Annotated in this window: 35 protein-coding genes and 1 riboswitch; of the genes, 15 read left to right on the top strand and 20 right to left on the bottom strand. The window is 69.8% G+C overall.

Annotated elements, in window-relative coordinates; genetic code table 11:
* A partial coding sequence (locus VME70_12080) for an ATP-binding cassette domain-containing protein (GenBank protein ID HTW20935.1) occupies positions 1–464 on the bottom strand: 464 nt, incomplete at its 3' end.
* A 142-nt stretch (positions 465–606) separates the two neighbouring features.
* Here VME70_12080 and VME70_12075 point away from each other — a divergent pair.
* The gene (locus VME70_12075; protein ID HTW20934.1) at positions 607–2,484 is read left to right on the top strand and encodes an acyl-CoA dehydrogenase family protein; all 1,878 of its coding nucleotides are present in this window, start codon (positions 607–609) and stop codon (positions 2,482–2,484) included.
* Here VME70_12075 and VME70_12070 read toward each other — a convergent pair.
* Complete coding sequence (locus VME70_12070; protein HTW20933.1) at positions 2,469–3,371, bottom strand: GNAT family N-acetyltransferase; 903 nt, start codon at positions 3,369–3,371, stop codon at positions 2,469–2,471. The genes VME70_12075 and VME70_12070 overlap by 16 nt on opposite strands.
* 61 nt (positions 3,372–3,432) lie before the next feature.
* Here VME70_12070 and VME70_12065 point away from each other — a divergent pair, with 61 nt between their 5' ends.
* Positions 3,433–3,963, top strand: a complete 531-nt coding sequence (locus VME70_12065) for a bacterial proteasome activator family protein (protein ID HTW20932.1) — start codon at positions 3,433–3,435, stop codon at positions 3,961–3,963.
* Positions 3,964–4,246: 283 nt separating this feature from the next.
* Complete coding sequence (locus tag VME70_12060) at positions 4,247–8,041, top strand: IPT/TIG domain-containing protein (protein ID HTW20931.1); 3,795 nt, start codon at positions 4,247–4,249, stop codon at positions 8,039–8,041.
* 68 nt (positions 8,042–8,109) lie between these two features.
* Here the strand turns inward: VME70_12060 and VME70_12055 are convergent, their stop codons facing one another.
* The 4 genes from VME70_12055 to VME70_12040 are packed head-to-tail and all read right to left on the bottom strand — an operon-like array spanning position 8,110 to position 11,643.
* A complete protein-coding gene (locus VME70_12055) occupies positions 8,110–8,904 on the bottom strand; it encodes an HAD family hydrolase (protein ID HTW20930.1) in 795 nt (264 codons plus the stop codon).
* Positions 8,901–10,163 carry a serine--tRNA ligase gene (gene serS, locus VME70_12050; protein HTW20929.1) on the bottom strand — a complete coding sequence of 421 codons (1,263 nt, stop codon included), beginning with the start codon at positions 10,161–10,163 and terminating at the stop codon, positions 8,901–8,903. The genes VME70_12055 and serS overlap by 4 nt, the downstream gene beginning before the upstream one ends.
* A gap of 44 nt (positions 10,164–10,207) precedes the next feature.
* Positions 10,208–11,137: a prephenate dehydratase gene (pheA, locus tag VME70_12045; GenBank protein HTW20928.1), complete on the bottom strand. Its 930-nt coding sequence runs from the start codon at positions 11,135–11,137 to the stop codon at positions 10,208–10,210.
* 5 nt (positions 11,138–11,142) lie between these two features.
* Positions 11,143–11,643 carry a DUF4446 family protein gene (locus VME70_12040; protein ID HTW20927.1) on the bottom strand — a complete coding sequence of 167 codons (501 nt, stop codon included), beginning with the start codon at positions 11,641–11,643 and terminating at the stop codon, positions 11,143–11,145.
* A gap of 96 nt (positions 11,644–11,739) precedes the next feature.
* Between VME70_12040 and larB the strand changes: the two genes are divergently transcribed.
* Genes larB through VME70_12025 form a run of 3 tightly spaced genes read left to right on the top strand, consistent with a single transcriptional unit; the run spans position 11,740 to position 14,329 of the window.
* Positions 11,740–12,516 (top strand): nickel pincer cofactor biosynthesis protein LarB, encoded by a 777-nt coding sequence (gene larB / locus VME70_12035; GenBank protein HTW20926.1) that lies wholly within the window; start codon positions 11,740–11,742, stop codon positions 12,514–12,516.
* On the top strand, positions 12,509–13,708 hold the full coding sequence (larC, locus tag VME70_12030) for a nickel pincer cofactor biosynthesis protein LarC (protein ID HTW20925.1): 1,200 nt from the start codon (positions 12,509–12,511) through the stop codon (positions 13,706–13,708). The genes larB and larC overlap by 8 nt, the downstream gene beginning before the upstream one ends.
* Before the next feature lie 15 nt (positions 13,709–13,723).
* Entirely contained in the window at positions 13,724–14,329 is a 606-nt protein-coding gene (locus VME70_12025; protein HTW20924.1) for a TMEM165/GDT1 family protein, read from the top strand.
* 89 nt (positions 14,330–14,418) lie between these two features.
* Here VME70_12025 and VME70_12020 read toward each other — a convergent pair whose 3' ends face one another.
* Positions 14,419–14,913: a PAS domain-containing protein gene (locus tag VME70_12020; GenBank protein HTW20923.1), complete on the bottom strand. Its 495-nt coding sequence runs from the start codon at positions 14,911–14,913 to the stop codon at positions 14,419–14,421.
* A 146-nt stretch (positions 14,914–15,059) separates the two neighbouring features.
* Positions 15,060–15,959, bottom strand: a complete 900-nt coding sequence (locus VME70_12015; GenBank protein HTW20922.1) for an SDR family NAD(P)-dependent oxidoreductase — start codon at positions 15,957–15,959, stop codon at positions 15,060–15,062.
* Positions 15,960–16,036: 77 nt separating this feature from the next.
* Here VME70_12015 and VME70_12010 point away from each other — a divergent pair, with 77 nt between their 5' ends.
* Entirely contained in the window at positions 16,037–17,251 is a 1,215-nt protein-coding gene (locus VME70_12010; protein HTW20921.1) for an arginine deiminase, read from the top strand.
* A 32-nt stretch (positions 17,252–17,283) separates the two neighbouring features.
* On the opposite strand, the gene VME70_12005 is transcribed toward VME70_12010, so the two are convergent.
* Complete coding sequence (locus tag VME70_12005) at positions 17,284–18,132, bottom strand: glycerophosphodiester phosphodiesterase family protein (protein HTW20920.1); 849 nt, start codon at positions 18,130–18,132, stop codon at positions 17,284–17,286.
* A 105-nt stretch (positions 18,133–18,237) separates the two neighbouring features.
* Here VME70_12005 and VME70_12000 point away from each other — a divergent pair, with 105 nt between their 5' ends.
* From VME70_12000 to VME70_11985, 4 genes are read left to right on the top strand one after another with little or no spacing between them, the layout of a single operon-like run.
* Positions 18,238–18,819: a hypothetical protein gene (locus VME70_12000; protein ID HTW20919.1), complete on the top strand. Its 582-nt coding sequence runs from the start codon at positions 18,238–18,240 to the stop codon at positions 18,817–18,819.
* 1 nt (position 18,820) lies between these two features.
* On the top strand, positions 18,821–20,815 hold the full coding sequence (locus VME70_11995; GenBank protein HTW20918.1) for an ABC transporter permease: 1,995 nt from the start codon (positions 18,821–18,823) through the stop codon (positions 20,813–20,815).
* Positions 20,812–21,609, top strand: coding sequence for an ABC transporter ATP-binding protein (locus tag VME70_11990; protein ID HTW20917.1), 798 nt, complete (start codon positions 20,812–20,814; stop codon positions 21,607–21,609). Before VME70_11995 ends, VME70_11990 begins: the two co-directional genes overlap by 4 nt.
* Complete coding sequence (locus tag VME70_11985; GenBank protein ID HTW20916.1) at positions 21,609–22,289, top strand: ABC transporter ATP-binding protein; 681 nt, start codon at positions 21,609–21,611, stop codon at positions 22,287–22,289. The genes VME70_11990 and VME70_11985 overlap by 1 nt, the downstream gene beginning before the upstream one ends.
* Here VME70_11985 and VME70_11980 read toward each other — a convergent pair whose 3' ends face one another.
* The 5 genes from VME70_11980 to VME70_11960 all read right to left on the bottom strand — a co-directional run bounded on the left by VME70_11980 (position 22,290) and on the right by VME70_11960 (position 27,797).
* The gene (locus VME70_11980) at positions 22,290–23,672 is read right to left on the bottom strand and encodes an ABC transporter substrate-binding protein (protein ID HTW20915.1); all 1,383 of its coding nucleotides are present in this window, start codon (positions 23,670–23,672) and stop codon (positions 22,290–22,292) included.
* Positions 23,672–24,133: a hypothetical protein gene (locus tag VME70_11975; protein ID HTW20914.1), complete on the bottom strand. Its 462-nt coding sequence runs from the start codon at positions 24,131–24,133 to the stop codon at positions 23,672–23,674. Before VME70_11975 ends, VME70_11980 begins: the two co-directional genes overlap by 1 nt.
* Entirely contained in the window at positions 24,130–25,500 is a 1,371-nt protein-coding gene (locus VME70_11970; GenBank protein HTW20913.1) for a cytosine permease, read from the bottom strand. The genes VME70_11975 and VME70_11970 overlap by 4 nt, the downstream gene beginning before the upstream one ends.
* Positions 25,491–25,601, bottom strand: a riboswitch (TPP riboswitch). (Overlaps the previous gene by 10 nt.)
* Before the next feature lie 20 nt (positions 25,602–25,621).
* Complete coding sequence (locus VME70_11965; protein ID HTW20912.1) at positions 25,622–26,482, bottom strand: DNA-formamidopyrimidine glycosylase family protein; 861 nt, start codon at positions 26,480–26,482, stop codon at positions 25,622–25,624.
* A gap of 55 nt (positions 26,483–26,537) precedes the next feature.
* Positions 26,538–27,797, bottom strand: a complete 1,260-nt coding sequence (locus VME70_11960; protein ID HTW20911.1) for an MFS transporter — start codon at positions 27,795–27,797, stop codon at positions 26,538–26,540.
* Between the two features lie 66 nt (positions 27,798–27,863).
* On the opposite strand from VME70_11960, the gene VME70_11955 reads away from it, so the two are divergent.
* Positions 27,864–28,844 carry a DUF5937 family protein gene (locus VME70_11955; protein ID HTW20910.1) on the top strand — a complete coding sequence of 327 codons (981 nt, stop codon included), beginning with the start codon at positions 27,864–27,866 and terminating at the stop codon, positions 28,842–28,844.
* A 123-nt stretch (positions 28,845–28,967) separates the two neighbouring features.
* Positions 28,968–31,949 carry a S8 family serine peptidase gene (locus tag VME70_11950; protein HTW20909.1) on the top strand — a complete coding sequence of 994 codons (2,982 nt, stop codon included), beginning with the start codon at positions 28,968–28,970 and terminating at the stop codon, positions 31,947–31,949.
* A gap of 158 nt (positions 31,950–32,107) precedes the next feature.
* Here VME70_11950 and VME70_11945 read toward each other — a convergent pair whose 3' ends face one another.
* Positions 32,108–32,965, bottom strand: coding sequence for a hypothetical protein (locus VME70_11945; protein ID HTW20908.1), 858 nt, complete (start codon positions 32,963–32,965; stop codon positions 32,108–32,110).
* Positions 32,962–33,465 carry a SigE family RNA polymerase sigma factor gene (locus VME70_11940; protein HTW20907.1) on the bottom strand — a complete coding sequence of 168 codons (504 nt, stop codon included), beginning with the start codon at positions 33,463–33,465 and terminating at the stop codon, positions 32,962–32,964. Before VME70_11940 ends, VME70_11945 begins: the two co-directional genes overlap by 4 nt.
* Before the next feature lie 127 nt (positions 33,466–33,592).
* On the opposite strand from VME70_11940, the gene VME70_11935 reads away from it, so the two are divergent.
* The gene (locus tag VME70_11935; protein HTW20906.1) at positions 33,593–36,739 is read left to right on the top strand and encodes a BTAD domain-containing putative transcriptional regulator; all 3,147 of its coding nucleotides are present in this window, start codon (positions 33,593–33,595) and stop codon (positions 36,737–36,739) included.
* Here VME70_11935 and VME70_11930 read toward each other — a convergent pair.
* From VME70_11930 to VME70_11920, 3 genes are read right to left on the bottom strand one after another with little or no spacing between them, the layout of a single operon-like run.
* Complete coding sequence (locus tag VME70_11930; protein ID HTW20905.1) at positions 36,736–37,530, bottom strand: methyltransferase domain-containing protein; 795 nt, start codon at positions 37,528–37,530, stop codon at positions 36,736–36,738. The genes VME70_11935 and VME70_11930 overlap by 4 nt on opposite strands.
* Entirely contained in the window at positions 37,527–38,534 is a 1,008-nt protein-coding gene (locus tag VME70_11925) for a hypothetical protein (GenBank protein ID HTW20904.1), read from the bottom strand. The genes VME70_11930 and VME70_11925 overlap by 4 nt, the downstream gene beginning before the upstream one ends.
* Positions 38,521–38,910, bottom strand: coding sequence for a hypothetical protein (locus VME70_11920; protein ID HTW20903.1), 390 nt, complete (start codon positions 38,908–38,910; stop codon positions 38,521–38,523). Before VME70_11920 ends, VME70_11925 begins: the two co-directional genes overlap by 14 nt.
* Before the next feature lie 238 nt (positions 38,911–39,148).
* On the opposite strand from VME70_11920, the gene VME70_11915 reads away from it, so the two are divergent.
* Positions 39,149–41,701: an Ig-like domain-containing protein gene (locus VME70_11915; protein ID HTW20902.1), complete on the top strand. Its 2,553-nt coding sequence runs from the start codon at positions 39,149–39,151 to the stop codon at positions 41,699–41,701.
* 130 nt (positions 41,702–41,831) lie between these two features.
* Here the strand turns inward: VME70_11915 and VME70_11910 are convergent.
* Positions 41,832–41,949, bottom strand: a 118-nt coding sequence (locus tag VME70_11910; GenBank protein ID HTW20901.1) for an integrase core domain-containing protein, incomplete at its 5' end; no start/stop codon positions are given.

Here is a 41,949-nt window from a genome sequence, read left to right as displayed (position 1 = left end):
GAGGGTCGGCCGACGAGCGACGCCGCCAGGTCGAGCCGGCGTCGCATGCCACCCGAGTAGGTCTTCGCCGTACGGTCGGCGGCCGCACCCAGGTCGAACCACTCGAGCAGCTCAGCCGCCCGCCGCTGTGCGTCGCGAGTCGTGAGGTCGAGCAGCTGCCCGATGAGCACGAGGTTCTGCCGGCCGGTGAGGTCCTCGTCGACCGAGGCGTACTGGCCGGTCAGCCCGATCTGCTGGCGGACCCGGTGCGCATCGCGCGCCACGTCGAGCCCGGCCACCTGGGCAAAGCCGGCATCGGCTCGCAGCAAGGTGGCCAGGATGCGCACCGCGGTGGTCTTCCCGGCGCCGTTCGGGCCGAGCACGCCGAGCACGGTGCCCTCCCGGGCGAGCAGGTCCACGCCGTCGAGGGCGAGCGTGTCGCCGAAGCGCTTGACCAGTCCGTGAGCCTCAATCGCGTATGTCATGGGGATAGCGTCGGTGCGGGTCCTGGCACGGCACGCACACGCCGCTGGCAGCGGCTGTCAGCGGCGTATCAGGGCTCCCACCAGCGGGTTTGCCGGATACCTACCCACGGGTAACAATCCAGCATCGAGCCGAGGAGTCCCCGTGAGCCAGGTCAGCGAGAAACAAGCCCGCCAGGTTGCCGAAGCAGCGCGAGAGACCGAGTGGAAGCTCCCGAGCTTCGGCAAGGAGCTGTTCCTCGGCAACTTCCGGCTCGATCTGATCCACCCGCAACCGGCCCAGAGCCCCGAGATGATCGAGCGTGGTGAGGCATTCCTCGCCGAGCTGCGGGCGTTCCTCGAGAACAAGGTCGACCCGTTCGCGATCGAGCGGGACGCCAAGATCCCGGACGACGTGGTCGAGGGCTTGAAGGAGCTCGGCGCCCTCGGGATGAAGATCCCGACCCAGTACGGCGGGCTCGGGCTCAGCCAGGTCTACTACAACAAGGCGCTCGCGCTGGCCGGCGTCTGGCACAGCGCAATCTCGACAATGCTCTCGGCGCACCAGTCGATCGGGCTTCCGCAGCCGCTCATGCTGTTCGGCTCCGACGAGCAGAAGTCGGAGTGGCTTCCGAAGCTCGCCCGGACCCACATCAGCGCCTTTCTGCTGACCGAGCCGGACGTCGGCTCCGACCCGGCGCGGCTGTCCGTCACCGCGACACCCAGCGAGGACGGCTCGTCGTACACGATCAGCGGCACCAAGCTCTGGGCGACGAACGGCGCGTTCGCGGATGTCGTCGTCGTGATGGCGATGGTGCCGAAGAGCGAGGGCCACCGCGGCGGCATCACGGCGTTCATCGTCCCGTGCGACGCCCCGGGCGTCACCGTCACGCACCGCAACGCATTCATGGGGTTACGCGGGATCGAGAACTCGGTGACCGTCTTCGATGGCGTCACGATTCCCGCTTCGAACGTGATCGGCGGCGAAGGCATCGGGTTGAAGATCGCGCTGACCACCCTCAACACCGGCCGGCTGTCGCTCCCGGCGATCTGCGCGAGCGTGAGCAAGTACTGCCTGAAGATCGTTCGCGAGTGGGGGACGCAGCGGATCCAATGGGGAGTGCCGGTCGGGAAGCACGATGCAGTCGCCCAGAAGATCGCCGAGATCGCCGGCACGGCGTTCGGGATCGAGGCCATGCTCGATGTTTCGAGCCGGCTCGCCGACGAGCACCGCAACGACATTCGCATCGAGGCCGCTCTCGCCAAGCTCTACGGGTCCGAGATGGCCTGGCTGGCGGTCGACCAGATGATGCAGGTGCGCGGCGGGCGCGGCTACGAGTCCGCCGAGTCGCTGCGCGCCCGTGGCGAGAAGCCGGTGCCGGCCGAGCAGCTGCTCCGCGACATGCGCATCAACCGGATCTTCGAGGGCTCGACCGAGATCATGCATCTGCTGATCGCGCGCGAGGCGGTGGACCAGCACCTGCAGATCGCCGGCGACATCATCGAGCCGGACGTGCCGCTCGGCGACAAGGCCCGGACCGCTGCGAAGGCCGGCAGCTTCTACGGCCGTTGGCTGCCGAAGCTCGCGGCCGGCAAGGGGACCAACCCGACGTCGTACGCCGAGTTCGGCGAGCTCGCCGAGCACCTGCGCTTCGCCGAGCGCAACTGCCGCAAGCTGGCCCGCTCGACGTTCTACGGGATGAGCCGCTGGCAGGGCGGCCTGGAGAAGAAGCAAGCGTTCCTCGGCCGGATCGTCGACATCGGCGCCGAGCTCTACGCGATCGCGAGCGCATGCGTCTATGCCGACACGCTCGGTCGCGAGGACAGCGAGCACCGGGCGGAGTACGCCGAGCTCGCCGACCTGTTCTGCAACCAGGCGCGGCGACGGGTCGACCGGCTCCTGCACGACCTCTGGTTCAACAACGACGCGGACAACTACCGCGCAGCGACCAAGGTGCTTGACGGGCGCTACACGATGTTCGAGCGCAGCATCATCGACCCGGCCGGCGAGGGCCCGATGATGCCGGGTCAAGCCAGCTCGTAACGCAGCCCTTCGTACTTGACCTCCATGCCGACCGACTCATAGAGCCGGACCGCATTGGTCAGGCTGCTCGCATCGACGCCGAGCGCGACCTTGCGGTAGCCACGCCGATAGAACTCGGCAAAAGCGTTGAGCAGCAACAACTTTCCGAGCCCGCGACCGCGGTAGTCGCGCAGCGTCCCGAGCACGTCGATGTAGCCGGCCTCCGGCATCTCCGCCGCATAGAGGCCAGCGACGCGTGCGCCGTCGACGGTCGCGAACCACCACAACGAGAGGTCAGGGCAGACCCCGTTCACCGTGTGCGCGAGCCACCGTTCGTACGGCTCGCGGATCGGGTCGAAGTGGTCGAGAAAGGCGAGGTCGGTGATCTCCCACATGTCGTGCAGGTCCTCGTCGCTGCGGCGTACCGGCTCCAACCGAACACCAGCCGGCAGGTCGGGGATGACCGGTGGTTCGTCAAACGTGGCCACCATGCGGTAGAAGCGCCGGATGACCGTGGCGCCGGCGCGCTCGTAGATCTGCCGCTTGACGGCGTTCTTGGAGTTCGCGAACAGGTTGATCGGCAGATCCCGCCCAAGGTCCTTCGTGGTCGCCCTGACCCAGTCGAACAATGCCGCCATCACGGTCTCGTCGGTGCCGGGTCGAACGATGATGTCCCCGAACAGGCTCGGGTGACCCGGGAAGCGTTCCACCCATGAGTAGCCGAGCAGCTCCCCGTCGGGGCTCTCGACGACCGCCGCCACGAGCTGGTCGTTTGCCAGGTCGGTCCGCACTTCGTCGATCGTGGTGTTGGGCTCGCCGACCTCGGCCAGGTCGGAAAGGAGGACCAAGTCCAGAATCGTCTCCGCGTCCTCGGCGGTGACCGAGCGCAGGCGTCCGGCGGCATCCATGAGCCAAGACTGACCTACCCCGGAGGTGTGGCGCCAACCGATTCTCGGGGACGATAGAGAGATGACTGCACCGACCGACCGCCCCCAGCCGCCGTTCCGCGTCGTCACCGTCGGGCCGGACGGCGCTCCGGTCGAGGACCCCGACTCGCCGGACGGCCCGCAGCCCGAAGCGGACGGTGAAGCCGTCAGCGAGATGGTCGAGCAGCCGGCCAAGGTCATGCGGATCGGCTCGATGATCAAGCAGTTGCTCGAGGAGGTTCGCGCCGCGCCGCTCGACGACGCGAGCCGGCTGCGGTTGAAGGAGATCCACGAGAGCTCGATCAAGGAGCTGTCCAGCGGGCTGGCGCCCGAGCTGCGCGAGGAGCTCGAACGGCTGTCGCTGCCGTTCACGGCGGACGACATCCCATCCGACGCCGAGCTGCGGATCGCCCAGGCACAGCTGGTCGGCTGGCTCGAGGGGCTTTTCCACGGGATCCAGGCGACGCTGTTCGCCCAGCAGATGGCAGCACGCGCGCAGCTGGAGGAGATGCGCCATCGCGCGCTCCCGCCCGGGCAGAGCCAAGGCCAGCAACAGCAAGGCCTCTACCTGTAGGACAGCGCACGTACCTGTAGGACAGCGCACGCCGACCAAAAAGATCTTTGACCGGAATCCCGTGAACTGAGGGTCTATCGTCCCGTTCGGGTCGGTCCGGGCAGCCGCGTTTCGGAACGGGCCCGGAAACGGGGATTCCATGCGCGCACGCCCGAACCTTCGTGGTTCCTCCTGGTTGGTCACCGGTGCGGCGTCGGCGGTCGTGTTGATGAGCCTGGCGGGCTCGCCCGCCGCTGCGCTCACGCATCGACCCGCTGCGTCGGCTCAGGGCGCACGTGCAGCGATGACGGGCCTGGCGCGGGTCAGCGCGGCTCCCCGGGTGCCGTCGACCGCGACCCGGCTGGGTCGGGTTGCGCCGTCGGTAGCGGTCAGCGGTGACGTGGCCCTCAAGCCTCGCGACCCGGCCGCGTTGACCGCCGCCGCGACGGCTGTGTCGACGCCGTCCTCGCCGGCGTACCGCCATTACTTACCGGCGGGGAAGTTCCGTTCGACCTACGGCCCGACCGCGACCTCGATCGCCGAGGTCGAGGCGGCCCTGCGGGCGGCGCATCTGCGGATCGGCTCGGTCTCGGGCAACGGCATGCTCATCTCCTTCAGCGGCACGGCTGCGCAAGCCGAGGCCGCCTTCCACGGCAGCCTCGCGACGTTCCGGCTCAGCAGCGGGCGGGTCGGCATGCAGATGACCTCCGCGCCGAAGCTGCCGGCAACCATCGCGTCCCAGGTGGCCGGTGTGATCGGGCTGAGCACCCTGGCGCGGCCGGTCAGCAGCATCGAGCACTGGACGAAGCAAGGTGCCGGCCATGAGATCCCGCTGGATCGCCACCCGTTGCTGACCCACGCCCCCGGAGCTCCGGATCCCTGCGCAGCGGCGGTCGAGAATGCGAACGAAGAGAACGGGCTGACCTACGACCACCTCGCCCACGCCTACGGGCTCGACGGCCTGTTCAATGCAGGCGACCTCGGCGCCGGACAACACATTGCGGTGTACGAGCTCTACCCGTACTCCGCCTCCGACGTGTCGACCTTCGACACCTGTTACTTCGGCACCGCCGGCGCGGTGGCGATGGTCGGCCGGCTGAACTCGATCCTCGTCGACGGAGGCGCAGGGACGGGTGTGGGCGCAGGCTCCGACGAGGCAGATCTCGACGTCGAGGACGTCTCCGCCTTCGCACCCGATGCGGACATAGACGTCTACACCGGGCCGCCGACGAACACCGGCTACCTCGACACCTACAACCAGATCGTCACCCAGGACACCGACCAGTTCGTCACTTCCAGCTACGGCAGCGAGTGGTGCGAGCAGCAGACCCTCGCCTACGAACCCGGACTGGTCGACACCGAGAACCAGATCTTCGAAGAGGCGGCCCTCCAGGGCCAGACGGTGCTCAACGCGGCCGGTGACAGCGGGTCGGACGAGTGCGCCCCCAACGGCAGCCCTCTCCCGGAGTCGCCGTACGTGTCGGCCGGGGACCCGTCGAGCCAGCCGTTCGTGACCTCGGTCGGCGGCACCGCAGTCATCGACGACTCGAACCGCCCCACCGAGCAGGTATGGAACGACGGCAACTACGGCGGCTCCGGCGGTGGCGGCACGTCGGCCCTGTGGAGCGCGCCGAGCTGGCAGCAGTCAGCGATCGCGAGCATCGACCCGTCGGTGTTCGCCGCTGCCTACGGCTCCGGCGCAAGCTTCGGTAGCGGTGAAGACCAACCGTGCCCGCAGGCCACATCAACGGATGACACCGTCTGCCGCACCGTTCCGGACGTCACCGCGGAGGCCGACGAATACACCGGCGCTCCGGGCATATACGACCACGAGTTCGGTGGCTGGGTCGACTTCGGCGGGACGTCGTCGTCCACCCCGTTGTGGGCGGCCATGCTCGCCGACGTCCAGGCCTCGGCGGGGTGCCAGTCCTCCGGACCGCTCGGGTTCATCAGCCCGAAGCTCTACGCCATCGGCGCGAACGCCAGCGAGGCGGCCGCGTCGTTCAACGACGTGACGACGGGCAACAACGACGACTACGCGATCAGCGGCGGCCAGTTCTTCCCGGCGACGACCGGATACGACCTCGCTTCCGGTCTCGGCTCACCGCGCCTCACTGCGCGGAGCGGCAAACCCGCACTCGCCGCTTACCTGTGTGCGATGGGACCGAGCACCGCGCCCGCGATCAGCGGCCTGAGCCCCACGGTCGAGCCGCTCGATCCGAGCGGGACGCTCACGATCAGCGGGACGAACTTCACCGGCGCCACCGCGGTCTCGATCGGCGGCTACCAGGTCCCGACCGCAGACTTCACGGTCGCGAGCGACAGCGAGATCGACGTCACCCCGCCGCCACCGGCCTCGAGCCTGACCGGCGGCGACCCCGGCGAGACCGGCGCTGGTCCGGCGATCGTCAGCGTCACCGGACCCGGCGGGACGTCGGCGATGGCCGGCTCGGCGAGCCGGCTCGAGTACGTCGACACCTCTGCATCCAGCTCGGTGCCGAGCGTCGGCTTCATCTCTGGCGACATCGGTGCTCAAGCCGGCGGAAACACGGTGACGGTCTACGGCTCGGGCTTCGAGCGGAGCGGCACGAGCGACGTGGAGGCGGTCACGGTCGGTGGCCTGCCTGCGAGCTCCTACACCGTGCTGTCCGCGGACAAGATGACCGTGACGATTCCGGCGTACCAGAGCGGCAGGACCAGCTGCGCGGGCATCGACCTTCATCCCGACACCGAGCTGTGCCAGACCCAGCTCGTCGTCACCGGGTCGGCCGGTTCGAGCTCGACGACTCCCATCGTGCCGCTCTACGAAGGCTCGACCGACGGCAGTACGCCGTGTACGGGTTGCGCGTCGTTGCCGGCTCGAACCGAGTACGACTACACCCCGGCGCCGACTGTGACGTCCCTGTCGACGACCTACTTGAGCGAGCTCGGGTTCAACGTCGTGTCGATCTATGGGCAGGGCTTTGCCTATCCGGGGTACGACTGGACGCTGATCGGGTCGCCAACCAGCGCCGCCTCGCAGAACTACTTCGCGCTGTCGGTGACTCCGAACGAGATCGACCTGCTCCCCAACGGGACGAACAACTTCAGCGTGAACAGCCTGCACAAGTCGTTGCGAGTCGTGACCGCAGCCGGCACGTCCGCGCCGACACCCGTGATCTACGCAGGGATCCCGAAGGTCACCTCGGTGAGCCCGGCCGCCGGTCCGGCCGGCGGCGGGACCACCATCACGGTGACCGGCGAGGGCCTGGATGCGGTCGCGCCGAGCGCCGGCGGCTATCTCGAGTACGTGGACGACAACATCGGCCTGCCCCGCGACCAGCTCTCCGGAATCACGGTCGCGAGCAGCACCTCGCTCACGGCGACCACCCCACAAGTGCTCGCGGGCACGGACGAGGTGACCGCGTGCACCGTTTCCGGGTGTTCGTTCCTGAGGGGTAACCCCGACAGCCCGGCGGCGAAGAGCACGAGCTTCGTCTTCTATCTGCCGGGAAACCCGGTGGTGACGGCGGTCGTGCCGCACCACGGGCCGGCTTCTGGCGCGAACCTCGTCGAGATCAGGGGTCACAACCTGAGCAACCCGGTCTCGGTGATGTTCGGCAAGCGCGCGGCGGTCGTCGCCGACGATGAGTTCGGTCCGTCGGCGTCGGCGAACTCGATCGAGGTGCAACCACCACCCGGCACACCCAAGAAGGTCGTCAATGTCGTTGTGACGACAGCAGAAAGCGAGTACGCCCCCGGCGGCGCACCGAGCGCGATCACGGCGACGACGACGTACCGGTACGTCGTCAGCCCGCCGTCGGCACCGCAGAGCATGAAGACGAAGGAGCGGACCGACTCACTCGTGGTGTCGTGGGTGCGCCCGCTGGTCAACGGCGGTGCGCCGATCACCGGCTACCGGATCATCATCAGGCCGCTGAACCTGTTCTCGCGCAAGCAACCCAAACCGGTCAAGTTCCGGGTGGGCCCACACGTCCGCTCGGACGTGATCCACCTGCATCCGGAGGTGTACATCGCGGAGGTGAAGGCGCTGAACAAGCACGGCGCCGGACCGGCCGCGTTCGTGCTGTACCCGAAGCGGCTCAATGAGGAGCTCTAACCGGGCCCTCCGTGATGTGTGTCAGGCCGGCGTGCTGAAGCGCGCTGCGCGCTGACGCCGACGCGCACTCACGGGAACAACCGCTCGAGGACGGCTGCCACGCCGTCGTCGTCGTTGCTCGACGTGACCTGGTCCGCAACGGCGAGGACCTCCGGGTGCGCGTTCGCCACCGCGACACCGTGCCCTGCCCAGCGCAGCATCTCCACGTCGTTCGGCATGTCGCCGAACGCGATCACGTCGTGCGGCCCCAGTCCGCGCTCGCGCACGAGCGCCTCAAGCGTGCTGGCCTTCGTGACACCGAGCGCGCTGATCTCCAACAATCCGTCGATCGAGGAGTGCGTGAAGGTGGCGATCGAGCCGTCGAGACCACTCCGCGCGATGGCCAGCAACTCGTCCGAGGTCAGGTCCTCGCGCCGGCCGAGCAGCTTCGAGACCGGCTGGTCGAGCAGCTCCTCGACCGGGCCGATCCGCGCTCCGGGCTTCGGCGTCCAGCGCGGCCGGTAGCCCGGCTCGTGGGCGAACCCGCCGTCCACCAGCTCGAGGCCGAACTCGATACCGGGTACGGCGACCCGCAGGTCCGCGGCCAGCTGCCGGACGACCTCCGGCGACAACGGGCGGGACCGGATCACCTCTTCGGTGGCAAGGTCGAAGACTTGCGCACCGTTCGCACAGATCGCCAACCCGCGATGTCCGGCCGCCTCCGCGAGGTCAGGAAGCCACCGCGGGGGGCGGCCGGTCGCGATGACCACCAAGGCTCCTGCGGCACTCGCTCGGCCAAGCGCAGCGCGGGTCCGATCCGAGATGGTGCCGTCACGGTGCACGAGCGTTCCGTCGAGATCGGTCACGACGACCGAAGGCGTCATACCGGCTCGAAGATCTCGCGACCGCCGAGGTAGGGCCGGAGCGCCAGGGGTACGCGCACGGAACCGTCTGCTTGCTGGTGTACCTCGAGCAGGCAGGCGATGGTGCGGGCGATCGCGCACAACGTGCCGTTGAGGGTGGCCACCGGCGTCGGACCGTCCTCGTCGCGGTAACGAATCGCCAGCCGGCGGGCCTGGAAGGTCGTGCAGTTCGAGGTCGACGTCAGCTCGCGGTACCGACTCTGCGACGGGAACCACGCCTCGCAGTCGAACTTGCGCGCCGCGCTTGCACCGAGATCGGCGGTCGCGATGTCGACGACGCGGAACGGCAGTTCCAGTTTGGCGAGGAACTCCTTCTCCCAGGCCAGCAACCGAAGGTGCTCGTCGCGCGCGTCTTCGGGCCGGACGAAGGAGAACATCTCCACCTTGTCGAACCAGTGCACCCGGATGATGCCCTTGGTGTCCTGGCCGTAGGAGCCCGCCTCGCGACGGAAGCACGAGGAGAACCCGGCGTACCGGCGGGGAAGCACTGCCGGGTCGAGCACCTCGTCGGAGTGCATTCCGGCGAGTGCGACCTCACTGGTCCCCACCAGGTAGAGGTCGTCGTCGCGCAGCCGGTAGACCTCCGGCTCATGCGCGCCGAGATAACCGGTGCCCTCCATCGCCTCCGGCCGCACCAGCGCGGGAGCGATCACGGGAATGAAACCCGTGGCAGTCGCCTGCTCCATCGCGAGGTTGACCAGGGCCAGCTCGAGCAACGCGCCGACGCCGGTCAGGAAGTAGAAGCGCGCGCCGCTTACCTTCGCGCCGCGTTCGAGGTCGATCGCGCCGAGGATCGCGCCGAGCTCGACGTGGTCGCGGACCTCGAAGTCATAGTCCGGCACCGCACCGACGGTCTCGATGACCACGGAGTCGTCCTCGCCGCCGACCGGTGCGTCGTCCTCCACGAGGTTCGAGACCAGGTACGCCGCCGCGCGTAGCGTCTCGTCGGCTGCGCTCTGTTCGGCCTCCGCGGTCTTGACCTCGTCCTTCAGCTGCTTGGCACGCTCGATCATCGCCGGCCGGTCCTCGGCGCTCGCCGACTGGATGGCCTTGCTCGCCTGGTTCGCGTCGGCGCGGAGGGCGTCGGCGCGGGTCACCGCGGCGCGACGCTGCTCGTCCGCCTCGAGCAGGCGATCGACAACGGCCGGCTGCTCGCCCCGCGACTGCTGGCTCCTGCGGTAGCGGTCCGGCGCCTCGCGCAGCTCCCGCAGATCGATCACGCAGAGCAGGTTAGTCGGCCGAGCAGATCCGCGGGACGGCCGGATCAGGGACCCTGACGAAGTTCGGCCACCCACGCGGCGGCCTCGGCAAAGTCGGTGTCGGCGGTGCCGCGGCGCTCGGTCGGGCGGTTGCCATCCGCGCTCGGGTACGAGCCCAGGAACCGGACGTCCGCGCACAACCGGCGAAGCGCGGCCAGCGCTTCGGCGACCCGCGCCTGGCTGACGTGTCCCTCGGCATCCATCGAGAAGCAGTAGCGGCCCAGCCCGACCCCGGTTGGCCGCGACTCGATCCGGGTGAGGTTGACCCCGCGCACCGCGAGTTCGGTGAGCACCTCGAGCAGCGCGCCCGGATGGTCGTCTGCGATGAAGGCGACCAGGCTGGTCCGATCCGCTCCGGTCGGGTCCGGTAGCCGGCCCGGCGCCTCGACGAGGACGAACCTGGTCACTGCGCCTGGCGTGTCCGCGATGTCGTCGGCAACGATCTCGAGGCCGTAGTGCGCGGCCGCGATCGGTGCAGCGACGGCCGCATCGGCTTCGCCGGCCGCCACCGCTCGCGCGCCGTCCGCAGTGCTCGACGCGGCGATGAACCGGGCGGCCGGCAGCTCGCGGCGCAGCCATCCACGAACCTGTGCCTCCGCGTGCGGGATCGTCGTCACGGTCGTGATGTCGGTCACCCGTGTGCCGGGTCGAACCATCAACGCGAACGAAACGGTGAGCTGGACCTCACGGACGATCCGCAGCGGCGCGCCGGAGGCGAGCTCATCGAGGGTCTCGGCGACCGAGCCCTCGACCGAGTTCTCCAACGGAACCAGCGCGCCGACTACCTCTTTACGGCGGACCGCATCCAGCGCATCGGCCACCGAGACGCACGCAACCGGCTCGACGTCGGTGGCATCAGGCAACGAACGTAGTGCGGCTTCCGAGAAGGTGCCTTCCGGCCCGAGATAGGCATAGCGCGCCCCCCGCGTACCCATGAGGGTCAGGCCCTGACCTTGCGGCCGAGCGCGAGCGCGATCGCCTGAGTTTCCTCGGGCGAGAGCGTCTGGTCACTCTGGCCTTCCTTCACACCTTTCGCATAGGCACGGGCCTCGGTGCGCCCGTTGATCGAGGTGATCACCAGACCGTCCCCGGAGTCATCGAGCAGCGCCGCAGTGAACGACATCCGGCCACCCATGTCGCCGAAGGCGTCGTAACGCACGACCGCAACGTGGCGAAGCGCGTCCGCAAGCTGGCTGCGCGCGACATCGAGATCGCTCTTGGCTCGGGCCAGCTCGAGTCGCAGCGCGTGGGTCTCTGCAGCGCCGCGATTGACCGCGTCGAGAACGCCTTCGGGTCCTTCCGGGCCATTGAGCACGTCCAGCGAGCGGCGCAGCCGCCTGACCCGCAGGTTCGCCACGAAACCGGTGATCAAGCCGACGATCGCGACCCCTGATGCTCCTAGCGTGATCTCGTCGAGCAGCGGGCGATGCAGGGGCAGCACAGCAGCGAAGCCTAATGCCTGACCCTGTGCGGCCGATCTGAGTCCGCGGTGAGGCCAGGCCACCGACCCGGCTCCGATCCGATTAGGGTCGCTCTGGTGGACGCCGAGGAGGTGCGGCGGCTGCTCGAGGACGTGGCAGCCGGTACGACGACGGTCGCCGACGCGTCCCGCGCACTGACCGCGGCACCGCTGTCGGGCTTCACCGATCTCGGGTTCGCCAAGCTCGACCACCACCGAGGGCTGCGGACCGGCGACCCCGAGGTGATCTACGCCGCCGGCAAGACCGACGATCAGGTCATCGCCCTGCTGGCCGCGCTGGCTGCCGCCCCGGGCGAGCGCCCGGCGCTCGCCACCCGGCTCACCACGAGCATGCTCAGCCGGGCTCGCGAGGCTTTTCCCGACGCCACGGTCGATCCGGATGCTGGCTGCGTGCTGGTCGGTGCACCACCGGAGCCTCGCGGCGACGTCGTCGTGGTCTCCGCCGGGACGAGCGACGAGCCGGTCGCGGCAGAAGCAGGCTTTGTCGCCCGCGCGTTCGGGGCGGGTGTCCGGCGGGTCTGCGACGTGGGAGTCGCCGGCCTGCATCGGCTGCTCGCGGAGCGCGAGACGCTGGCCGGCGCGGACTGCCTCGTCGTCGTGGCAGGAATGGAGGGCGCACTGCCGAGCGTGGTCGGCGGCCTGGTCGGCACCCCGCTGGTCGCGGTGCCCACCAGCGTGGGGTACGGCGCGTCGTTCGGCGGGCTCGCCGCACTGCTCGCGATGCTCAACTCCTGCGCTCCGGGGGTCACGGTGGTGAACATCGACAACGGCTTCGGCGCAGGCGTCTTCGCCGCCCGGGTCGCCAGGCGGGCGGCGGCGAGCACCGATGGGTGAACCGATACCCCGCGTCGGGTGGTTGGACTGCGCGAGCGGCATCAGCGGCGACATGCTGCTCGGCGCGCTGTACGAGCTCGGGGCCCTGGAGCGGCTCGCGCCATTGGTCGAGTCGCTCACCGACATCGGCGTGCAGTTCACCCCATCCGCCACGACTCGTCACGGGATCGCCGCCACCGCGATTGCCGTGACCGCCGCCGCAGAGCAGCCCGTTCGTGGCCTGGACGACGTCCTCGCGATCGCCGGCCGCGCGGCGATGCCGGCGCCGGCTCGTGAGCGCGCAATCGCCGTCTTCCGACGGCTGGCCGCGGCCGAAGGTGCGGTCCACGGCATCGACCCCGGATCGGTGCACTTCCACGAGGTCGGCGCGGTCGACTCCGTCGTCGATGTGCTCGCCGGTTGCCTCGGCCTGCATGCGCTCGGGCTCGACGCCATCGTCAGCAGTCCCGTAGCGCTCGGTGGAGGCACCGTGCAGACCGAACACGGGACGTTGCCGGTGCCGGTGCCGGCCGTCCTCGCGTTGCTCGAAGGCAGCGGCATTGCGTCGTACGGCGGGCCGGTCGCTGCCGAGCTCGCAACGCCGACGGGGGTCGCGATGCTCACCGAGTGGGCCACGGCGCACGGTCCGATGCCGCTCATGTCCGTCGAGGGAATCGGCACCGGCGCAGGCGGCCGCGATCTGCCCGACCGCGCGAACGTGCTGCGGTTCGTTGTCGGCACCGCAGCATCGAGTGCTGATCCGGATCGGACCGGCTGGCGGGTGGTCGAGGCCAACGTCGACGACCTCGACCCGCGGGTCTGGCCGTTGGTGCTCGAGCACCTGCTAGCTGCGGGCGCCGCCGATGCCTGGCTCACTCCCATCCTCATGAAGAAGGGCCGGCCCGCCCACACCGTCAGCGCGCTGGTGGCCACGGAGACCGAAGCCGCCATCGGTGCCGTGCTGCTGCGCGAGACCTCGACGATCGGCCTCCGTTCCTCGCCCGTGGACAAACGCGCGCTCGAGCGCACCTGGATCACGGTCGACGTCGGCGGCCGGCCGGTGAGGGTCAAGCTCGCCCACGACGGCGGGCGCCGCGTCAACCTCTCGCCGGAGTTCGACGACGTGACTGCTGCCGCCACGGCGCTGCAGCGCCCGGCCAAGGATGTCCTCGCCGAGGCGGCCGCGCTTGCCCGGCAGTCGCTCGACGGCTGACCGATGAGCTGACCGATGAGCCTTGCCGTTGTCGCGACGGTCTTCGTGCTGATCGTGCCCGCTGAGCTCCCCGACAAGACCTTCATCGCCTCGCTGGTGCTGGCCACCCGGTTTCGCGGGGGTCAGGTGCTGATCGGCGCGGCGCTCGGCTTCGGCGTACAAGCCGCCATCGCGGTCGGTGCCGGCAGTGTGGTCTCGCTGCTGCCACGAACTCCGGTGCTCGCCGTCAGCGCCGCGATCTTCGCACTCGGCGCGGTCCTGATGGTGCGCGAGAACAAGGATCCGCGCGAGGAGCAGCACGAGGTCGAGGAGGAGATCGCCGAGCTCCCGCCCGAACCCAGCGCGCGGCGGGTGATCGCGACCAGCTTCCTGGTGCTGTTCCTCGCCGAGTGGGGCGACCTCACCCAACTGCTGACCGCATCGTTGAGCGCGAAGTACCACCAGCCGGCATCGGTCTTCGTCGGCGCTTTCGCCGGGCTGGTGCTCGTCGCCGCCGTTGCGGTGACCGGCGGCAAGGCACTGCTGCGGATGATCCCGCTGGTGTGGGTACGCCGACTCGCAGCGGCCGCATTCGCGGCCGTGGCCGTCTTCACCGCGCTCGAGGCCGCCGGCATCGGCTGACCTCGGCGCCGCCTTACTGCCCGACCAGCTCCGTGATCTTGACGATCACGAAAGAAGGGGCGGGGTAGTTAGGTACGGCGGCGAGGGTGTCAGCGGGCGGAGATGCGCGCCAGGAACGTGATCGAGCCGAGGACCGCGCCGGCGGCGTCGTGGATCGATGCGCTCGACGTATCGAGGGTGACCACCATGCCGTCTTGGTGACGAACTCGCACCAGGCTGCGAGCCAGACCAGGGGCGCTCAGCACGATCAGCGGCGTGATCCGCGCGGCGTACTCGGGATGGGTGCTTCCGGTGTCGAGGTCGACCAGGTTGACGATGTCGAGGATGCTCCGGCCGATTACCGTCTCGTCACCGCAGCCGAGCAGCTCGACACCGGCGACCGAGATGCTGATGACGGAACCATCGGCGTCGAGGACGAAGCACGGGTCATGTGCGGCCGCCACCGCGGCGCTCCAACGGCTCAGCGAGGTCGGCCCGCCGGCCGGTTCGCGAGCGTTGCCCGCCTCTCCGACGTCCGGAACCCGAAGCACGGCGGACGGCTCAGTGGCCGGCTCCGGCTCCAGTTTCTCCAGACGCAGGATCAAGCTCGGCAATGCGATGGTCCCCCGCTCATGAGCGACGAGGTGGCTCCCCCGACGACTGACTGGGCGATCAGCCGGTAAATCAAGTATGGCCGGATTCGGGTGTTGCGGTTACGCCGCTTGGTGCAACTTGCGGTAGCGCGAAAGGCTTAACTTCCGCGATTGGTCATCGAATATCTCAGTTTTGCCATCATGTTTTCGGCGGATGGTGTAATACCGGACTCGTCGAACAGCGCCTGTGCCGCGTCGACGAACTGGTTGGGATCCCAACGCTTCCCGCCGTTGGTGATCACGGCGACCGACGTGTAGGGCCGGTAGATCTCGACCGAGTCTCCTTGTACGCCGAACACCTTGCCGGAAATGTGTGCGGCCTCGGCGCTGCACAAAAAGGCGACGAAAGGCGCGACGTTGTCGGGGTGCCAGAAATCGAACTCGGTCGCTTCCCGGGCGATCTCGCCATAGGCCCCCTCGGTCATGCGCGTGCGGGCTGCCGGCGCGATCGCGTTGCAGGTCACGTCGTACCGCTTCATCTCCTGGGCAACGATCGTTGAGAACGCGGCGATGCCGGACTTGGCGGCCCCGTAGTTGGCCTGACCGAAGTTGCCGAGCAGACCCGAGGTCGATGCGGTGCACACGATGTGACCGGGCCGACCGGCCGCCTTCCAGTAGTCACAGGCCGCATGAGTCGGGGCGTAGTGGCCGCGAAGGTGCACCTTGATGACCGCATCCCACTCGTCGGGCGTCATCTTGACCAGCGTGCGATCGCGCAGGATTCCGGCGTTGTTGACCAACGCATCGAGATGCCCGAACTCGTCGATGGCCTGCTGCACGACGGAGTTCGCGACCTCGACGTCGCTGCAGTCGCCGATCGCGGCGACCGCGTTCCCACCCGCGGACCGGATCTCCTCAACGACCTCGTTGGCCGCAGCGTCGTCGACTTCACCGACGACCACCGCGGCGCCCTGGCGAGCCAGCTCGATCGCCTCGCCACGGCCGATGCCACGCCCGGCACCGGTCACGATCGCCACCTTGTCCTGCATCAACGTCATGGGCAGACATTCAACCGGATGACACCAATCCGCCTTCGCGCGCACCAAGACAGGCGGGCTCGTCCTAGGCTTCCGGCGTGGCAGCGGCGTCCGACCAGCCCCGGCTCTCGGGTGCGAACAGCGAGGTCGGCCGGCTACGGACGGTCATGCTGCACCGTCCCGGCCCGGAGCTCGCCCGCCTCACGCCGCGCAACTCGGCGGACCTGCTCTTCGACGGCATCCCCTGGGTGGGTCGGGCCCAGCAGGAGCATGACGAGTTCGCCGAGGCCCTGCGCCGGCACGGCGTCGAAGTTCTCATCCTGCGTGACCTGCTCTGCGAGTCGCTGACGGTCGACGCCGCGCGCGACTCCGTCATCGCGCAGACGCTCTCGGACCGGCGGCTCGGCACCGAGCTACGCGGCCAGCTCGCGGCGCGGCTGGCCGGGCTCTCCCCGGCCGAGCTGACCGACCTGCTGATCGCCGGGATCACGAAGGACGAGCTGCACGCCGACAGCGGGGTCGTGAGCCGGCTGATGGAGCCGAACGACTTCGTCCTGCCGCCGCTGCCCAACCTGCTGTTCACCCGCGACTCTTCCGTGTGGCTCGGCGACGAGGTTGCCGTCACCAGCCCGAGCATGTCGGCGCGCCGGCGCGAGACCTGGCTCACTGACGCGATCTACCGCCACCATCCTCGGTTCGCCGGAACGCCACTGCTCTACCACCATCACGACGAGTGGCTCGAGGGCGGTGACGTCCTGCTGCTCGCGCCCGGCGTGCTCGCGATCGGAGTCGGCCAGCGCACGCGGGCCGCCGGCGCCGAGACCCTCGCGCACCGGGCCTTCGACCGCGGGCTGGCCCACACCGTGCTCGTCGTACCGATCGCGCAGGAACGCGCGACCATGCACCTCGACACCGTCGTGACGATGGTCGACGTGGACGCGGTCGTGATGTACCCGGCCGTCGCCGACACGCTGACCGCCCTGGTCATCACGAAGCGCGACGCCGAGCCGCCGAGGGTCAGCGAGCCGCGGCCGTTCCTCGATGCCGCGGCAGCCGCGATGGGCATCGATGTACTGCGGGTGATCGACACCGGGCTCGACCCCGTCACCGCGGAACGCGAGCAGTGGGACGACGGCAACAACACGCTGGCGATCGGTCCGCGGCTGGCGGTTGCCTACGAACGCAACGTGGAGACCAACGCCCGCCTCGAGGCAGCCGGCATCGAGGTGGTCCCGATCAGGGGCAGCGAGCTCGGCAGTGGCCGCGGCGGCCCGCGGTGCATGTCGTGCCCGATTCGCCGGGACCCGCTCTAGCCGCCTGCCCTGACTGCTCGCGAAGGGCCGGATCAGGTGGCCGCGAGCGGAAGCGCGGGGCCGTCGTGGTGTGCAAGGTGGTCGAGCACCGCCGCCGGCTCGTTCGTGATCAGTACGTCGACGCCGAGCGCGACCATCGCGTCGACATCATCAAGGCGGTCGACGGTCCACACGTGCACCTCGTGACCGCGAGCGTGCGCCCGCTCGACGTACGCCGGGTGGGCCTTGAGTGCCTCGACCGAGGGCCCGGCGATCGTCGCGCTCGGGCTGATGCCGCCGTCCCGCAGCCGCAACGGCACGCGCTTCATCAGGTGCACGGTCGCCAGATCCGGCGCGAGCGCCCTGACCCGGCGCAGGCCGGTCGGCGCGAAGCTCATGACCTGGACCGTGTCCTTGCCATTGCCGGCGGCATCCGCGAGGCCGAATCGCCGAAGCATCCCGACCAGCGTCTCCTCGACCAGACCGGCGTAGCGAGTGGGATGTTTCGTCTCGATCGCGAGCCGCACCGGCCGTTCGGATGCGGTCACGACTTCGAGCAGTCGCTCGAGGGTGAGGACGCCGGTGCGATCGAGGTCCGGCGCCTCCCAGCTCGCGGTCAGCAACGGGTCGGGCTCCTCGATGCCCGGATCGCGTCGCCAGGACCCGAAATCCAGCTCGCTGAGATCCGCGAGCTCGAGCGTCGAGACGACCCCGCGCCCACTCGACGTGCGGTCGACCCGCCGGTCGTGGACGCACACCAGCACACCGTCGCGGGTCAGGCGGACATCGCACTCCACCCCGTCCGCACCGTCGTCGAGCGCACGACGATAAGCCGCAAGGGTGTGTTCGGCCTCGATTGCCGAGGCGCCGCGGTGAGCGATCACGTCGGGACGGATGCGCACCCGCTCACTGTGACACGCGGACGGCACCATAGCCCGGCCGGTAGGTGAACCTAGAGTGAAGGTGTCGTCGCATGCGGCACGAGTGCGCCGACGGGGAAGGGCGACATGACGACCCGCGACGAAAGGTTGGCGCCGGCCGACCGCCGTATGTTCTGGCGGTGGGTCGGGGACGGTGTTCGCCCGTACCTCGGCTGGGCACTGGTCGTCCTCGGCGCGGTCGCGCTGTTCCTCGGCTGGTACGGCGTCTCCGGGCAGGCCCTCACGGCGAAGCAGCTTCCGTACCTGGTGTCGGGTGGATTGTCCGGGATCGCACTGGTCCTGATCGGTGCCGTTCTGCTCGCGACCGACAACCTTCGCCGCAACCTGGGTCGGCTCGACGGTGTCGAGCGAAAGGTCGACGACCTCTACGCACTGCTCGTCGCCGAACCCGTCGATGACGCCGGCGCCGGCCTTCCACCCGAGACGGCACAAACCGATCCGACGCCCTCGACCTCGACCTCGACCTCGGCGCAGGTGCCGTCCGCCGGCACGGTGGTAGCGGTCCCGGGCGGTACGACGTACCACCGGCCGAACTGCGAGCTGGTCGAAGGCAAGCCCGATGCCGCGCCGGTCGACGGATCCGGGATCACGGCGCGCTCGCTGCACGCCTGCCCCGTCTGCGAACCAGGTCAGCCTACGAGCGGCTGACGTGCTCGCCCTCAACTACGCCTTCGCGGGGCTCGCGCTCGGAGCGGTCGCTGCCCTGTCAGGGGTCGGCCTGATCATCACCTACCGGGCCACCGGCGTCTTCAACATCGCGCAGGGTGCGATCGCGATGATGGCGGCGTACGTCTTCCTCGCGGCCGTCCAGGACTGGCACTGGCCCAAGGCGGTTGCGGCGGTCGTCGTCCTGCTCGGTTTCGCACCGGCGTTCGGAGTGCTCGTCCAGCGCCTGGTGTTCCGGCCGCTGCAACGCCGCGATGCCTCGGCCGCCGAGTCGCTGGTCGCGACGATCGGTCTCACCGCGCTGCTGATCGGCATCGCCTACGAGATCTGGGGGCTTCAGGCGCAGTCGCCACCGAGCCTGCTCCCGCAGGGCGTGTGGCAGGTGGGGTCACTGACGATCCACATGGACGCGACCGGCGATCTCGCGATCGTCATCGTCGGCACCGTGCTGCTCGGTGTGATCACCCGACGAACCGCGCTGGGCACCTCGATCCGCGCCGTCGTCGACCGACGCGATCTCGCCCAGCTCTCCGGCATCGACGCCGACCGGGTCGCGGCGATCGGCTGGGCAACGGGCGTGATGATCGCGGCACTCACCGGGATCCTCATCGCCCCGGAGATCCAGTTCACCCCGTTCGAGCTCACGCTCGTCGTCCTCGAGACCTTCGCGGTGCCGGTCATCGCCGGCCTGACCAACGTGCCGGTCGCGATCATCGCCGGCCTCGCACTCGGAATCGGCTCGAGCGAGATGTCGCTGTGGTCACCCGCCGGCGCCGCCCTCAGCATCTGGGACGCCTTGCAGGCCAACCTACCGGTGGTCGCGCTGCTGGCCGCGCTGCTCGCGCGCAACCGATTCGCCGGTATTCGGGCGGACAGCGGTGACAGCTCCGATGCCGGTACGACGACGTCGCTCGCACGCCGCAGGTCAACCGAGTTCGGGGTTCGCTGGCGGGTCGGCATCTACACCGCGGCGACCCTCGCGCTGGTCAGCCCGCTCCTGTTCAGCGACACGAACCTCCGCCAGGCGCAACAAGTGCCCGCGCTCGCCGTCATCTTCGTGTCCATCGTCGCGGTCACGGGCTACAGCGGCCAGATCTCGCTCGGTCAAGCGGGGTACGCCGGACTCGGCGCGTTGCTGTTCGGCCGGTTCAGCACCGGCGCCCCCGAGCTGGTTGCGTTGCTCGGTGCGGCGATCGCGGCCGGCCTCGTCGGGTTCCTGACCGGGTATCCGGCGATTCGCCGCCGCGGGCTGTTCCTCGCACTGACCACGTTCGCGGTCGGCGCGTTCGTGAGCCGTTTCGTGTTCCAGCAGCCGTATTTCACCAACGGACTCCAGGTGTTGCGGCCGTCCGTGCTCGGGCTGTCGCTGTCCGGGGACCGCGCGTTCTACTGCTTCGAGCTGGTCGTGCTCGGCCTGGTCTTCCTGATCATGACCAACCTGCGCTCGGGCATGATCGGGCGCTCGCTGGTCGCGATGCGTGACAGCGAGACGGGTGCCGGTTCGGTCGGCGTCGATGTGCGCACGCTCAAGGTGTTCATCTTCACGGTCTCCGCGGCCATCGCCGGCATCGGCGGTGCGTTGTTGGCGCAGCAGGGTGGCGCGTTCTCCGCGGACTCCTTCGACCCGCTCGCCTCGAGCATCCCGTGGTTCGCCGTCGTGGTCGTGTTCGGCGCGGACAGCGCCGCCGGTGCCGTGCTCGGCGCCGCCCTCGTCGTACTCGTGAACTCGCTGACCGCCAACCCGGACGCCTACCAGATCGTGATCGGCGTCTTCGCCACCTTCATCGGGCTGCTGCCCGGCGGCGTCTCGGACGCGGCTCGACGGCTCGTGGACTGGCTGGCCCACCCGGCGGCGCTGGTCCGCCGTTACGAGGCGGTGCACCCGACCACGCCTTCCCGACACACCCTGACCGCACGCGGCGAGCAGGCCCGGGCCACCATCCAGGCACGGCGCGGCGTGAAGGCGACCGCGCGATGAGCGCAACCAACGGCCACCTCGAGGGTGTCGGGCTGGTCAAACGGTTCGGCGGACTCACCGCGCTGGACGGCGTCTCGGTAGAGACCCGGTCGGGCACGATCACCGCGCTGATCGGGCCGAACGGCGCGGGCAAGACGACGTTGTTCCAGTGCCTCACCGGTGTCGAGCGCCCCGACGAGGGACGAGTGCGGCTCGACGGTCGGGACATCACGACGCGCAGCCCGGACGCACGTGCCCGGCTGGGCATCAGCCGAACCTTCCAGCGGCTTGCGGTCTTCGGCACCATGAGCGTCGAGGACAACCTGCTGGTCGGCGCCGAACACCGAACCAACGCGGGCGTCGTGCGCCGCGTCGGTGGGCTGCTGGCCGGACTGATCGGGATCACCGTCGGCGACCAGGCCGCGCACCGTCGCCGCGTCGACGGTGTCATCGACATCCTCGGGTTGGACGCGGTACGCCGGGCACCCGCCGCAACCTTGTCGACCGGCACCCTGCGGCTGGTCGAGCTCGGCCGGGCGTTGTGCCATGACCCGGAGGTGCTGCTGCTCGACGAGCCGGCGACCGGACTCGACACCGCGGAGATCGACAACTTCCAGCGAGTGCTTCGTGACGTGGCTTCCCGCGACGTGGCGGTGTTGCTGGTCGAGCACGACGTCGACCTCGTCTTCGGCATCGCTGACCGCATCTACGCGATGGCCGCCGGCCAGCTGATCGCCGAAGGCACTCCGGAGGAGATCCGGGCCTCATCCGCCGTACGCGAGGCATATCTCGACATCGAGCCTGCGGCCGGCTGATGGCGGTCGAGCTCTCGCTTCGCGGCCTGCGTGCCGGCTACGGGCCGGTCGAGGTCCTGCACGGTGTCTCCCTCGATGTCCCCGCCGGAGTGCTGACCGCGCTGCTCGGCCCGAACGGCGCCGGCAAGACCACGCTGCTCTCGGTCGTCGCGGGCCTGCTTCGCGCGCGCTCCGGCGACATCATCTGGGCGGGGCGGTCGATCCGCACGCTCCCACCGCACGAACGAGCCGCCGCCGGCCTGCTCTTGATCCCCGAACGCCGCGGGGTGTTCCCCGATCTCACCGTGCGCGACAACCTCGAGGTGTTCGCCGGATCCCGGCAGGGATGGGACCCGGCTCTGGATCAGTTCCCGATCCTGCGCGAGCGGCTGGATCAGCCCGCCGGCTCGATGTCCGGCGGCGAGCAGCAGATGCTGGCGATGAGCCGGGCGCTGCTGCACAAGCCGCGCTTGCTGCTGCTCGACGAGATCTCCCAAGGGCTCGCGCCTCGAGTGACCAGGCAGCTGCTGGACGTCGTCGCCGCGCTCGCCAAGACAGGGACGACCGTCGTCCTGGTCGAGCAACACCTCTCCGACGCGCTGCGCATGGCCGATGTGGTCTACGTGCTCAACCGCGGAGCGATCGAGTTCGCGGGCGAGCCCTCCGAGCTGACCGCCCAACAGAAGACCGCGGCCGGCTGATCAGTCCGCGGCGTAGCTGAAGTTCGGGACGCGAAAGCAGTTGGTGTCCATGTTCGGGACCTGGGTCACCCAACTGTCCTTGGCGCTGTTCCAACGCGCGACGTTCAGGCAGTTGCGAACCTCGCTCGGGTGCGATGAGGAGTCCGAGAATCCTCTTGGCGTCAGCAGCCCGTCGCCGGTGAACAGCTGCTTGCGGTACATGTACTTCTCGACACACGGCCGGGTGAGATCCGCGCCACAGCTCTGCGCTGCGTCGGCGAACCACAAGGCACCTGCCCAGGCCTCCAGCGCCCATTCGCTCAGCTGCTTGGCGCCACCGTCACCGTCGGCCGACATCTGCTGGCGGAACAACGCGACCTGGTGATACTTGGTGTCCTCGTAGTTGCGGGTGTTGCCGGTCACCCAGAGCTCGTTGCGGCAATGCGGCGATGCGGCGTACTCCGAATTCACCGACTGGTTCCAGGCCTGGGTCGTCAGCACCTTCGCGGTGATGCTCACGTCGTTGTCGTCCAGCGCGGCGCAGAGCTTCTCGTTGCCGCCGTTGTCGAGCGCGTCGTAGACATACTGCACGCCCGCGTGCTTGAACGCGATCGCGACCGCGTTCCAGTCCGGCAACGCGAAGTTGACGACCTTCGTCAACACGCTGTAGCCCTCGAGACGAAGCCCTTCCGCGATGCTGTTGCCGTACCGCTCGGAGTCGGACTGGTTGTACTCGACGACACCCGCCTTCAGCGGTACGTGCGGAAAGTGCACCTTGAAGAAGCGGTAGACCTCGGTGCCGCCGTAGAGCATTCCGTTGAGCCCAGGCTTGCCGTTGCGCGGATACGACTCGCCGTACAAGTCGAACAGGTTGTGGTAGGTCACGTAGGAGTTGTCGATCGGCTGCGCGCCGATGTCGGGGACGTTCTGCGAGTTCACATATCCGGCGCCGGCGTAGTCGATCGCCGCGTTGGAGACCAACGCGAAGACGTGGTCCTTGTCGATCAGCGTGTGCGCGCAGACGTTGTTCTCGATCGACGACCCCTGGTCATCGCAGGTGTGGAGCACGAGCTGCCGGCCATGGATCCCACCATGAGCGTTCGTGTAGCGCACGAACGCCTGCAGGCCGTACTCCGGGCCGACGAAGGACTCGGGATCGAACGGGTTCGTGATGCTCGCGATCTGTCCGATGGTGATCGTCGTAGGGGTCACCCCGACGGCCGAGGCCGTGTTGCCGTCGTCCGAGGCGGTCGGCGACGAGGACGCGCCGGTCGGGCTGCTCGCGCCGGTCGTCGGATGTTCCTGCGAGCTGAAGGCGCTGTTGGGCAGTCGGGTCCCGCACGCCGCAACGACGAGCAGCAGCACTGACGATGCCAGCGCGGTGCCGAATCGTCGGTGGCGCATCAACGTCCTTCCGGAGCGATCTCTACCCGGTCAAGCAGATCGTGCAGGCGCTCCATTCCCAACCCGACCGCGAACCAAAACGGCGCGTACGCCGGCCGGACCAGCCCGCGCCAGTTCGCCGGTACCGCCTTGCGGCCGCGCGCCCGCGTGTAGTCCCACGGCACCTCGCCGGTAACGGCTCGGAGCGCTTCGCCGGTCACCGCTTCGACCGCGAAGATGCCCATCATCCAGGCCAACCCGCGCTGCCACCACGGCCGCCCGCTGCGCCGGGCCGCGTCGTACGCCGGCTCGAACAGCACCGCGGCGCTGCCGTAGATCGGCAGCATCCATGCATACGTCGTACCGGTCAGCCGCCAGTTGCCGTCGCGTCCCCGGCTGCGGACGGAGGTGGTGACGATCTCGCTGCACCATCCCGCCAGGCCGTACACCAGCGCTCGCTGGCCGCGCGTCAACCGGCTCATGGCTCCATCATTGCGGCCCGCAGGCGGCGCCGCCGCGCCAGGACACCCGGTGCCGTGGCCAGCGCGGCAACCGCGAAGGACAGGATCGACGCGCTCATCCACGACCGGACGCTCAGATGCAGGCCGTGGTCAGCGTGCACCCACAGCCGCGCCCACCACCCGCCCGCGCTCGGCTCGATCAGCTGGTAGACGACGAAGCCGAGCAGCCACGGAACCACCATGGCCGGCCGCGCCGGCGCAACCGCGCTCACGTCCCACGCCCGCAGGCGGTGCGTGGCGTAGTAGTCGACCAGGAAGACGGCGGTGAGCGGCACGAGCACCGAGGCGAGGAGCAACAGAAAGTTGATGTAGTTGTTGATGTTCAGCGCGAGCGCGCCAACGGTCGCGATCGCACCGACTGCCACGGCGAACCATCGCCGGTCGAACCGCGGCCACACGTTCTGCATCGAGACGACCGCGGAGTAGCCGTCCGCGAAGGACTCGTCGAGCTCGCGCAGCACCAGGACGCCGAACGCCAGCCAGCCGGCCGGTACGGCGATGAAGGCGCCGAACATGTCGTGTTGCAGGTTGGCGTCGCTGGCGGTCACGACGGTGGCGAGGGCGACCAGGCCGAGCAGGTAGCCCGCGACCTGCGTGATGGTGTATCCCACGATCGCGCCGCCGAACGCGCTCTTCGCCGACCGCGAGTGCCGGGTGTAGTCGCTCGCGAGCGGGGCCCACGACACCGCGACCGCGATCGCCACGTCGGCGCCGGCCCAGAACCCGTGCCACGAACCATGGGTCAACGACGGCAGCGGATGCCGCAGCAGCTGCACGAACAGGTAGGTAGTGACCACCGTCACCGCCACGATCGCGTAGCGCCGGAGAATCCGCACCACCCCGAGCGGCCGGATCGTCATCGCGACGGTGAGCCCACCGGCGATGACGACGTACGGCCAGCGATGCGCATGCCAGGGGAACAGCTGCTGCGCGGCGGACGCGATCACGACGATTTCGAAGACCGTCCAGCCGAGCAGCTGCAAGACGTTCACCGCGGTCGGCAAGTAGGACAACCGCCGGCCGAACAACCCTCGCATCAGCACCATCGACGGTGCTCCGGTCTGCGCACCCGGTACGGCGGCAGCCGCGATGAGCAGCGCGCCGAAGCCGGTGCCGACGATCACGGCAAGGCCGGCGGCAAGGAACGAGAGCCTCGGGCTGCCGGCCGGCGCGAGCACGCTGACCGCACCTACCGGAGCGAGGATCGTCACGCCGAGGTTTCCCCACAGCCCGATCTGGTCCAGCCACCCGAGCACCTTCGGCGCGGGTTGGTCGAGGGTGAGGGGCACCTCGTTCTGCACGGCTGGACTGTCGACTGTGATGGCCATCGGTCCACTCCCTACGCCGGCATGACCCGGTTCAGGTTCGGCGGTCGGCGACCGGCAGTCGCCCTCTCAGCCCGGTCGCCCGGACTCCCGCGGGTAGAGCCCGAGGGTACGCCGAGCGGACTCACTTCAGCAGGCGGGACAACCGTCGGTCGGCCAACGGCTTGCCGCCGGTCTGGCAGGTGGGGCAGTAGTCCAGCGCGGACGTGGCGAACGACACCTCGCGAACCGTGTCGCCGCAGACCGGGCACGGTTGCCCGGCCCGGCCGTGCACCCGCATCGCCAACTTCTTCTCGGCCTTGAGATCGGCCGCTCGCAGCCCGCGAGCTCGCTCCAAGGCAGAGGTCATCGTTTCGCGCATCGCGTCGTAGAGGCCCTTGACGTCGCCGGCGTCGAGCGTGGCCGCGAGCCGGAACGGCGACATCTTCGCAACGTGCAGGATCTCGTCCGAGTAGGCGTTGCCGATCCCGGCTATGACCGACTGGTCCCGCAGCACTCCTTTTATCTGGGCGCGGTTGCCGTCGAGCAGCGCAGCGAAACGCTCCAGCGTGAAGTCCTCACCCAGCGGATCCGGCCCGAGCCGGGCGACGCCCGGGACGTCGTTCGGGTCGCGGACGACATACACGGCAAGCCGCTTCTTGGTGCCTGCCTCGGTCAGGTCGAAACCCGACCCGTCGTCGAGGTGCACGCGCAGGGCGATCGGTCCCTTGCCCGGCTTGAGCAGCGCGGGCGGGAGCGACTCGCGCCAGTGCAGCCAGCCGGCCCGCGAAAGGTGGGCCACCAGGTGCAGCCCGTCGACGTCGAGGTCGAGGAACTTCCCGTGCCGCGCCGCGCCGGTCACGGTGAGCCCGGCGAGCGCCGTAATCGGCGGGTCGAAGGTCTTGACCACCGCGATCGACGCCACGTCGATTCGCGCGACGACGTGGCCGACCACCCGCTCGGCGAGGAAGTCGACCAGCGCCTGGACCTCGGGCATTTCCGGCACGGGTCAAGTCTGCCCGCTGCGCGAGCCGGGCGTCAGCCCACGGACGCGCCGGGCGTCAGCCCACGGATGAGTCGGGCTCGGCCCGCGGCGGGCGGAGTCCGACCGCGCGGACGGCGACGATGCCGACCGTCACGACGCCGACCGCGCCGATACCCGCGATCACGTAGCGGGCGGATACGAGCGAGCCGATGATGCCGGCCACCGCGATACCGATGCCCTGCACCGTCATGAGCCCGCTGCTCTGAATGGTGAACAGCCGGCCACGGATCGAGGGCTCGCTCGCGGCGAGCACCAACGGGTCGAGGCCCTGGTTGTACGCCGATCCCATCCCGACCAGGACCAGCAGACCGGCCGCGCCCAGCACCGGAGGGCCGGCGACGAAGGCGATCGCCGGCACCAGCGCAACCATGGCCAGCGGCACGAGCAGCCGACGTTTGGTGGCGGGCGCCGTCCGCGCGACGAGGATCTCGGAGAGGATCATCCCGGCCGAGTAACCCGTGAACAGCAGGCCGGCGCTGGTCGGCTTGCTGCCTGCCTGTGCGGTGTAGGCGACCGCGAGCCCATCCGGCGCCGACGCGAATGCGGGCACGATCCAGGACAGAACCAAGAGGCGGCGCAGCTGCGGCCGGCCGAAGATGTCGCGCAAGCCGGACAGCGACTGGCGCACGACCGATCCCGCGGTGGCGGGCTCGCCGTGGACGGCCGCCGGGGTGCGCGGCGTACCGAAGCGCAGCAGGGTGGCCGAGGCGATGAAGCTCGCCGCGTCGGCGCCGAGCAGCCACTTCGGGCCGACCGCTGCCACCACGACACTGCCGGCCGCGAAGCCCGTCAGGACCATGATCTGGCTGATCGACCGCAGCATCGACCGGCCCGCGGGGAACAGGTCGGAAGGCAGCAGGTAGGCCAGGCTCGCCGCCCGCGCGCCCTGGAACAGGGGCGCGACCAGGCCGGTCAACAACAACAGGCCGAGCAGAGCGAGGACCGGCACCCGCGGGATCAGCATCGCAGCGATGCAGGTCGCGCTGATCAGGTCGCAGGTGACCAGCAGCCGCCGGGCTGGGAACCGGTCGGCAAGCGCGGACAGCACCGTGCCGCCGAGCCCCCACGGCAGGAAGGACACGACCAGCACGAGCGCGGACAGCAACGGTGAGTGGCTTCGCTCGTAGACGAGGATCGACAGCGCAACCTCGGCCGCGACCGTTCCGGCCATCGAGATCGAATGCGCCAGGTACATCCAGCGCAGACCGGGCAGCCGCAGCACGGCCGAGTAACCGCGGGCTTCGCGGGGCTCGACGGGTACGGCGGTCGTGGTCATGGGTCCAGGGTCGCCAGAATGGGCCGCGAGGGCGATACTTTCGGGAATGGCCGAATCTCCGGGCTCATGACCCGGCTGCGGTTCAGCGACAGCGACGCGCTGCGCTGCCGGTTCACCGTATCCCCGCTATGGGAGACCCACGCCGCGCTGCGGGTGGTCTACGGCCCACACCGGCGGCCGCTCTACGACCCCTGGCTGGCCCGTCGCCGGGACGCCGCCGACGCCGCCGAGCTCGGCCTGTTACGCGCCGTGCAGCCAAACTCCGGCTACGCCCCGGACTTTCTGTCACCGCCCCCGACGGCGAGCAACACCAGCGTCCGGACCGAGCTCGAGCGGGTCCGGCGTACCCCGCTGGACCGGGTGGTCGCCGAGCTCACCCGCTGCCGCGACCAGATGCCCGCCAATCCAGCGGCCGAGGCGCTGGACCCACTGGTGTCCGACCCGGAGCGGGCGGTCGCCGAGCTCGTCGGGGTGCTCGAGCGCGCGTGGCATGTGCTGGTCGAGCCGGACTGGCCGGCGATCCGCCGGATTCTCGACGACGACATCGCCTACCGCGGCGAGTGTCTCGTCCGGGCCGGTTGGACCGGGCTGTTCGCCGACCTGCACCCGGGCCTGGGCTGGGAGGACGGCGAGCTGGTCGCCGAGCGATCAACCGACGCGGACCGCGATCTCGCCGGCAGCGGCCTGCTCCTGGTGCCGAGCGCGTTCAACTGGCCGCACGTTTCGGTGATCGTCGACGCGCCGTACCAGCCGACCGTCGTCTACCCGGCCCGCGGGATCGCCCGGCTGTGGACCGCCGCACCACCGCCACCGGACCGGTTGGCGCGGCTGCTCGGGCGCAGCCGAGCGGCGATCCTCGCCGCGCTCGACCAGCCCGCGACCACGACCGGTCTGGCGGCCGACCTCGCCCTCGGGCTCGGCACCGTGTCGGAGCACCTCGGCGCGCTGCACGGAGCGGGCCTGGTCAGCAAGCGCCGAGCCGGGCACCAGATCCGGTATTGGCGCAGCCCGCTCGGTCAGGGGGTGATCGACGCCGCCATCGACTGACCCGGCCTCAAGACCAGGTCGTGCGGCCAAGTCGGATCGCAGTAGGAAGTTCCCTCTTGTCCGTTGTGTCCGGCCGTGGCACAGTGCTCGCGGCGGGGGGTTCGCCGACACCTAGGGGTCACCGTGCAACCTCGCCCACTCGTCACCCTTTCCGCGGTTGTCGCGACGGCCGCCGCACTCACCCTGGGGAGCGCCGCGGCGTCATCGGCAGCTGCCACGCCGCGATCCACGTCGCTCGCGCCGGTCACGCATGCCGCAGAGCACGGCGGCAAGGTGATCGTCATCCTCAAGAACCAGTACCACGGCTTGAAGATCAAGGCCCAGGGCAGGCAGCGCCAGGCGACGACGCTGGCGTCGCAAAAGTCGGTCACCGCCAGCATCACCTCGCACGGCGGCACCCAGGTCCGCCACCTGGTCAGCGTGAACGCGGTCGCGGCCAAGGTCACAGCCGCCGAGGTGCAGCGGCTGCGCAGCAACCCGGACGTCGCCTCCATCCAGCGGGACATGCCGATCGTGGCCCGGACGGCTCCGCAGGTGCCGGCGGCCAACATCAGCCAGCGGCTGTGCCCCTCGAACCCGAACAAGCCACTGCTCGAGCCGGAGGCCCTGGCGGTCACCCACTTCATGAGCCAACCCGCGCAGCCGGGTGATGCCGCGCGGATCGCGACCGGCGTCGGGGTCAAGATCGGCCTCACCGGCGTCAACGAGCTTGCCGGCAACCCCAACCTGATCCGGCCCGATGGGAAGCACGTCGTCATCGACAGCCCGACGCCCAATGAGGACGACTCGAACTTCGACGGCGGCGGCGACGAGTGGTACGGCGACGCCTCGTCGATCGGCGGTCAAGGCACGGTCACGTACGACTTCTCCAAGGAGCTCCCGTACTCGAACCTGCCGGCCGGCTGCACGTTCCGGATCGTGGGCATCGCGCCAGGAGCCTCGATCGTCGACACCGGCTACTTCGGACAGGGCACGTCCGACGTCCCGACGACGGAGTCGGAGGCGATCGCCGGCCTCGACATCGCGGCGATCGATGACGGCGTGTCAGTCGTCTCCGAGTCCTACGGCTACGGTGCGATTCCGGGCCAGACCGACTTCAGCGCCATCACCGAGGCAAACGACGAGCTCGTTGCGGCCGGCATCACGGTCGTCGAGTCGGCCGGTGACTCTGGCGTCGGCGGGACGGTCGAGGTGCCGGCGTACGACCCGAACGTGATCGACGCGGGTGCGTCGACGACCTACCGGCTGCTCGCGCAGGCCTGGGGCTACAAGCACTGGGACGACAACCAGATCGCCGCGCTGTCCTCGGGTGGAACCACGCCTGACGACAACGTCCTCGACCTCGTTGCACCCGGTCAGGGCGGCGAAGCCAGCTGCAGTCCCGCCTCGCCCACCTGTCCGCAGACCACGCTGACCGAAGCATTCGGCGGGACCAGCGAGTCGGCGCCGTTCATCGCGGGTGCGGCCGCGGACGTGATCCAGGCCTACGCCGACTCGCACGACGGGGCACAGCCCACGCCCGCGATGGTGAAGCAGATCCTGACCGGGACCGCGCAGGACATCGGTGCGCCCAGCGACGGCCAAGGTGCCGGTCTGCTCGACGTCGGAGCTGCGGTTCGTGCGGCTCAGCAGGAACCCGGCTCCACCGTCCGCTCGTCGTCGAGCGCGCTGCTGCCGACCCCGACCCAGGTGAACGTGAGCGGAAACGGCGGGACCTCGAGCCAGCAGAGCGTCTCGTTGTACAACGCGTCCAACCGCCCACAGACCGTGACCGGGACCTTCCGGCGGTTCAGCCGGCCGTGGCAGATCGGGCGCACCGTCACTGAGCCGGTGACGGCGCCGCCGTCCTCGCAGCCGCTGCCGGCCGAAGGCGCGCAAGCCGCGCGGGACATCACGATGAACGTGCCGAGAGGACTGTCGCAGCTCGGCGTCGACATGATCACGCCGAACCCGAACAACGACGCCGTCCTGTCGCTGCTGCTGTTCGACCCTCGGGGCCACCTGGCCCAGGTGTCCTACGACTACTCGGACACCCCGACCGGGCCGGTGTCGAACAACGAGCATGTCTCGATCGACAACCCGATGCCGGGCAAGTGGCGGGCGCGAATCGTCTGGAACAACGGCCGAAGCCACCTGCAGGACCCGCCGGCCACGCCGGGCAGCTACCGCGGCAACATCTCGGTCCGCTTCACCGGACAGGCCGAGATCGACAACCGCGCAAGCCGGGCGGTCACGATCGCCGCGCACTCCAGTGCCACGATCCCGCTGACCGTCAGGCTGCCCTACCAGCCAGGCGACCGCCCCGAGTCGGTGCAGTTCACGTCGAACCGCGGCACGAGCGTGTCCGTGCCGGTGACGCGGCGCACCCTGATCCCGTCGACCGGCGGCCGGTTCCGCTGGCAGATGGGTAGCAGCGTCGCGCGCGGGTTCGGTCCGTTGAAGAGCATGCAGATCGACGTACCGCCGGGCGAGAACGACCTGCGCATCACGTTCCACACCGCGGATACGAGCCCGGACAACATCATGGACTACTTCGCGGTCGAGCCGGACGGGCTCGACGGCTACTACGACCGGACGCCGAGCACGACACCGGAAGGCGTCGGCGCGAGCCATCAGCTCGGCAACGCGGCGATCGTGGTTGCCGATCCGACGCCGGGGGTGTGGACGATCCAGGCGATGATGGATCTCACCACCAGCGGCAAGGAGTTCGACCAGACGATCCGGGGCGACATCAGCTTCAACACAGCCCGGACCACACCGGTCTCGATTCCGGACAGCTCGGCGACCGTATTGCCGCAGGGCAGCAGCAACACCGTAAGCGTGCAGGTGACGAACACCACCGGCGTCGGCCGGACGTTCACCCTGCTGTCAACCAACGGCGACGTCAGCGGGCCGAACGTCTACATCGCACCGAACGCCACCGCGCTCGTCACGGGCACGCTGACACCGACTGCCGCTCCGGCCACCGATGTCAGCGGGCTGATCGCCGTGGTGAGCAACGGCAGCGCCCTTTCGCCGCTGCTCGACAGCCAGGGTTACTTCTTCGACCTGCAGACGCTGGCTGCCTATCCCTACGAGTACACGGTGGGTCCACCCGGGTCGTAGCAGCAGACGCGCTGACCGGCGTCAGGCGCGCCAGGTGCCGGGGCGTGGCTGCGCTCCGGCTGAGGCGTCCTACCCGGCGTCCCACGGGGAAGCGGCCGGCTTCGTCGTTATCCACCGGTGCCGCGAAACTCTCCCTCGTGCGGACGGCGCGGATCGGCCTACGGCGCCGACGACGGTCCGGTCGCCGTCGGGCTCGAGTCGGCCGACGGGCTCGCAACCGGCCCGGTGACGCCCAGTCCACCTTGCACGGTGTGGCCCGAGCCATCGGTCAGCCGGATCTGCGCGTCGACCGGTGCGATGGCAGGCAGCTTCAGTACGGCGATTCCCTCCTGCACCGACATCGAGGTCCAGGATGTGCCGTCAGCGGAGTACGACGCAGTCCGGGTGTCCGGCGCACCGACGACGACCAGCCACTGCGTGGTCGCCGTGTCCAGATCACCTGCGTCGTACGTCGGCGTCTGAAAGGCGAGATACGACCCGTCCGTCATCGACGGGCCGACGCTGACCGACTCACCGAAGTCGGTGACGTTGTTCCATCCCTGGACGAAGCCGGGAACCTCCCCGCGGTCGGCAGTCGGGTCGCTGACGACGAACTCGGTCCCATCGGACATCGTGCCCTCGGCATAGACCGTCTGCGGCTGGCCCGGGTCGACCGCGTCGAGGAACGCCTGGCTCGGCGCAGTGCCGAACCGGCGGTCCGTGGGCCAGTTCGTCCACACCAGCCCGGCATCGTGGTGGTGGCTGGCCTGGCTCGGGCGGGTAACTGGCGGCTCGGAAGGACGGCTGCCCAGCAGCACCTGCGAATGCGCGGGACGCCCCGCCCACGCCGAGATCGCGACCGCACCGACGACGACAGCGCCGGCGGAACCGGTCGCCGCGGCCGTCGTCAGGGTGCGGCGCCGCCGCCGGATCCGCTGACCTCGCCGGGTCGCGATTTCGGCGAGATCCAGCGGCAGAGCGACCCCTTCAACATCGCCGGCAAGGGTCTCCCGCAGCAGCTCGTCCAGGTCGATCATGATCCCTCCACTCCCACGAGTTCACTGAGGTCCGCTCGTTGACGGAGCTGGGTCAACGCTCGGGAAATCTGGCTGCGCACGGTCGCCGGCGAGCAGTCGAGCGCGTACGCGATCGCGGCATCATCCAGGTCCTCGAAGTACCGGAAGACGATCGCCGCCCGCTGCTTCGGCGGCAGCGCACGCACCGCCGCACGGACCAGATCCGCGATCGCAACGTTGTCGGTCCGGTCCTCCGCGACGCGGTCCAGCAACGGCCCGGGCGTGAGGTGCTCGCGACGGCGTGAGCGCCACCAGGACGTCCGCTGGTTGGCCATGATGCGGCGGATGTAGGCATCCGGCGAGCCCATCCGCGACACCCGGCCCCAATCGGCGTACGCCCGGGACAGGGCCGTCTGCACCAGGTCGGCGGCGTCGTGCTGGTTTCCGCAGAGCAGGTACGCCGTCCTGGTCAGGGCCAGCCCACGGGCTGCGACGTACTCGCGAAACGAGCTGTCGTCCACCACGCCTCCGAGCGGTTGCCGGTCAGACCTTCAACGCGCGAGTTGAGCTCCACGTTGCATCCTGCAGCCGACTTTCACCACCACCTGACCGCTGACAAGACCAGCCCTCCGGACGGACACTGCCGCCATGGGGGAAGACCCCGGTCTCCGGGTGCGGCTGCTCGGCGGGCTCGACATCGAGGGCGTCGACCTCGGCCGGCTCGGCAGCCGGAAGGCACGCGTGTTCATCCAGCGCCTGGCCATCGCGCGGGGGCGCCCGGTCGGCGTCGACACACTGGTCGACGTGCTCTGGCCGGAAGGTGATGCGCCGGCAAGGCCGGCGGCACAGCTATCCGTCCTTGCCAGCCGGTGCCGGGCGGCACTCGGCATCGATTCCGTCTCCCGCTCGGACGCCGGCTACGCGCTGTCGATGGGTTGGCTCGACGTCAGCGCCGCAGAGGCTCTGGCCGACGAGGCGGAGATACGACTGGCCGAGGGCGGGCGCGCGGCTGCCAGCGCCGCGGCCGACGCGGCGCTCCGCCTGATTCGCGGGCCTTTGCTTCCGGACGATCCGGACGCCGAGTGGCTGGCGGCCGACCGCGCAGCGGTCGAGCGTCTTCGGTCGCGGATCCTGCTCTTGAGCGCGGAGTCAGCGGCCGCGGCCGGCCGTCACCGCGACGCGGTCGAAGCGGCCCGGCGCGCCCTCGACCACGACCGGTACGACGAGGGCGCGCTGCGCGTGCTGATGCGCGCCAGCGCCGCCTCCGGCCGGGCGGCCGCCGGACTCGCGGCCTACGCCGAACTTGCCGAGCGGCTCGCGGATGACCTCGGAGTCGACCCGCATCCCGATACCCAGGCCGTGCACCTCTCGCTGTTGCACGCCGGCGACCCGACTTCGGCCTCAGCGTCGTGCCCGGCGGCGGTGACTCTGGCCGGTCGACAGGTCGAGCTGGACCGGCTGCAGGCCGGGTTCGACGACGCCTGCGCGGGGAACTCGCGGATCCTCGCCATCGAGGGTGAGGCTGGCATCGGCAAGACCCGCCTGCTCGATGCGTTGCTGAGCGCGGTCGGCCCGCGCTGCGACGTGCTGCGGACGGTCGCGTCCGGGGCGGGAGCGCTGCCGTTCGCACCGGTTCTCGACGTCCTCAGCCGGCGGCTTCGCGGCGCACCGGCGAGCGAGCGCGGCGAGCTGCTCGGCGCCGACGCGGAGGTCGTCGCGCCGCTGCTCGGCCTGGGCTCAGGAAGCGTTCGCGACGTGCTGGTCAGTCGCGAGCCCGGCGCGAACGTTCCGGACCTGCTCCAGCTCGCTCTGCTCAACGTCATGACCAGGCTGGCGTCGATCGCGCCGGTGGTGCTCGCGATCGACGACGCTCACCACGCCGATGCCGCAACGCTGGACTGGCTCGAGGTTGTCGCGCAACGCGCGGCCGGGCTACCGCTGCTCGTGGTCCTCGCCTACCGCTCCGGTGCCGGGCGGGTGCCGGAAGCGGCCACGGTTCTGCGCCTCGAGCGACTGGACCGCGCGGCCGCGGTCACGCTGCTCGGCGACGATGTCCCGGCCGAGCGCGTCGACGCGCTGCTCGAGCGCAGCGGAGGCAACCCGCTGTTCCTGGTCGAGCTCGCACAGTCGACCGAGGCCGAGTTGCCGGACAGCATTCGCCAGGCCGTCCTCGCGCGGCTCGCCGGCGACGAAGAGGCCGCATCGACGCTTCGCGCCGCGGCGGCGCTCGGCCCGGTCGTCGACGTCGACGTGCTCAGCAGCCTGTTGCGCCGACCGGTGCCCGACCTGCTCGACGACCTGGAGCTCGGTATGCGCCGCCACGTGCTGGAGGACGCGCGCACCGGTTTCGTGTTCCGCCACGACCTCCTCCGGGATGCCCTTGCGGCCGATCTGCCGTCGGCCCGACGCGCCTGGCTGCACCGGGAGGCGGCTCGCGTACTCAACGATCGGCCCGGCTCGGACCCGCTCGTGGTCGCCGACCACGCCCGGCTCGGCGGCGACCTCCAGGTTGCTGCCCGTGCGCTGCGCACGGCCGCCGGCCTCGCCGCCGAACGCTACGACCACGTCGACGCACTCCGCCTGGTCGACGAGAGCCTTGCCTTGGACGACTGCGCCGACGGGCACATCGACCGGTCGCGCCAGCTGCTCTTCCTCGGTCGGTACGACGATGCGCGCGACGAGGCTTCGCTGGCGCTCGGAAAGGACAGCGATGACGGCGCCCTGCAGGTCGCGACGTACGCGGCGTACTACGGGCGCGACTGGCCCGCGACCCTCGCGCTGGCCAACCAGGCGGCCGCTCGCACCGCGGATCCCGAGGTACGCCTCACCTGTCAGTTCCTCGCCGCGAAGGCGCTGCACACCACGGGCCGGCTGGTGGAATGCGAGCAGCGGCTGCGCGCGGCCGCCGATGCCGCGCCGGCCTCACCGCTGCGACCGTTCGTCGTCATCTGGACCGGCTTCCTGCACCTGCATCGCGGCGACGTCGAGCACGCCGAGGCGTGTCTGGCTGAGGAAACGGCCGCCCGCCGTGCGCCGTTCCCGTTCTCCGGGGTGTACGCCGACCAGATCACCGCGCATGCCCAGGTGCTCTTCGGCCGACCGCTACACGCGCTCGCCATCACCGAGCGCATGGCCGCGGCCGTGCAGGATCAGCACGCCGACCGTTTCACTGGGCGGGCCGAGGTCTACCGCGGCTGGGTGCTCTCCCTGCTCGGGGCGCCCGAGGCCGGCGATGCACTCGCCGCCGCGCGCGAGCTGGCAAGCAGCGCAGGAGCGCGGGAACCCTACGGCCAGGGGACGCTCGACCTGGCCGCTCTGTTGCTGCGGGCCGACCGTCTCGACGAAGCGGCCGCGCTGCTCGACGAGGTGGGCGCGCTGCTCGAGGGCGGCCCGATCTCCAATGGCTGGCGGATCGATCTGCGCCGCCGATACATCTCCGGGTGCCTTGCGCTCGCCGCTGGCGATCTCGGCTCCGCGACAGCGACCGCCGGTGAGGTTCATCAGCGCGCGACAGCCGAAGGGATGCACCGCCACGCCGCTCTCGCGGACGCCCTTCGTACCCGCGTGCGGCTGCTCTCGGGCAGCGACGTACCGGCGGACGGCCTCGCTTCGCTCGCGCACACTCTGCACAACGTCGCACGACCGGAGGCGTGGTTGCTGACAGCACGGTTGGCAGCGGCAGCGCGCAACGACCGGCTCGCGGCGCTTGCCCGTAGCTGGGCCGACGACTGGCGCCGCGCAGCCGGTGGCTACGCCGAGTCGTTCGCGCGGCTGGCCGATCGCGAGTTCGGCTAGCTCGCGACCGCGTCCAGTACGAGCATCGGCAGCTCGAACGGCGGCAACGGCGCGATCGCCGCATGCAGGTCGACGTCGATCTGCTGCTGCGTGTGCGGCGGCAGGTCACGAACGAACGCCGAGATGTGCGACAGCCCGAGCCGGTAGTCGATGACCGCACGCAACGGCAGGTCGTCGAAGGCCACCCGCACCTCGTGCACGGCGACGTGCTGGAGGCCAGCACCTCGCGCCATCGAGTCGAGGGCGGGCACGGTACCGAATCTCGGCAAGACCTCCTTCTTCATCGCGACGTACCAAGCCGGCGCAACGAAACCGTACGACGCCAGCACGCGGTCGACAGCGGCCTTGATCGGATGGTCATCCGCACCGAACGTCGTTGTCACGATCCGGCCGCCTGGTCGGCAGACGCGCGCCAGTTCGCTCAACCCGAGAGAGGGCTCGTGCAGATGGTTGATGACGAACGCTGCAACGACGAGGTCGTGACTGCGGCTTGCGACCGGAAGAGCGCGAACATCGCCCAGCACCGTCGCGACCCGGGCACCAACCTGTCGGCTCAGCTCGATAAGCATGGCTGACGAGGCATCCACGGCGAGCACGCTCGCTCCCCTGCCCACCAACACGCGAGTCGCGGCTCCCGTTCCGGCACCGACGTCGGCGGCCGTCAGGCCGGACAGGTCCGGCGGCAGCCTGGCAAACGCGACCTCCGCCAGCCGGTCGTAGACCAGTTGCGGGCCGCGCGCCCAAGCCTCGCCGCTCGTGTAGGCCGCGGCCGGATCGTCGACGGTGCTCACGACAAAGTCGTCGCTGCTTTCATCGCGCGGGAGGTCCACCACTCGAGCTCGTCGGCGTCGTCGGCCTTGTTCCAGCCCAGTTGAACGAACGCTCCAAGCGTGGCCAGCGACAGCTGCTCGTCGAACCACGGGTCGGTCGCAACGCCGTACCACTCCAGGCGATTGCGGTACGCCGTGATCGCGTCGTCCTTCGGTTCGGGCACGCGGGCGGCATTGATCGCGAGGTACCACATGAGATCGACGCAGCCGGGCGCGACGCCCGGCCACTGCCAGTCGAGCAGCACCGTGCGGCCGTCGGCGTGCGAACCGAGGTTGCCCATCTTCCAGTCGCCGTGGACGAAGGTGGCGGGCGTCCGCTGGAGAGCGCGCACGAGTGGCCACGGATCGCCGGCCAGCTCTCGGGCGACCCGGGCGGCCGCGGGCGCGGCGTCGTCCAGGGCGGCCCAGAACCCCGGCAGCATCGCCGGCACCCCGGCACCGCTGCCGAGCGCGGCCTCGGTCTGCGCGGTCAACGGGCTGAGCGCTGTGTAACGCACCGACATCGCGGTCAGCTCGGGCATCGTGGCGAGCTCCCAGAACCTGACATGCAGCTGCGCCATGTGGTCGAGGAAGCGCCGGTGCTGCTCGAACGGCACCGGCTCGTCGCCTTCCGGCACGAGCGCCTCGGCGACGTCGCGCATCAGCAGCGTGGTCGTACCGTCCGCCGGGTCGAACGCGACCGCCTCGATCGCGTGATCGAAGCAGTCCGGCAGCCGGTCAAGGATGCCCATTCGCCAGCAGGTTCCGACCCGCGCGACGTAGTCACCGGTGGCACGCGCGATCCAGTCGAGCGAGGGACCGAGTCGCTTCACCACGTACGCCGCGCCGTCGATCACCACCCGCTCCATCGGAACCGCCGACTTGCCGTCGATGGTGGCCATCGGAGTCCGCGTTGTCGCGCGAGCAAGCAGCTCCTCTGCGCTCCCCGCGACCTCACGACCGGTGGTGTTCTCACGCACGGGCACGGTCCGCCTCTTCCATCTCGGCGAGGAGCCCAGCGTCCCACCGACCGCCGCACCACACCGTGTCCTTGGCGATCACCCCGCCGTCGGCCTCGATGACGTGTGCCTGGTGTGCCGCGAACGGAACGCCACCCTCGGTCCAGGTCAGCAGGAAGGTCACGAGCTCGCCGCCGGGCACCTCGGTCCGGGTCACGCTCTCGAACGCGCCCGGGTCGGCGTACCAACGCGCGAACTCGTCGCGGACCGCATCGGCGCCGGACCGGCTGAGCCGCCAGTTCGGGACCGTCGCGTCCAGCTGCACGTCGTCGGCGAACACCCCGGCCGGGACCGGCCGCCCCGCCTGCACCGCGTCCAGAAACCTCGTCACTGCCTCGATCATCACGCCCTCCTCGTGCATCGGTTGTGGACAGCGTGGGTGAGCGCGTTTGCAGTCCGTTTGCAGGCCGCCAGCCCGGCCATGATCGCGGGCGAGCGAGCTCAGCGGGGCCGCCGGACCGCAACACTTATCCCAACATTCATTGACGAGTCGAGATGACTCAAGGGCAAGCCGTCAGTCGCCGAAGGTTGCCTTCGTAGCGCTGTCCACCGTTTCACCAACCACGGTTTGCGAGTAATTCATGACCTCCCAGCTCCGGATATCCGGTCGCCGTTCGATCCTCGGCGCGTTGATCGCCGCCGTACTCGTGATCGCCTCGTTCTGGCTCACCGGCGCGGAGGCGTCGGCGACTCCTGCGGGCGGTGGGTCGATCGCCGGCACGAACGGTACGGCGCTGAGCGGCGGCAACGGCGGTTGCTTCTTCGCCGGCTGCGGCCCCTCCACCGTCGCGGGTAGCGGCGGTGGCGCCTCGTCCGTACAGACCTGTTCGGCGACCGATCCGACCTGTGTCGACAAGTACTACACCGGCGAAGAGCCGCGCCTCGTGGTCGCGGGCGGTGGCGGTGGCGCCGGCGGATACGACGGGTGCTCGGGCGGCAGCGGCGGTGGCGGGACCGCGCCAGGGTCGTACTACGGCAACTGCAACGGCGGTGGTGGCGGTGGCAATGGCACCGGCGGCGGCGGCCAGCAGCTGAACTGCACCGACGGCACGACCGGTGGCGGTGGAGCCACGCCTACCGCAGTAGGGACCGGCGGAGCCGGCGAGGCCGGACAGGAGAACGGAACCGACGGAACCGGCGCGATCGGCGGCGACGGCTACACCTCGCAGGCCAGCAACGGCGGCGGTGGTGGTGGCGGCGGTGGCTACTACGGCGGTGGTGGCGGCGGGGCGACCAACAACTGCGACGAGTTCGGCAACGGCGGCGGCGCTGGTTCGAGCTTCTCGGTCGCGACCATGACGGTGGGCAACGACACCACCGCGACCCCGGGCGTCTCGCTGTCCTACGGCAGCGGGCCGACCGTGCAGAGCTACAACCCCGGGCCGGAGCAGACCTTCGTCGTGCCCAGCGGTGTGACGAGCGTCGCAGTGGTCGCGACCGGTGGCACGGGCGGCAACAACGCGGAGAACGATGGCTTCGGTGGCTACGGCGCCGTGGTGACCACGACGATCCCCGTGACCGCTGGCGAGACCCTGTACGTCGACGTGGCGTCGAACGGAAGCAGCGCGTTCGCGGCTCCCGCGCCCGTCATGTCGGATGTCTCCGGATCGGCAACCTACGGTGGCAACGCGACGCTCACCGCAACCCTGCAGGACGACGGCCTGGGCCTGTCGGGCGAAACCGTCGACTTCACTCTCGACGGCAACGACGTCGGGACGGCGACGACGAACGGCAGCGGTGTCGCAAGCCTCACCGGCGTGAGCATCGGCTCGTCCGAGGCGGGCACCTACCCCGACGACGTCGTCGCGAACTTCGCGGGTGACGGCACCTACTCGTCGGCCACTGCTTCCGGCGACCTCGACGTCGCCAAGGCTGCGCAGCAGGTCGAGTTCACCTCGATCGGGCCGACCTCGCCTGGTCTCGGGGACACCTACGTCCCGACCGCGACCGGCGGCGGGTCGGGTAACCCGGTCACGTTCAGCATCGACGCCTCGACCACCAACAACGCCTGCTCGATCAACAGCGGCACGGTCAGCTTCGACCACGCCGGCACCTGCGTGATCGACGCCGACCAGACCGGCAACGCCGACTACACCGACGCGCCCACCGCGCAACAGCAAGTCTCCGTCGGCAAGGCTGCCACCAGTACGGCGCTCTCGATCGAGCCGTCCTCGCTGTCGGCAACCGTCACCGTGCCCGGTCACTCCAATGTGACCGTCACCGGAACCGTCGAGTTCACCGTCGACGGAAACGACGCCGGATCGGCTGCGCTGAGCAACGGCACCGCGACACTGAGCCACAGCCTGGCGCCCGGAGCGTCGTACGACGTCGCCGCCAACTACCTGGGCAACGGTGACTTCGACACGTCCACCACGTCGGCACAGCGCACGGATCCCACGATCCACGCCACAGTGCACAGCACGAAGCCGAAGACCGCCTACGGCTGGTACTCGACACCGGTGACCGTCACGTTCACCTGCACCGCAGGCAGCGCCAGCTTCAGCGCACCGTGCCCGGCAGCCGTCAAGCTGACCCACAGCGGCGCCGGTCAGCACGTGAGCCGCACCGTCACCGATCTCGACGGCGGCGCAGCGACGGCGAAGGTCAAGGGCATCAACATCGACCGCAGCGCCCCGAAGGTCACCGTGAAGGGCGTCAAGAACGGCGGGGTCTACGCGGGCCGGTTCAACCGCGGGCGCTGCGCAGGCCGGGACAAGCAGTCCGGCATCGTCAAGTGCACCTTGCGCACGAAGGTGGGACGCAACGGCGTCCGGCACTACGTCGCGACCGCCGTCAACCGGGCCGGCCTGAAGGCCACGATCCGTGGCAAGTACCGCCTGCTCTCGATCTGGATCCCCAAGGTCCGCTACACGCAGAAGACCGGGTTCCAGCTCAAGGTCGGCACCTACCACGTGTACGCCGCGAGCCAGAGCACCCCGCACTATGAGTGGGCGGTGCCGGCCAACACCAAGCATCGGCCGCGCGGGGGCGGGGACGCCTTCACCCAGGTCCGACCGGGCGTGTGGCGCATGACCTTCCACATCAACAAGGCGATGCGCAAGCGCTACAAGCTGTGGGACATCGGCGTCCGCATCCACGGCCGGCTGCACCTCGTGCGCATCACGGTGCGCTGACCTCGAAGGTCGCGCGCGTCGCTCTACCCGGCGTTCCCCCACGGTTGTGCGACAAAGACGCCTTCGCAGCATTCCGTCCTGCTCACTTGGGGCGTCGCCCGCCTAGTTGTCGTGACCTGACACGTTGTTGTCAGGCGGCGAGCCGGCTGGCGGGTGGGTGTCCGCCGAGGGCGGAGTGGCCGCGTCGAGTGTTGTAGTGCCGGATGAAGTTGTCCAGGGCTCGGCGTCGGGCGGTGTTGGTGGTCCAG

It is taken from the genome of Mycobacteriales bacterium, from assembly GCA_035504215.1.
Classification (GTDB): domain Bacteria; phylum Actinomycetota; class Actinomycetes; order JAFAQI01; family JAFAQI01; genus DATAUK01.
The sequence above is the reverse complement of the archived record's forward strand: the minus strand, read 5'-3'. Positions and strand labels throughout refer to the sequence as shown.

Bases quoted from the DNA above. Each gene is read 5' to 3' on its own strand.
- VME70_12070 (HTW20933.1), bottom strand. From the start codon at position 3,371: ATGGATGCCGCCGGACGCCTGCGCTCGGTCACCGCCGAGGACGCGGAG.
- VME70_12065 (HTW20932.1), top strand. From the start codon at position 3,433: ATGACTGCACCGACCGACCGCCCCCAGCCGCCGTTCCGCGTCGTCACC.
- VME70_12060 (HTW20931.1), top strand. From the start codon at position 4,247: ATGACGGGCCTGGCGCGGGTCAGCGCGGCTCCCCGGGTGCCGTCGACC.
- VME70_12055 (HTW20930.1), bottom strand. From the start codon at position 8,904: ATGACGCCTTCGGTCGTCGTGACCGATCTCGACGGAACGCTCGTGCAC.
- pheA (HTW20928.1), bottom strand. From the start codon at position 11,137: ATGGGTACGCGGGGGGCGCGCTATGCCTATCTCGGGCCGGAAGGCACC.
- larC (HTW20925.1), top strand. From the start codon at position 12,509: ATGGGTGAACCGATACCCCGCGTCGGGTGGTTGGACTGCGCGAGCGGC.
- VME70_12025 (HTW20924.1), top strand. From the start codon at position 13,724: ATGAGCCTTGCCGTTGTCGCGACGGTCTTCGTGCTGATCGTGCCCGCT.
- VME70_12015 (HTW20922.1), bottom strand. From the start codon at position 15,959: ATGACGTTGATGCAGGACAAGGTGGCGATCGTGACCGGTGCCGGGCGT.
- VME70_12000 (HTW20919.1), top strand. From the start codon at position 18,238: ATGACGACCCGCGACGAAAGGTTGGCGCCGGCCGACCGCCGTATGTTC.
- VME70_11990 (HTW20917.1), top strand. From the start codon at position 20,812: ATGAGCGCAACCAACGGCCACCTCGAGGGTGTCGGGCTGGTCAAACGG.
- VME70_11985 (HTW20916.1), top strand. From the start codon at position 21,609: ATGGCGGTCGAGCTCTCGCTTCGCGGCCTGCGTGCCGGCTACGGGCCG.
- VME70_11980 (HTW20915.1), bottom strand. From the start codon at position 23,672: ATGCGCCACCGACGATTCGGCACCGCGCTGGCATCGTCAGTGCTGCTG.
- VME70_11975 (HTW20914.1), bottom strand. From the start codon at position 24,133: ATGAGCCGGTTGACGCGCGGCCAGCGAGCGCTGGTGTACGGCCTGGCG.
- VME70_11970 (HTW20913.1), bottom strand. From the start codon at position 25,500: ATGGCCATCACAGTCGACAGTCCAGCCGTGCAGAACGAGGTGCCCCTC.
- VME70_11960 (HTW20911.1), bottom strand. From the start codon at position 27,797: ATGACCACGACCGCCGTACCCGTCGAGCCCCGCGAAGCCCGCGGTTAC.
- VME70_11955 (HTW20910.1), top strand. From the start codon at position 27,864: ATGACCCGGCTGCGGTTCAGCGACAGCGACGCGCTGCGCTGCCGGTTC.
- VME70_11945 (HTW20908.1), bottom strand. From the start codon at position 32,965: ATGATCGACCTGGACGAGCTGCTGCGGGAGACCCTTGCCGGCGATGTT.
- VME70_11935 (HTW20906.1), top strand. From the start codon at position 33,593: ATGGGGGAAGACCCCGGTCTCCGGGTGCGGCTGCTCGGCGGGCTCGAC.
- VME70_11920 (HTW20903.1), bottom strand. From the start codon at position 38,910: ATGATCGAGGCAGTGACGAGGTTTCTGGACGCGGTGCAGGCGGGGCGG.
- VME70_11915 (HTW20902.1), top strand. From the start codon at position 39,149: ATGACCTCCCAGCTCCGGATATCCGGTCGCCGTTCGATCCTCGGCGCG.